The following is a 56,715-nucleotide window of genomic DNA, read 5'->3' as shown; positions in this document are numbered from 1 at the left end:
GATGTCGCCCACCCGGTTGATCAGGAACGCCTTCTTCGCGGCGGTGGCGGCGGACGGCTTGTACTGCCAGAACCCGATGAGCAGGTAGGACGCCAGGCCGACGCCCTCCCAGCCGAGGAAGAGCAGGACGAAGTTGTCGGCCAGCACCAGCACGAGCATGGCGGCGACGAACAGGTTGAGGTAGGCGAAGAAGCGCCGCCGCCCCGCGTCCTCGGCCATGTAGCCGACCGAGTAGATGTGGATGAGGGAGCCGACGAAGGTGATCAGCAGGACGAACGTGATCGACAGGGGGTCGATCAGCAGGTCGACGCCGGCCGTGAAGCCGCCGACCGCGAACCACTCGTAGACGGGGACGGAGACGCTGCGCGCGTCCGGGGCGCGGCCGAGCAGGTCGACCAGGACGGCGACCGCCCAGGCGAAGGAGGCCACCGGCAGGGCGACGCCCAGCCAGTGTCCCCAGCCGTCGGTGCGCCGGCCGCCGAGCAGCAGGACCGCCGCGCCCGCGAGCGGCAGGGCGATGAGGAGCCAGGCGTTCGACAGCACAGCGCCGTCGGCCAGGGTCGCCGCCCCCGTTTCGGCGGCGAGGTAGGTGTGAGGTGTCACTTCCACGTCGCCTTCTAGTGCTTGAGCAGGTTCGCGTCATCGAGCGACGCGGACCTGCGGGTTCGGAAGATCTGCATGATGATCGCGAGTCCCACGACCACCTCGGCGGCGGCGACGACCATCACGAAGAACGCGATGACCTGCCCCTCGATGTCTCCGTGCATCCGGGCGAACGCCACGAACGCCAGGTTGCAGGCGTTGAGCATGAGCTCGACGCACATGAAGACGATGATCGCGTTGCGCCGGATGAGCACGCCGACCGCGCCGATGGTGAAGATCAGCGCCGCGAGGACGATGTAGTTCATCGGGTCCACGAGGACTCCACCTCCTGCCCGTTGCTGTTGCCGTTCTCCTCGGTCTCCGCGGTCTCCTCGTCGGTCCGGCCGTCCTCGTCCAGGACCGGCCGGCCCTCCTTGGAGCGGGTGGAGTCCGACGCGCCGCCGGGCAGCGGCGGCCGTCCGGCCTGGACGTCGCCGGGCACGCCCGACTGGTACTCGGGGTCGCGCGCGGTGAGCACCGGGTTGAGGGACAGGGACGAGACCGAGCCGTCCGGCAGCAGCGCGGGCATGTCGATCGCGTTGTGCCGGGCGTAGGTGCCCGGTCCGGGCAGCGGGGTCGGGTGGTCGCCGCGGATGCGGTCCTCGGAGATCTCCCGCTGGGTGCGGCGCTTCTTGGTCCGGGCGGTGTGCGCCAGGACCATGGCGCCCAGGACGGCCGTGATGAGCAGCGCCCCGGTGGCCTCGAAGGCGACCACGTAGCGCAGCAGGAGCTCGCCCGCGATCCACGGGACGGTGCCGCCGGCGGCCGCGGCCCCGGCGGCGAGGCCCTGCGGGTCGCCCACGACGATGCGGGTGATGCCGGTGGTCAGGGCACCGACGAAGGCCAGTGCCACGATCGCGGTCATGATGCGCTGCCCGCTCAGCGTCTCCACCAGGGAGTCGGCCGAGCTGACGCCGACGAGCATCAGCACGAACAGGAACAGCATGAGGACGGCGCCGGTGTAGACGACGATCTGGACGACCATGAGGAACGGCGCCTCGTTGATGCCGTAGAACACGGCCAGGCTGACCATCGTCAGGGCCATCGACATCGCCGAGTGCACGGCCTTGCGGGAGAAGACCACGCCCAGGGCACCGAGGACGGCCACGGTGCCCAGGACCCAGAACACGGACGCCTCGCCGCCCCCGATGGGCGCGGCCGCCGCTGTCACGGCGGAGGTGGTGGCTGCGGTGATCAACGGACCGCCTCCGTGCTCTCGGGCCGGTCCTGCGTCCCGTGCTGACCGCGCCCGGTCGCGTAGTAGTCCTGCTCGTCGTCGCCGAGCCGCATCGGGTGCGGCGGCTCCTCCATGCCCTCCTTGAGGGGGGCGAGCAGCTGCTCCTTCGTCCAGATCAGGCTCTGCCTGCTGTCGTCGGCCAGCTCGTACTCGTTGGTCATGGTGAGCGCGCGGGTCGGGCAGGCCTCCACGCACAGGCCGCACAGGATGCAGCGCAGGTAGTTGATCTGGTAGACGCGGCCGTAGCGCTCGCCGGGCGAGTACCGGTCGTCGTCGCTGTTGTCACCGGCCTCGACGTAGATCGCGTCGGCCGGACAGGCCCAGGCGCACAGTTCGCACCCGATGCACTTCTCCAGACCGTCGGCCCACCGGTTCAGCTGGTGCCGACCGTGGAAGCGCGGCGCCGTGGGGCGCTTGACCTCCGGGTACTCGATGGTCGGCACCTTGGTGAACATGGTGTGGAAGGTGACGCCGAATCCCTTGACGGGGTTGAGCCACTCAAGCACCGGTAACCTCCTCACCCTTCTTGTTGCTGTCGCCGCCGACGGCGGCGGCCGTCCTCGGCGGTTCGGCGAGCACACTGCTGCCGTAGTGCGGGGCGGTGCTCGGAGGCACCGGGAAACCGCCGAAGGCGGGATCCTTGTGGGCGCGGCGGGCGTTCTGCGCGCGCAGGCGGGCGTCCTCCGCGCGCTCGCGGCGCGCGTGGCGGACCCAGGCGTAGAAGGCGGCGATGGTGACCGCCGAGAACCCGGCGACGACCAGGCCGACCACCACCGGGGAGGCGTCGTCCAGGATGAGCATCCGCACGACGGCGACCGCGGTGATCCACACGAGCTGGATGGGGATGAGCACCTTCCAGCCGAGCTTCATCAGCTGGTCGTAGCGCACTCGGGGCAGGCTGCCGCGTGCCCAGATGAACAGGAACATCACGCACAGGAACTTGAGCAGCCACCACAGGGCGGGCCACCAGCCCTCGTTGGCGCCGGGCAGGATCGCGGTGACCCCGGGCGGGGCGAGCCAGCCGCCGAGGAAGAGCGTGACGGAGACGGCGGCGACCGTCACCATGTTCACGTACTCGGCGAGGAAGAACATCGTGAACTTCATGGACCCGTACTCGGTCATGAAGCCGCCGACGATCTCGCCCTCGCCCTCGGCGAGGTCGAACGGGAGCCGGTTGGTCTCACCGACCATCGTCACCAGGTAGACGAGGAAGGACGGCAGGAGCAGCACGGCGAACCAGACCCCGCGCTGGGACTCGACGATCCCGGAGGTCGTGAGCGTCCCGGACATGATGAAGACCGCGACGAAGGACAGGCCCATCGCGATCTCGTAGCTGATCACCTGCGCGGAGGCGCGCAGGCCGCCGAGCAGGGCGTAGGGGGACTGGGAGGCCCAGCCGCCGAGCACGAACCCGTACACGCCCAGGGCTGCGGTGGCCAGGACGACCAGCGCGGCGATGGGCAGGTCGGTGAGCTGGAGCGGGGTCGTGACCCCGAACATGTTCACCTCGGGGCCGACCGGGATGACCGAGAACGCGATGAAGGCGGGCACGGCCGCGATCATCGGCGCGGCGATGTAGACGAACCGGTCGACCCCGCGCGGGATCAGGTCCTCCTTGAGGGAGAGCTTGATGCCGTCGAACAGGGACTGCAGGAGACCGAAGGGCCCCATGCGGTTGGGTCCGTGGCGCTGCTGCATCCGGCCCATGACCTTGCGGTCGGCCATGATCATCATCAGCACGCAGACCATCAGGAAGACGAAGATGCCCACGGCCTTGATGGTCGTGATCCACCAGGGGTCCTGCCCGAAGGCGGTCAGGGTGCTCTCCGAGGCCAGTTGGGCCGCCTGCGGAGCGAGAGCGGGGGTCACTGCTGCCCTCCAGGAGTGTCGGACGCGGCCACGATGACCGTGGAGCCGGCGCCGCCGCCCAGGTCGCGGCGGATGTCGCAGCCGTCGGCGTTGGCGGGGAGCCAGACCACGCGGTCGGCGACGTCGGTGACGATGGCGGGAACGGTCACGGACCCGTAGGGCCCGGTGACGTGCAGCGTTCCGCCGTCGGTGACGCCGACCTCGTCGGCCGTGGCCCTGGACAGGTAGGCGCGGGGCCGACGCGCGGTCCCGGCGAGGAAGGGCTCGCCGTCCTCCATGCGTCCGGTGCCGAGGAGCTGGCGCCAGGTCGACAGGATCGCCTGGCCGGGCCCGACCTCGGGGACGGGGACCGGCCGGGTCGCGGGTGAGGCGGGGCGCTCGCCCGACCACGGGCCCAGGTCGCGCAGCTCCGCGTAGGCCGCCGCGGCGTCGGGCAATCCCAGGTGCACGTCCATGGCATCGGCGACGGCCGACAGGGCGCGCTGGTCGGACAGGGCCCCGGGGACCTTGAGCGCGTCGCCGAAGGGCCGGTGGCGGCCCTCCCAGTCGACGAAGGTGCCGGACTTCTCGGCGACGGCGGCGACCGGGAGGACCACGTCGGCGCGGTCGGTGACCTCGCTCGCCCGCAGTTCGAGGCTGACCACGAACGGCACGCGCGCCAGGGCGGCGCGGGCGGCTTCGGGGTCGGGCAGGTCGTCCAGTTCCACCCCGGCGATGACCAGGGCGTCCAGGTCTCCGGCGGCCGCGGCCTCGATGATGGCCGCGGTGTCGCGGCCCGGGGCCTCCGGCAGCGAGCCGACGTTCCAGGCGCGGGCGACCTCGGCGCGGGCGGCCGGGTCGGCGACGGGGCGCCCGCCCGGCAGCAGGCCGGGCAGCGCGCCGGCGTCGATCGCCCCGCGCTCGCCCGCGCGGCGCGGGATCCAGGCCAGGCGCGCGCCGGTCCGCCGGGCCAGGGCCGCGGCGGCGCTCAGCGCGCCGGGGACGGCGGCCAGGCGCTCGCCCAGGAGGATGACCGCTCCCTCCTTGCCGAGGGCCTCGACCACGTCGGGGTGCTCGACGTCCAGGGCGTTGAGGGTGCGGGCCTCGTCACCGGGCACGGTCTGGACGAGCGAGCCATCGGTCTTGGTCAGGCCGAGGCTGGCGTGCGAGGCCACCGAGTGGACCCGCACCCCGTTCTTGCGCGCGCCCTTGCGCAGGCGCAGGAAGACCAGGGGCGACTCGTCCTCGGGCTCGAACCCGGCCAGGAGCACGGCGGGCGCCTTCTCCAGGGCGGTGTAGTCCACGTCGACGGGGGTTCCGGCGACGTGGGCGGCCAGGAACTCGGCCTCCTCCGCGGAGTGGGCGCGGGCGCGCAGGTCGATGTCGTTGGTGCCCAGGGCCACCCGCGCGAACTTCGCGTAGGCGTAGGCGTCCTCGTAGGTGAGGCGGCCGCCCGTCAGGACACCGACGCGGCCGCGTGCGGCGCCCAGGCCGCGTGCGGCGATCGAGACGGCCTCGGACCAGGAGGCGAACTCCAGGGCGTGGGACTCGTCGTCGCGGACCAGGGGGCGGGAGAGGCGGTCGGCCTGGGTGGCGTAGGTGAACGCCCACCGGCCCTTGTCACAGTTCCACTCCTCGTTGACCTGGGGGTCGTCCCCGGCCAGGCGGCGGGTGACCTTGCCGCGCCGGTGGTCGGTGCGCTGGGCGCAGCCGGAGGCGCAGTGCTCGCACACGCTGGGGGTGGAGACCAGGTCGAAGGGGCGGGACCGGAACCGGTAGGCGGACCCGGTGAGGGCGCCGACCGGGCAGATCTGGACGGTGTTGCCGGAGAAGTAGGAGTCGAAGGACTCCCCCTCGGCGATCCCGACCTGTTCCTGGGCGCCGCGCTCCATCAGCTCGATCAGCGGGTCGCCGGCGATCTGGGCGGCGAAGCGCGTGCAGCGGGCGCACTGGATGCAGCGCTCGCGGTCGAGCAGCACCTGGCTGGAGAGCGCGATCGGCTTGGGGAAGGTGCGCTTGACGTCGACGAAGCGCGTCTCGCCCTGCCCGTTGGACATCGCCTGGTTCTGCAGGGGGCACTCCCCGCCCTTGTCGCAGACCGGGCAGTCCAGCGGGTGGTTGATCAGCAGGAACTCCATGATCCCGCGCTGGGCCTTCTCCGCGACCTCGGAGGTCAGGTGGGTGTTGACCACCATGCCCTCCATCACCGTGATGGTGCAGGAGGCCTGCGGCTTGGGCATGCCCCGCCCGTTGCCCATGTCGGGGATCTCCACCAGGCACTGGCGGCAGGCCCCGACGGGGTCCAGGAGGGGGTGGTCGCAGAACCGGGGGATCTGGATGCCGAGGAGTTCGGCGGCCCGGATCAGCAGCGTGCCCTTGGGGACCTGGATCTGGAACCCGTCGATCGTGACGGTGATGAGGTCCTCGGGGGGCGGCGCGGCCGCGGCGCCGCCGGAGGAGTTGGAGGTGACGGTCACTTGTTCCCTCCCCAGAGGGTGGCCTTGGAGTGGTCGAAGGGGCAGCCGCCCTTGTCCACGTGGTCGATGTACTCCTGGCGGAAGTGCTTGATGGAGGACATGACCGGGCTGGTCGCGCCGTCGCCGAGCGCGCAGAAGGAGCGGCCGAGCAGGTTGTCGCAGATGTCCAGGAGCTTGTCGAGGTCGGCTTCGGTGCCCTCTCCGCGCTCCAGGCGGTCCAGGACCTGGACCATCCAGAAGTTGCCCTCGCGGCAGGGCGTGCACTTGCCGCAGGACTCGTGGGCGTAGAAGGCGATCCAGCGGCCGACCGCGCGGACGACACAGGTCGTCTCGTCGAAGATCTGGAGTGCGCGGGTGCCGAGCATGGAGCCGGCGGCGCCCACCGACTCGAAGTCGAGCGGTGTGTCCAGGTGCTCGTCGGTGAAGATGGGCGTGGAGGAGCCGCCGGGGGTCCAGAACTTGAGCCGGTGCCCGTCGCGGATCCCGCCCGCCATGTCGAGCAGTTCGCGCAGGGTGATCCCGAGCGGCGCCTCGTACTGGCCGGGGTTGGTGACGTGGCCGGACAGGGAGAAGAAGCCGAATCCGGCGGACTTCTCGGTGCCCATGGAGGTGAACCACTCGGCGCCGTTGGCGACGATGCCGGGGACGCTGGCGATGGACTCGACGTTGTTCACCACGGTGGGCGAGGCGTAGAGCCCGGCGACGGCGGGGAAGGGCGGCTTGAGCCGGGGCTGGCCGCGGTAGCCCTCCAGGGAGTCCAGGAGGGCGGTCTCCTCGCCGCAGATGTAGGCGCCCGCTCCGGCGTGCACGACGACGTCGAGGTCGAAGCCGCTGCCCTGGATGTCCTTGCCCAGGAGCCCGGCCTCGTAGGCCTCGGCCACGGCCTTGCGCAGGCGGCGGATGACGTGGACGACCTCGCCGCGCACGTAGATGAAGGCCTGGCTGGACTTGATCGCGTAGGAGGCGATCGCCACGCCCTCCACCAACACGTGCGGGTTGGCGAGCATGAGCGGGATGTCCTTGCAGGTGCCCGGCTCGGACTCGTCGGCGTTGACGACGAGGTAGCGCGGGTTGGGGTTGTCCTTGGGCAGGAACCCCCACTTCATGCCCGTGGGGAACCCGGCGCCGCCGCGGCCGCGCAGGCCGGACTGCTTGACCAGGTCCACGATGGCGTCGGGGTCCATCGACAGGGCCTTGGCCAGGGCGGAGTAGCCGCCGGTGGCCTTGTACCCGTCGAGGGTGAAGGAGTCGGCGCGGTCCCAGTCGCGGGACAGGATCGGGGTCAGGGTGGTCATTTGGCGCCCTCCTCACCCTGCTCGTCGGGGCGTGCCGGGAGGTCGTCGGGGTCCGGGGCCCGCCAGCCGCGCTGCTGGGCGAGTGTGAGCCCGGCGAGCGAGGGGCCGGCCGCCTGGACGCCCTCTCCGGCGCGGCCGTCGTCGAACCCGGCGAGCACGCGCGAGGCCTGCTTCCAGGTGCACACGCTCGACGGACCGCGGGTGGGGGCGACGTCGTTGCCCAGGCGCAGGTCGTCGACCAGCTGCTTGGCGCTGGCGGGCGTCTGGTTGTCGAAGAACTCCCAGTTGACCATCACCACCGGCGCGAAGTCGCAGGCCGCGTTGCACTCGACGTGCTCCAGCGTGACCTTGCCGTCCTCGGTGGTCTCGGCGTTGCCGAGGTCCAGGTGCTCCTTGAGGGCGGAGAAGATCTCGTCACCGCCCATCACGGCGCACAGGGTGTTGGTGCACACGCCCACCTGGTAGTCGCCGCCGGGGCGGCGGCGGTACATGGTGTAGAAGGTGACCACCGCCTTGACCTCGGCGAGGGTGATGTCGAGCTGGTCGGCGCAGAACCGCATGCCGTCCTCGCTGACGTGCCCCTCCTCGGCCTGCACCAGGTGCAGCAGCGGCAGCAGCGCCGACCGCGGCTGCGGGTAGCGGCTGATGATCTCCTTGGCGTCCTGTTCCAGACGCGCGAGGACCTCGTCGTCGAATGCGCTCACCGGTCCACGCCTCCCATCACGGGGTCGATACTGGCCACGGCCGCGACGACGTCCGCCACGGTCCCGCCCTCGCACATGGCGGCGACCGCCTGCAGGTGCGTGAACGAGGGGTCGCGGAAGTGCACGCGGTAGGGACGGGTGCCGCCGTCGCTGACGGCGTAGCAGCCGAGTTCGCCCTTGGCGCTCTCGACGGCCGCGTAGGCCTGGCCCGCGGGGACCCGGAAGCCCTCGGTGACCAGCTTGAAGTGGTGGATGAGCGCCTCCATCGAGCCGCTCATGATGTGCGCGATGTGGTCCGGGGAGTTGCCCAGTCCGTCGGGGCCGAGCGCGAGCTTGGCGGGCCAGCCGATCTTGGCGTCCTCGATCATCACCGGGCCGGGCTGGAGCTTGTCCAGGCACTGCTCGATGATCTTGAGGCTCTCGTCCAGTTCGGCGATGCGGACCCGGTAGCGGGCGTAGACGTCGCCTCCGTCGGAGACGGGGACGTCGAACTCGTAGTCCTCGTAGCCGCAGTAGGGCTTGGCCTTGCGCAGGTCGAAGCCCAGTCCGGAGGCGCGTGCGAGCGGCCCGGTGACGCCGAGCGCCATGCATCCGGGCAGATTGAGGTAGGCGACGTCCCGGGTGCGGGCGAGGTAGACCGGGTTCTCGTCCAGGAGCTTGCGCATGGTCCTGACGCGCTTGGGCATCTCCGTGAGCAGCTCGCGGATCTTGCCGACCGCGCCGGGCGGCAGGTCCTGGGCGACGCCGCCGGGCCGGACGTAGGCGTGGTTCATCCGCAGGCCGGTGATGAGCTCCAGGATGTCCAGGATCATCTCGCGCTCACGGAACCCGTTGGTCATCACGGTCGTGGCGCCCAGTTCCATACCGAACGTCGCCATGGCCACGAAGTGCGAGGCCATCCGGTTCAGCTCCATGACCAGCACGCGGATGACGCTGGCCCGGTCGGGGATCCGGTCGGTGATGTCGAGGAGCTTCTCGACCGCGAGGCAGTACGCCGTCTCGTTGAAGAGCGGCGTGAGGTAGTCCATGCGGGTGACGAACGTGGTGCCCTGTGTCCACGTCCGGTACTCCATGTTCTTCTCGATACCGGTGTGCAGGTAGCCGATACCGACGCGCGCCTCGGTGCAGGTCTCACCGTCCAGGGTGAGGATCAGCCGCAGGACGCCGTGCGTGGAGGGGTGCTGCGGACCCATGTTGACCACGAGGCGCTCGGCGCTCGTGGCCTGGGCCTTCTCCACGACCTCGTCCCAGTCGCCGCCGGAGGCGTCGATGTAGTCCTCGGTGACGCTCATGTCGTGCCCCCCTTCGGAGCGGAGTGGTCGGTGGTGGTCCGTTCTCCAGGACTCACTTGTAGGACCGCCGTTCGTCCGGCGGGGGCACGGTGGCGCCCCGGTACTCGACGGGGATGCCGCCGAGCGGGTAGTCCTTGCGCTGCGGGTGGCCGTGCCAGTCGTCCGGCATCTGGATGCGGGTCAGCGCCGGGTGGCCGTCGAAGACGATCCCGAAGAAGTCCCAGGCCTCGCGCTCGTGCCAGTCGTTGGTCGGGTAGACCGACACGATCGAGGGAACGTGGGGATCGTCGTCGGGGCAGGTCGTGGCGACGCGGATCTCGCTGTTGTGCGTGATGGACCGGAAGTGGTAGACCGCGTGCAGCTCACGGCCGGCGTCGTCGGGGAAGTGCACCCCGGCCACCCCTGTGCACAGCTCGTAGCGCAGGGCCGGGTCGTCGCGCAGGTGGCGCACCAGTTCCGGCAGTGCCTCGCGGCGCACGTGGAAGGTGATCTCGCCGTGGGAGACCTCGACGCGCTCGACCGCCTCCGCCTGTTCCCCCAGAGCGGTCTCCAGGTCGTCGGCCACGCGGTCGAAGTCGGCCGTGCGCCGGTCGTCGGGGTCGGTGAAGGGGCGGCTGCTCCCGACGGGAGCGCTCCCCCGCACCTGGAGGCCGCCGAATCCGGAGGTGTCACCGGTGGTGGTGGCTCCGAACAGGCCGGTCCGCTTCACAGGGGCGGCGAGCCTTTCGCGGCCGAGCTGGTCGGGCAGGTTCTCGGCGGCCTCGTCGCGCTCGTTCTCGTTGGTCATGTCAGTCCTTGCTCACCAGCGGCAGCGAACGGCGCAGCATCCGCTCCTCGGTCTCGTCGATCTCCAGCTCCCTGTGGGCGCCGAGCTTGGTGTTCTGCACCTTGTCGTGGAGCTTGAGCACCGCGTCGAGGAGCATCTCCGGCCGGGGCGGACAGCCCGGGAGGTACATGTCGACGGGGACGATGTGGTCGACGCCCTGGACGATGGCGTAGTTGTTGAACATGCCGCCGCTGGAGGCGCACACGCCCATGGCGATGACCCACTTGGGTTCGGGCATCTGGTCGTAGATCTGCCGCAGGACGGGCGCCATCTTCTGGCTCACGCGGCCGGCGACGACCATCAGGTCGGCCTGGCGCGGGGTGGCGCCGAACTTCTCCATGCCGAACCGGGCGAGGTCGTAGTGCGGGCCGCCGACCGACATCATCTCGATGGCGCAGCACGCCAGGCCGAACGTCGCGGGCCACATGGAGCTCTTGCGGGCCAGGCCCACGACCTGCTCGACGGTCGTGAGCGCGATGCCGCTGGGGAGTTTCTCCTCGAGTCCCATCAGCTGCTGACCTCCTCGGGCCGGTTGCGGTACGGGTGACTGGGGAATGCGGACTGCTCCGCCGGCGTGCGTGTCAGTCCCATTCGAGGCCTCCGCGGCGCCATTCGTAGGCGTAGGCGATGGAGACGTTCACCAGGAAGAGGATGATCGCGATCAGGCCGAACCAACCGAGGGCCTCGAAATGCACCGCCCACGGAATGAGGAAGATGATCTCGATGTCGAAGACGATGAACATCATCGCCGTCATGTAGTACTTGACGGTGAAGCGCCCGCCGCCCGCGGGCTGGGGCGTGGGCTCGATGCCGCACTCGTACGCCTGCATCTTGGCGCGGTTGTAGCGCTTGGGGCCCAAGACCGCCCCGGCCACCATCGACACCACGACGAACGCGGCACCGATCCCGCCGAGAACGAATATCGGGGTGTAGAGCTCCAACGGTCACCCTCCTTCTGGCTGGTCGGCACGTGCGGACGTGCTTGTGAACGTTTTCACGGGCTTCCCCGCGTGGGGGGATTCCTTCCGGTCGTGCGGTGGGACGCGAGGGGCGTACCCGCCCGGGCTACGCCGCCGGCGCGATCCTGGACAGTCCGTTGATCACTCGGTCCATGGCGTCACCCTGGGTGGGTTCGGTGAGGTTGGCGAGCATCTTCAGCGCGAACTTCATGAGCGTGCGCTGGCGGAGGCCGTACTTCGTCGCGTACTTCATGAACTCGGGCTGGCCGATCACCTTCACGAAGTAGCGGCCCAGCGTGTAGTAGCCGCCGTAGGTGTCGGCGAGCACCTCGGGGTAGCGCAGCAGGGCGCGCTCGCGGGTCTGCTGGGTGGGGCGCCCGTGCGCCTGCACGATCACCTCGGCGGCGATGTTCGCGGCCTCCATGGCGTAGGCGATGCCCTCGCCGTTGAAGGGGTTGACCATGCCGCCCGCGTCGCCGACCAGCAGCAGGCCGCGGGAGTAGTGCGGAACGCGGTTGAAGCCCATGGGCAGCGCCGCGCCGCGGATGCCGCCCTTCTGGTGGTCCTCGGTGAAGCCCCACTCCTCCGGCATGCTGTCGGTCCAGCGGCGCAGGAGCTTGCGGTAGTCCACGTCCTGGAAGGAGCGGGTGGAGTTGAGGATGCCGAGGCCGACGTTGCTGGTGCCGTCGCCGACACCGAAGACCCAGCCGTAGCCGGGCAGGAGGACGTCCTTGTCGCCGCTGCGGTCCCACAGCTCCAGCCACGACTCCAGGTAGTCGTCCTTGTGGCGAGGGCTCTCGAAGTAGGTGCGCACGGCCACGCCCATGGGGCGGTCGTCGCGCTTGCGAATGCCCATGGCGACGGACAGCCGCGAGGAGTTGCCGTCGGCGGCCACGACCAGCGGCGCCCGGAAGGCCACGGGCTCGCGGTCGGCGTTCTTGGCGCGCACGCCGACGATGCGGTTGCTGCGCTCGTCCATCAGCGGGCCGGTGACGGTGGTGCGCTCCAGCAGCTTGGCGCCGGCGGAGACGGCCCTGCCGACCAGGATCTCGTCGAAGTCGTACCGGGTGCGCACGAGGCCGAACCCGGGGTAGGAGCCGAGGTCGGGCCAGGGGAGTTCCAGACGGGCTCCGGCACCGACGATGCGCAGGCCGTGGTTCTTGATCCACCCCTCGTCCTCGAAGGTGATCCCCATGGCCGTCAACTGCTTCACCGCCCGCGGGGTGAGTCCGTCGCCGCAGACCTTCTCGCGCGGGAAGGAGGTCTTCTCCAGCAGGAGGACGTCCAACCCGGCCTGGGCCAGGTAGTAGGCGGTCGTGGATCCGGAAGGGCCGGCGCCGACGACGATGACGTCGGCGTCGTACTCGATCCCTTCCCGGCCTCTGGGAGAGGAGGTGGCTGTCTCGCTCACGGGGTGGTCCTCGACTACTCGCGCGGTGCACCGTGGCGGGCCTGTGCGGGATCGACCCGCTCACGGGGGTGTGCTTCGGGGCGGTTGTGTGCTGCGGACACATCCCACAGGGGTGGTGTGTGATGTGCCTCGTGGCCTTGTGAAGCACTTCACAAGCCCACTTTTCGCAGTCTAGACCCTCCGGAGCCGCGTGGCGACCCCCGGGGGGCCATTCCTCACGCGTCACGCGCAATCATCCGATAGCACTCAGATCGCACGAAGTCCGTTGCCATACACCCATTCCCTGACAGACACGCAGCTCACGGGCACCCCCTCACCACACGCGCAACACAAGCAACACAAAAACCCCAAGGAACAGGGCGTTCCTTGGGGTTTTGGGGCGTTCTTCAAAAACTAAGTCATTTGGGGCTTTTGTCGGGGTTTGCTACTTCCGGAAGCCCCGGTGCAACGCGACCGTGCCCAGCGTCAGGTTCCGCCAGGCGACGCGGGACCAGCCCGCGTCCTGGAGGTGGCGCGCCAGCGCGGGCTGGTCGGGCCAGGCCATGATCGACTCCGACAGGTAGTCGTAGGCCTCGCTGCGCCCGGAGAAGGCGCCCGCGATCTTCGGCAGGGCGGCCATGAGGTAGGTCGAGTAGAGCTTGTCCAGCAAGGCCACGGGGATGTGGCTGAACTCGGCGATCACGAGGCGCCCGCCGGGCTTGGTGACCCTCAGCAGCTCCCGCAGCGCCTGGTCGGTGTCGTTGACGTTGCGCAGCCCGAACGAGATCGTGACGGCGTCGAAGGTCTCGTCGGCGAAGGGCAGGTGCAGGGCGTCGCCCGCCACGAACGTCACCCCGCCCCGGGAGGCCCCGCCGCGCCGCTGGGCGCCGGTCCGGAGCATGCCGAGCGAGAAGTCGCACGCGATCACCCGCGCGCCCTTGGTGACGAAGGACTCCGAGGAGGTACCGGTCCCCGCCGCCAGGTCCAGAACCAGCTCGCCGCTGTGGGCGTCGACCGCGTTGACCACGGCCCTGCGCCAGACGCGGTCCTGGCCGAGCGAGATGACGTCGTTGACGAGGTCGTAGTTGTCGGCGATGCCATCGAACATCGCCGCGACGTCCTGAGGCTGCTTGTCGAGCTTGGCGCGGGTCATGGACACCACCTTAAGGGGGCCGCTCCGCGCACCGGCCCGGGGTTCGGCGACGGGGGCGCCGGAATCCCGGGGCCCCGCGTTCAGGTGATGGGCGGGACACCCCCACCACCGAGATCGTCACCGTATGTGTTTTAGGCGCGACTCTTTGACACAATGTGGACCACCGCTTCGACCGACCCCGCCTGAGCCTGGAGAGTCTTCCGTGAAATCCACCCGCACACTCGCCTCGTTGACGATGGGCGCGCTTCTGCTCCTTCCCGCCGGCGTCACGGCCGCCGCGCCGGCCGCGGCGGCCTCCTCCGGGACGGTGAGCGAGCGCACGGTCTCGTGGACCCCGCACGTTCTGGACGGATCGGTCAAGGACATCCTCCGCGTCGGGGACACGGTCGTCGTGGCCGGAGACTTCAACCGGGTCTCCGACGCCGACCGGAGCCGCACGCACACCCGGCGCAACCTCTTCGCCTTCGAACACGGCAGCGGTGAGATCCTGCGGAGCTTCGTTCCCGAGGTGAGCGGACGGGTGAACTCGCTGGCCGAGGGCCCCGACGGCACCGTGGTCGTCGGCGGGCACTTCAGCGCGGTGAACGGCTCCGCGTCGCGCGGGCTGGCCCGGCTCTCGCTGGCGGACGGCCGGGCGGACTCCGAATTCGACGCCACCCTCGACGACGGCACCGCCTACCGGCTGGCGAGCGACGGCGACGACCTCTACGTCGGGGGGTCCTTCTCCGGGATCAACCGCGGCGGACAGCGCGGCATCGCCAAGCTCGACACCGCCACCGGCGAGGTCGACACCGGCTTCGCCCCCAGCATCGAGGAACAGCGGCGCGGCGAGCTGCGCGTGCAGGAACTGGCGCTGAGCCCCGCGGGCGACCGGCTCGTCATCAACGGGACCTTCACCGGCGTCGACGGCCACGACCGCTACCAGATCGCCATGCTCGACGCCGACGACGGCTCGGTCACCCCGTGGTCGACCTCCGCCTTCGAGCCCGAGTGCGACTACTCCCGGATGCAGACCTACATGCGCCGGATGGACTTCTCCCCCGACGGTTCCTACTTCGCCGTGGTGACGGCGGGCGGCCCCAGGGTCAAGCCCGGCCTGTGCAAGTCCGTCACGCGGTTCGAGAACACCGACCGCCCGGGCGCCCGGCCCACCTGGAGCAACCTCACCGGCGGAGACTCGCTGTACTCGGTCGAGGTGACCGACTCCGCCGTCTACGTCGGCGGGCACCAGCGCTGGATGGACAACGAGAACGGCGCCCTCAACGCCGGTCCCGGCTCGGTGGAGCGCGAGGGCATCGCCGCGGTCGATCCCCGCACCGGACGGGCGCTGCCCTGGAACCCGGGCCGCTCCCGCGGGCACGGCGTGGAGGCCCTGCACGCGACCGACGACGGCCTCTATGTCGGCAGCGACACCGAGCGCCTCGCGGACGCCTACCACGGACGCCTGGGCATGTTCCCCACCACCTGATCCGCGCCGGACGCCGGCCCTCACACGTCCCGGACGGTGGGGGCCGCGCGCTCTCAGGTGACCGGCTCGCCCTCTCGCGCGGCCTTGCGCCCCGGCTTGCGGCCACGGCGTCCCGAACCTCCGGACCCGCTCAACAGTTGCTGAACCCGCTGGTGGGACAGGTGCACGATCTCCCCCATCGATCGCTGCGACAGCCCTGCATCGCGCATGACCTCCAGAGCCTTGGCACGGATGCGTTCGTGTTCGGCCATCGCCTCCACGAAACGCGCCTCGGCGTCGATGACACGCAGGACGTCCTCGGTCACGTCCTTGCCACCGAACTCGTAGCGCCAGGTGATCGTGAAGTCCTCCGGGGAACAGTCGGTCAGGTCGGCGATGACTTCGGGAACCTCCTGCCGGACCTCGTCGAAGTCCACATAGTCGACCGCGCCCACGGTCCCCTTCGGCAGACCCGCGATGCTGACTGCCCACAGGTCCTCATCACGGGTGACGGTCACCGTGTAGTCAGGCATCACTTCTCCATCCACTTCTCACCGAACAGGTGCGCCAAGCCGCTCTCCACATCCTGCAACACACCCTGCGTCAAGTCGCGGGAATGATTCGTCAGGAGGAATCGCCCCACACGCTCACCATCAGCGTCAAGGATGACGTACACCTGGTGCGACCCCTTTCCTCGGCCCTTCATCTCCTCGATCCGCAATCCCTGCTTGCGCGCATGCCTGCGCGCCAAGGCGAGGACGGCCCTCGCCTTGAGTCGCTTGTTCACCATGAGTCTAAGACTAGGCAGATTGCAAGGCAAGAGGCTAGAAAACTAGATATTAGGTCGGCAAGATCGCATTGCCCGTGCGGCCGAAAACGCCCAAAATTTCTTGGCCAACAACCCTTGGCCAAGCAGTCTTGGGTGTTTATGGTGACGGGTATGACGGACTCCACGCCCCACCCCGACCCTCATCCGGCCGGACCGACCGACCCCTTCACCAACGCCGCCGTGCCCGACGCCCGTTCCCTGCGCGGCCTGGCCCACCCGCTGCGACTGCGCATCCTGAACCTGCTGCAGAACCGCGGGCCCGCCACCGGCAAGGCTGTCTGCGAGCGGCTCGGCATCAGCTCGGCCTCCGCCAGCTACCACCTGCGCCAACTCCTGGCGTACGGGTTCATCGAGGAGGCGCCCGAGCTGGGCTCCACCAAGGAGCGCTGGTGGCGCGCCCCGCACCGGGGCTTCCGACTGCCGGAGGAACTGGACACCGAGGCACCAGAGCTCAGCACGACCGTCCGCATGGCCGTGGCCTCGCGCTGGGCCGAGGACCTGGGCACCGCCGTCCAGATGTGGAGCTCGCAGCCGGAGGGCTGGCGCGAGGCCCAGGTCATGTCCGAGCGCCGCACCCGGCTCACGCTGGACGAACTCGCCGCGATGCGCGAGGAGATCCGCGCGGTCCTGGACCGGTACGACCGGGACGCGACCGAGGAGGTTCCCGGCGGACGCGTGGTCACCACGCACTTCGCGGCCTTCCCCAGCCCCGACCCCGACGACGAACCGCCCGGGGACCGGGCGTGAACCGGCCCGTGCCGAACCGCCCCGCGCCGAGCCGCCGTCCGCTGGTCGGCCTCGTCCTGGCCCAGGCCTGCTCCTACACCGGCAGCCGGCTGGCGCTGGTCGCCGTTCCGTGGTTCGTCCTCACCACCACCGGCAGTGCGGCCGACATGGGCCTGGTGACGCTGTTCGAGCTGGGCGCCTACACGCTCGCCCGCCTTCTGAGCGGCCCCCTGCTGGACCGGCTCGGGCACCGGGTGGTCAGCGTCCGCCTGGACGTGGTGGCCGCCGTGGCGGTGCTGTGCGTCCCCCTGTTGTACGCCACCGGGCTTCTGGCCTTCCCCCTGCTCTTGGTGCTCGTCACCGTCATCGGACTCGCGACGGGGCCCTCAGAGACCGCGAAGGTCTCCCTGACGCCCTTCGTCGCGGCGGTCACCCGCACGAGGGTGGAGCGCGTCGCGGGGCTCACCGGCACGGTGGACCGCTTCTCCCAGACCGTCGGGCCGATCGCGGCCGGAGCCGTCGTGGCCACGGCCGGCCCCCTGAACGCGTTCTACGCCAACGCCGTGCTCATGGTCCTGGCATCCGTGGTGCTGACGGTGCTCGTGCCGCGCTCCCTCGGCCGGTCCGGCTCCGGGCCCGTACCGGCCGGCACCGGAACGCCCTCGGCCGCTGACGCGGCCCCGCGCCGAGGACCGGCTACGCCGCGCAGCTGCACGAGGGATGGCGGACCGTCTGGGGCGACGCGTGCCTGCGCGCTCTCGTGCTGATGATCATGGTCACCAACCTGATCGACGTGGCCGTGATGACCGTCGTCCTGCCCGTGTGGGTGAACGGCCACGGCGCGGGCGCGCAGACCGTCGGGCTGATCGCGGGTGTCCTCGGCGGAGCGTCGGTGCTCGGGGCAGCGACAGCGGCGTGGGTCGGCCACCTGTTGCCCCGGCGGCTCACCTTCTTCGCCGCGTTCCTCGTCTCGGGGCCGCCCCGCATCCTGGTCCTGGCCCTGGACGTGCCGCTCTGGGCGGTCCTGGTGGTGTGGGGGGTGTCCGGGCTGGCCGGAGGGCTGATCAACCCGGTCCTGTCGGCGGTCCTCTTCGAGCGGCTGCCCGCGGACATGACCGGGCGCGGGATGGCCGTGGTCGGGGCGCTCGCGCGGATCGGGGCGCCCATCGGCGCTCCCCTCGTCGGCCTCGCCGTGGGCCTGCTGGGAACCCCGCCCGTCCTGTTCGCCTGTGCGGCCGTCTACCTGCTGGCGACGACCCTGCCGGTGCTCGGACCGGCCGCCTCGGCGATGGCGGCACCGCCGGCGCCGTCCATGGTCAGGACTCCCGGGCCTCCGGCTCCGCCTGCCTGACGGCCGCCTCCGGCCGCTCCTGCCCGTCGGCACCGGCGTCGGCGCCCTCCTCCTGGAGGTGGTCCTCGCGCGAGGCGCCGCCCTCGATCCGCTCGGCCACTCCGGGGGTCCGGCGGGCCTCGATCCGCTGCACGGCGGAGGCCGACATCCGGTCCCGGAGCTTGGACAGCAGGACGTAGGAGGCGAGCCCGCTGATGAGCCAGGCGAGCACCAGCGCGACCCACGACCGGGCCCCGAACAGGTACACCACTCCCAGGGCCCCCGCGAACAAGCCGACTCGGGCGGCCGTGTAGGTCAGCCAACTACGCATGGAAAAGCCTCACAACAGACGTTTACCTGGACTAGATTGGTCACCACGCCGCATCCGAGGGCGAGGCGCCCGGCCCGGCGTGTTCCGGCCGGTCGCGTATCCCTCGCGGACGCCGCTTCGGAGGGGCTCCCTCCAGATTAAGGCCGTGCCCGAGCACCAGCCCACCAGGTCCGGTAAGTCGCGATTCACCAAGTCATGGGATGTTTCCAATCCCGACAGGAGGGCCCGAACATCACGTTCCGGTCACATATCCGGTACTCCTCCCCCCAACGCGGCAATTTCTCCGAAAACTAGGGAGGAAACGGACCAACTCGTGCACACTAGGGGATCAAACGCCCGCCGCCCCCAAACTCCAAGGCGGGCATGATTGGGGGAACGTGAAGGTGGAACGAGCAACCGAACGCCTGTTGACCCCCGGGGAAGTGGCCTCACTCTTCCGGGTTGATCCCAAGACCGTGACACGCTGGGCCGCCTCCGGGCGGATCAGCAGCATCAGAACCCCCGGTGGCCACCGCCGCTTCCGGGAGTCCGAGGTCCGGGCGCTCCTGCTCGGAGAACCGAGCGAAAGCACCCCCTGAGGGCACCCTGCCGTGTGCGGCCGCTCCGGGACGTCCCGCCCGGCCGTGCGCAGTGGACAGATCAGAGTAGGCTGGAACCATGGTGTGGCTCGGTGGCCTGATCACGCTCGTGACGATCGTTCTGTGGGTGTACGCGTTCTTCGACGCGTTGACCACCCCTGCCCAGGAGGCGCGCAACCTCCCGAAGATCCTGTGGCTCGTCGTGATCGCGCTCTTCATGCCGGTCGGTTCGATTCTGTGGCTCTTCCTCGGGCGGCCTCGACAGGACGTCGCCGTCCAGGGGAACGCGCCCTCCCCGGCTCAGGCCGCGAGCGCCGCGGACGACCTGGATCCGTCGGACTTCGCCAAGCCCTCGGACAGCCCGCACCCGCTCGGCCCGGACGACGATCCCGAGTTCCTGCGAGGCCTCGGCCGGCGGATCGACCCGGACGACTGACCACGACGAACGACACGACGGTGGGGCCGCGTCCGCGAGGGCGCGGCCCCACCGTCGTTCTGCGTCCGGGGCGCGGGTGATGCGCCGCCGGGGCGTCCCGTCGTCCTACAGGAGGCCGGCACCGACCTTGCGCGGCAGGGAACGGACGGCCCACACCGGCTGGACCCGCTGGACGTACTCCGGCGTCCAGGTCCGCTCGGTGCCCAGCGCCCGGTCCGGGTAGAGCTCGTTGTGCTCGGCGACCAGGTCGACCGCGTTCAGCCGCCCGCGGCCCTCGTGCATCACGGCGTTGCCGCGCGCCACCAGGTCAGTGCCGCCCCAGTTGTAGACGATCTCACCGGCGCCGGTGCCGTCACGCAGGTCGAAGACGTTGTTCTCCGCGTACAGCTGCGACTCCTTGCCCGCGCCGAGGGAGTACTGGTACTGGTCGCCGGCCAGCGTGTAGTGGTTGTTGTAGACGTGGACCTGGCCGAAGCGCACGCGCGGCGCCCGCTGGCCGAGCCCGTCGAAGTGGTTGTGGTGGTAGGTGACCCGCAGGTGGCCGCGGTCCGTGGTCCGGCTGTCGCTGTTGCCCACGATCATCGCCTTGTCCCGTCCCGCGAAGTGGTTGTAGGACACGGTGACGAGGTCGGACCGGCGGACGATGTCGAGCAGGCCGTCGTGCACCTCGTACTTGCTGCCGAAGTACTCCGGCAGCTCGCTGCCCGGGTTGTCGCCGTCGTCGAACGTGCTGTGGTCCACCCACACGTTGGTCGCGCCGGAGAGCTCGATGTTGTCGTACTCGGAGTTCCAGTTGCCGGTGTTGCCGTCCTTGGGGTCCCAGCCCGGGAAGCAGTCGTAGGCGTCGGAGAAGGTCAGGTTGCGCAGGATGACGTTCTCGACGTTGTGCACCTGGAGCGCCACCCCGGTCAGGCCGGCGTCCTCACCCGCGCCGACCACGGTGGTGTTGGACCCGACCTTGACCCGGATCTGCGCGGCCTGGTTGCGGTACGAGGCGTCCCGCGCCTCCTCCAGCGGTCCCTCAGGGTCCTCCCAGCCCCACACCTCGGGGTCGTAGGTGGCGAGGTAGTCCTCCCGGGTGTAGCCGTCGACGGCGTAGTCCTCGCAGCTGATCGCCGTGCCGTCCGCGGTGGTGTTGCCGTCGATCAGGCCGTCGACGACCACGATGCGCGGCCGGTCGTCGTCGCGCGGCCCGACCGCCGCGCGCAGCTCCTCCATCGTGGAGACGTGGACGACGTCCTCCTCCGCGGCCGCGGAGCCGCCGGTGGTCCCGTCGCCGGCCGAGCCCCAGCCGCCGCCGTCCGCGAGCACCTGGCGGGTGATGTCACGGGGATGGTGGCCGCGGTCGGCGGGCGCGGCGTGCACGGTGGTGACAGCGGTCGCGGTCAGTGCCACCGCCATGGTCAGGGTCACGGGTAGGGCCAGTCTTCGCATGTTCGTCCGTCCGCTCGGGGGATCAGTCCGGGCCGGATCGCGCCCGGACTGCAAACGTTTGCACGAAGATGCCGTGAAACGCGCCGCCCAGTCAACCCCTTCGTCATATGATCGTCATGGAAAACTGCGGAAAACTGCACTAGCATCCATGTGAATGGACAATCCGGACAGCACGTCACGGCCGCTGACTTTCAGCAACCGATTGCTGTTGTCCCAGGATCAGCACCGCACTCGACTGCACCAGGAAACGGAGGTCGCGGGTGGCCGTGACCATCAGGGACGTCGCCCGCGCCAGCGGCGTCCACGTGTCGACCGTCTCGCGGACCTTCTCAGCGGCGCACCTGGTCAACGCCCAGACGCGCTCGCGTGTGCTGGCCGCGGCCGACGAGCTCGGCTACCGCCCCAACCGGGCGGCGCGCGCCCTGTCCACCCGGCGCACCGGCAACCTCGGGCTCATCGTCGCCGACATCGCCAACCCGTTCTTCCCCCCGCTGATCAAGGCGGCCCAGGCCCAGGCCCGAGCCCGCGACTACCACGTCTTCGTCGCCGACACCGACGAGCAGGCGCGTGTGGAGGAGGAGCTCGTCCGGTCCATGGCCAAGCAGGTCGACGGTGCCCTGCTCGTCGCGCCCCGGCTCAGCAACAGGGTGATAGCCGAACTCGGCCGCGACGTCCCGTTCGTCCTCGTCAACCGGCGCGTCAGGGGTCTGCCGGGCGTCCTCATGGACGTCGCCGCGGGCGCCCGGCAGGCCGTGGAGCACCTGGCCGGTCTGGGCCACCGCGAGGTCGCCGTGCTCACCGGTCCGCCCGCCTCGTGGACCAGCCAGGAGATGGTGCGCGCAGCCGAGGCGTGCGCCGGTGGGACCGGGGTGCGGCTGCACCGGATCGGCCCCAACCCGCCCACCGAGGAGGGCGGGGCCGCGGCCGCCGACGAGGTGGTCTCCAGCGGCGTCAGCGCGGTCCTGGCCTACAACGACATGGTCGCGATCGGGCTCGTCCAGCAGGTGGAGCGGCTCGGGCTGGGCGTGCCCGCCGACCTCAGCGTGGTCGGCGTCGACAACACCCACGCCGCCCGCTACTTCCGGCCGGCCCTGACCACCGTGGACATGCCCGTCGCGGCGGCCGGGCGCGGCGCCATCGACCTCCTGCTCCAGGCCGTGACCACCGGGGAACCGCCCGGCACGGTGTCCCTGGACACCCGTCTGGTCGTCCGGGACTCCACCGCCCGGCGGTGAGGCCCCGGCCCCGGCCCGGTCCCGCTCAGGCGTAGCTGTGCAGACCGCTGAAGACGTAGTTCACCGCGAAGAAGTTGAACATGACGGTCAGGAACCCGAGCACGTTGATCCACGTGGCCTTGGGCCCCCGCCAGCCGCCCGTCGCGCGGGCGTGCAGATAGGCGGCGTAGATCGTCCAGGAGATGAACGACCACACCTCCTTGGGGTCCCAGCCCCAGAAGCGGCCCCAGGCCTCGTCCGCCCAGATGGCGCCGGCGATGATGCCGAAGGTCCACAGCGGGAACGCGAACAGGATGAACCGGTGCGAGATGCGGTCGAGCAGCTCCGGGCTCGGCAGACGGCCGGCGATGCCGGCGACCTTCTCCCCCAGCGCCCGCCTGGCCTCGGCGCGGTGCGAGACGAGGTAGGTGATCCCCGTGACGCCGGAGACCATGAACGCCCCGCCCGCGATGATCAGCGCGGTGACGTGGATCGGCACCCAGTAGGAGTGCAGGGCCGGGATGAGCGGGCCCGGGTCCACGTACAGCCAGCGCACACCGATGCCCAGCAGGAGCAGGACGGGCACGAGCACGAAAGCGCCGAGGAAGCGCGCCTGGTACCGGAACGAGGCGAACAGCAGGCCGCCGACGGCGATCAGGCACAGTGCCACGATGAACTCGAACATGTTGCCCCACGGCCAGCGTCCGGCCGCCAGACCGCGCGAGACGATCTGCGCCACGCTCAGCGCGAAGCCCAGGACCGTCACGCCCAGCGCGATTCGGCCCGTGACGCTCCGGGGGGCCTGCGCCTCACCCTCGGTGCTGCGGACGTTCACTTCGATCCCCGCGTCGGCCCCCGGCCCCTCCCCCTCACGGGTCCCGGCGGCCACCGGCATCAGCCGGCCCGCCTTGAGGCTGGTGCGCCGCCCGTAGGCTGCCTCGATCGCGAACAGGAACAGCGCGGCCGCGTAGGCGACGATCATCGCGATGATGAGCGTGTCACTGGCCGAGGCCATCGCCTCGTTCACCGGTGCGGCGAGTGTGTACGTCACCGGTCACTCCTTCTCGTCAGGGGTAGCGTCGCCGGAGTCGGCCCGTAGCCGTCCGGCCAGTCGCGTGGTCAGTTCGTGGAACTCGGTGTTGTCACCGGCCGCCTCCGTCTTGCCGAGGCCGGCCACCTCCACGTCGGTGCGACCGTCCTCGCCCCGGGTCGCGCGCACCCACACGCGCCGCGGGCGCACGAAGAGGGTGACGAGCAGGCCGACGACCGCCAGCGTCGCCGCGGTCAGTGCCGGGAGCCGCGCGCCGTCCCGGTTGCTCTGCAGGCTGACGTACTCCTTCACGCCGGAGAAGGTGATCGATCCGGCCCCGTCCGGCAGTTCCCAGGTGTCACCGACCTCCAGCGTGGGCGACTCCCCGAGCTCCTCCATGCCCTCGGTGCGCAGCTGGTAGACCGACTGCGGGTCGACCAGCCCGAGGTCGCCCTGGTAGCCCTGGAGCGTCACCGCCGGGTTCTCCGCGTCCGGGTAGGTCGAGACCAGCTCGCCAGCCGCGTTCTCGGCCGCGGTGGGCAGGAACACCCCGACGAAACCGAGCTGTTCCCCCCCGGTGTCGGGCACCTTGACCACGCCGTCGGAGGTGAAGGTCGCCGTCTCCCGGTACAGGAAGGGGACGGCCTGGTCGAACACCACGTCGCCCTCGGCGTCGCGGACGACGAACTCCGGGGCGTACCCGTGGCCCAGCAGGTAGACCTGGACGCCGTCCACGGACAGGGGGTGGTTGACCTCCAGCCGGTGCCGGGCCTCCTCCGCCTCCGGGGACTCCTTGTACGTCAGGTCGGCGACGTAGGAGGACGCCTGGCCCCGCAGGTCGCCGTCCTCGATGAAGGACGCCTCGAAGTCGTCCAGGTGGAACGTGAACGGTTCCAGCCGGTCGGTGTCGGTCCAGTGGCCGGGATAGATGGCGTCGTAGGACGGGAGCGTGTTGGCGAACCCGTCGCCCTCCACCACCAGCATGTTGCCCCGGTAGCCGAAGAACGCCCCGGCTGCCAGGGCCAGCAGCAGTCCCAGCAGGGCCAGGTGGAACAGGACGTTGCCGGCCTCGCGCAGGTAGCCGGTCTCGCTGGACAGGGAGTCGCCGTAGCGCTCGATCCGGTACCCCTTGAGCACGCCGCACGCCCGCTCCAGCACGGCCTCGGGGTCGGCGTCGGTGCTGAACCGCGCCGCGTAGGGCATCCGGCCCAGGTGGCGCGGCGTACGCACCGGCCGGGCACGCACGGCGCGGGCGTGGGCCAGCGCGCGCGGCAGGACACAGCCCGCCAGCGAGACGAAGAGCAGCAGGTAGATCGCCGCGTACCAGGGCGAGGAGAAGACGTCGAAGAGGGAGAACCGGTCCAGCCAGGGGGCCAGGTCCGGGTGCTCCTGGAAGTAGGTGTCGACTTCGTCGACGCTCACCACGTTCTGGGGCAGGATCGACCCGGGGATCGCGCCCACCGCGAGCAGGAACAGCAGGATCAGCGCCGTGCGCATGGAGGTCAGGACACGCCACGCCCAGCGCGCCCATCCGACGGCGCCCAGTCCCTTGGGCCGCGCGGGCCCTTCGGGGGCGTCGCCGTCCGCGGCGGTGCCGGTCTGTGTGGTCGTCATCAGATCACCGTCCGGTAGTCGGCGGCCCAGCCCTGCATCGCGACGGTCAGCTGCGTCCACAGACCGGTGACCATGGCCAGGCCGACGAGGACGAGCATGACACCGCCGACCACGGTGACCGTGCGGGTGTGGTTCCTGAGCCAGGAGAAGGCGCCCAGCGCACGCCGGTAGAGCAGCGAGGCCAGCACGAAGGGCAGGCCCAGCCCGACGCAGTACACGAGCGAGAGCAGCATGCCGCGGCCCGCGCCGCCCTCGACGAAGGCCAGTGTCTGGACCGCGGCGAGGGTCGGACCGATGCAGGGCGTCCACCCGAGCCCGAACAGGACGCCGAGGAGCGGCGCACCGGCCAGCCCGGCACGGGGCAGCCGGTGGATGCGGAACTCGCGGGCGAAGCCCGGCAGGACGCCCATGAAGGCCAGCCCGAGCACGATGGTGAGCAGCCCGAGGGCCCGGGTGATGGGATCGGTGTAGTCGATGAAGAGGTCGCCGAGCCAGCCGATGAATCCGCCGACGGCGACGAAGACCAGGGTGAAGCCCGCGATGAACAGGATGCTGCCGGCGACCATGGTCCAGCGGCGCGCGGCCAGCTCGGTGTCGATGTCGACGGCGGTCGCCGTGGCGGTGCCGCCGCCCTCCGCCGCGCGTGCGCGCATGTCGGCGCCGCTCATCCCGGTCACGTAGGAGAGGTAGCCGGGCACCAGCGGCAGGACGCACGGGGAGAGGAAGGAGACCACCCCGGCGGCCAGGGCCAGGGGCGCGGCGAGCAGCAGGGAGCCGGACAGGACGGTCGTGCCGATGGGGTCCATCAGTCGGAGTCCCCGTCTCCGGTGCCGTCGGCGGCTTCCTCGGACGACCGGGGGTCCTCGGGCGCCTCCGACGCCTCCGCGTCGGACTCCGCGGCCTCCTGCTCGGCCACCCGGGGCCGCGCCTCGGGATCGCCGAAGTCGAACTCGACGACCACCGGGTTCAGCAGCTCCGTGAGCTGTCCGTAGGTCGTGGGGCCGATCACGCGGGCGGCGATGCGCCCCTCGGGGTCGATGATCAGCGTGCTGGGGATGGAGCGGGGCGGCACGGTGTCGCGGAAGGCCTGCGGGACCTCGCCGGGCTGGTCGTACAGGCTGGGATAGGGGATCTCCTGGTGCTCGGCGTAGGCCCGGGCGGCCGTCTCGTCGTCCTTGATGTTCACGCCCAGGAAGTCCACGCCCAGGTCGGCGTACTCGGTGTGGACCTCGTCCAGGACCGGCTGCTCGGCCCGGCAGGGGCCGCACCAGCTCGCCCAGACGTTGAGGACGACGATCTCGCCCAGGTAGTCGCTGAGCGCGACCTCGTCGCCGTCCAGGGTGGTACCGGAGACCTCGGGGACCTCGACCCGGTCGGCGGCCTCGAACACGGTGGAGCTGCCGTCACCGGAGATGAACCGGTCGTCGGCGCCGCCGTTCTGGATCTCGTTGCCGCCGCCGCAGCCGGACAGGGCGAGCACGGCCGCCAGGGCGACCGCCGTCGGGCGGGCCGATCGGCGCCGCGGGCCGACACTGGTACTTGGCATCGAGGGGACCTCGCGAAACAGGGCGTGAACAGGGCGGACCACAACAACGACAAAGTGTAGTAGATGCCCTGGAGACCCTTCGGCCGCCCCGTCGCTCCGACCATGGCAGGTGCGAGCGAGGCGGCGTCAGGCGAGGTGGAGAGCCTCTGGTGTCAGCAGACCGGGAGCCCGGCGTATCGCCCGGCCCCGGTCGGCCCAGCCCTGATCAACCAGCCTCGACGAAGGCTTCGCGGAGGTAGTCGTGCACGGCTCGTTCGGGAACCCGGTAGGAACGCCCCACGCGAATCGCGGGGAGAACTCCCGAGTGCACCATTCGGTAAACGGTCATCTTGGACACACGCATGATCGTGGCGACCTCGGCCACGGTCAGGAACCTGACCTCTTCGAGAGGCGGCTTACTCGCGTTCATCTTCCGACGCCCTCATTTCCCGGACGTGAGCATTGTCTACCGGTCAGCCCAGCGTGGAGCCGAAAGAAGAGCGACCCCGGTCTTGCCCGTCCCTACACCACGCCGGCGTGTCATGCTGTCACTACTGACACGTCCGTTTTCAGAGTAGAGCCGAGTTCCCTTGAGCGAAAGCCTGTTTGTACTGTCTTCGGGGATATACGGTGCCGACGGGGCGGATGAGGTTTAAGGGTGGGTATAAATGGTCGGCCCTGCTCACATCAGGCCGGCGCGAGCCAGGACGTACTGGCGTAGCGGCACGTAGTCCTCGGTCAGATATCCGTCGTCCAAAGGCACGGTGACCAGCATTTTCCCTTCGTGCTCAGCGAGGAAGAGAGCCGGGTCGTTGCAGTCGGCGAAGCCCATCGTGGGCACTCCCGCCTCCCCCGCCGCACCGGCGAAACCGTGGTCGGCGATGACCAACTGCGGCCACGCCTCCCGGCGCTCGGCGAGGTCGGCGAGGATGGCCCGCATCGCGAAGGGATGGTGGCTGTGGCGTGACAGGTGCCCGTCCGTGACGATGGCGACGTCGTCCTTCCACACGACGATGCGCCGGTTGGGCGGGCGCTCCGTGGTCACCTCGTAGGAGTACCCGCCCGCGGCGGTGACGATCTCGCAGCCGCGCGCGGCCAGGGCGTCCTTCCACTCCCGGTAGGTCTCCCGGAGCTTGGTGGGGTGGCCGGTGGCGAACATGACGCGTTCCCGGCGCTCGGCGGCCAGGGCCAGGCGGTCGGCGAAGGCCTCCAGGGCGTCCACGGTGAGGTCGGGATCGATGGTGTCGATCCCCCACACGTAGTCCTCGTCGCCCACCACGCCGCAGCGCTTGTTCATCAGCGCGAGGACCTCGGAGAAGGTCCAGTCATGGGAGAAGGTCAGGCCGAACTGGTGGTAGGGGTCCTTTTGCACCAGACGCCGGTAGTGCCGCAGATTGTTCTGGCGCGGGGTGTCGACGTGCCCCGCGATCCCCGTGCGAACCAGATAGGTGATGAGTTCAGCGCGTGTCGGCGGCGTCACCGGCGTTCCCCTTCCTCGTCTGCGCAGCGAGCGTGCGCCACGCCGTGCGTCCACCACGACGCCTGCTCCTGTTCGCCCGGTATTCAACCTCTTCCTACCCGCTGGACGCGCGCCACGCCCAATCCCGGTGAATTCACCGATCGCCGGATTCAGAGACTGGGATCGATCCCGTGGCTGGGGAAAACGGCGGTCCGCGTCGCGTTGATCGCCCGGTCGACGGGGTCGCCGGGGTCGTACCCCTCCTCGAAGGGGGAGAAGGAGACGTCACGCCCGTCGGTCATGTACAGCGGGGCCATCTCACCCGTACGCCGGCGCACGAAGTCCCGCCAGCTCTGCGGGGTCTCGGTGTCGGGGTCGATCGGCGCCCCCGCGGCCTCGGCCAGCAGGTGGGTCCAGGCGCGCGGCACGACCTGTACGAGGCCGTACCCGCCGCCGCCGAAGAGCAGCCACCGGCCGCCCGCCGTCTTCTGCGCCAGCCGGTGCAGCTCGGCGTAGGCGCGGCGCTGCCCGTCGACGCTGAGCGTGAGGTTGGCCAAGGGGTCCAGAGCGTGGGTGTCGCAGCCCTGCTGGGTCACGAGGATCTCGGGCTGGAACTCGTGCAGCAGCGGCGGCACGACGGCGTCGAAGGCCCGGTGCCAGCCGGTGTCGCCGGTGCCGGCGGGCAGCGCGACGTTGACCGCGTACCCCTCGGCGGAGGGGCCGCCGGTCTCGGAGGCCTGGCCGGTCCCGGGGAACAGGGTGGCCGGGGACTCGTGGAGGCTGATGGTGAGCACGCGCGGGTCGTCGTAGAAGGCGCGCTGGACGCCGTCACCGTGGTGGACGTCGACGTCGACGTAGGCGATCCGCTTCGCTCCCTGCTCCAGCAGCCAGGCGATGGCCAGGGCGGGATCGTTGTAGACGCAGAAGCCCCACGCGTTGCCGCGCATGGCGTGGTGCAGGCCGCCCGCGATGTTCGCGGCGTGGGAGGCCTCGCCCGTCCACACCGCCTTCGCGGCGGCCACGGACGCCCCCGAGATCAGCGCGGCGGCCTCGTGCATGTCGGGGAAGACGGGGTTGTCGGCGGTGCCGAGCATGTGGGCGTCGTCGGGTTCGAGGGTCTTTCCCGCACGCTTGACCGCCTCGATGTAGGAGGGGTCGTGCACGAGCGAGAGCAGCTCGTCCGAGGCCGGTTCGACGTCCAGCAGGCCGACGCCCGGCGCGTCCAGGACGCCGAGGTCACGGCTCAGGGCCATGGTGAGCTCGACGCGGATCGGCGCCAGCGGGTGCTGGGGCCCGAAGTCGTAGGCGGTCAGTCCGTCGTCCCATGCCACCCGAAGCGAGCAGGACGTGCGCCCTCCCATGTGGTGACCCCCGTTCCAGGTGTGCGTGCTCCGAAGCACACAGTACGCAAGACGGGCCCCCGCGCCGAAACCCGGGGGCGGCCCGGTGCGGACGGAACCGCACCGGGCCGGGGCCCTCACTCCATCACGTAGAAGCAGGACTCCTGCTTGAATCCGGCGCCCATGTCCACGGTCCCGTGCAGCGGACGGGACAGGAACGAGCCGTTCGAGACGAACAGGATCCGGTACTCGCCCGGCTCCAGCTCGACCGTCATCGTGTCCCCGTCATCGAAGCACGAGTTGCCGGTGGGCGGCGAGCTGTACTCCTCGCAGTCCTCGCACGCGTCCGTCAGGATCTCGCCGTGGACGCCGTCCGGGCCGACGTAGAGGAACCGCATCTCGTACGGGGAGTTGTTGACGACCTCGATGACCGCCTTGTCGCTGCCGCTGTGACCGGTGGGCTCATCGCCCCAGTCGTTCTCGCCGAGGGCGGTGAGGGTGTCCATCTCCTCTTCGATGTGGGCGGCGCCGACGTGCCGGACCAGGTCCTCGACGTCGTCGGTCTCGTAGTCGGGGTACTCGGCGGTGAGGAAGTCGGCCATGGTCTCGGCCGTGTCGGCGTCGCCGCCGTCGACCTCCGCCCATCCGCACTTGCGCGCGGACTCGGGGTGCTCCTCCTCGATGCGCTCGGGGATCTCGGGGGCCTCGTCCCAGGCGAGCCCCTCGAAGACGGCGATCTGCTCGTAGGCGGTGCACCACAGCTCGTCGCCGTAGTCGCTGGTGCCCACGTCGTAGAGGTCGACCAGGGCGCCGGGGACCTCGCCCGCGGCCGCGGTGTCGTCGTAGTCCCGCGGGATCACGGTGTAGATCTCGTGGGCCCGTCGGAGGTTCTCCCGGTACTCCTCATTGACCACGCCGGTGTACTCGTCGACCGCGCCCTGCTTGAGGCCGTCGGCGAAGGACAGGTGGATGTCGGCGACCTCGCCGTCGGTGTCCCGCCACTGCGCCGCGTGGTGGGCGAAGTAGGTGGCGTAGGAGTCCAGCGCCTGCTCGTACTCCTCGTTGTCGACGTCCGCCTGAGCGGTCTCCAGGAGACCGCACGCCTCGATCCCGTCCCGCGACCGCTGCATCAGGGAGGGCGAGAGGGAGAGCTGGAAGCCGTTGCCCACGCGCTCGTAGGTGCTGACGGCGCTGTCGCAGTCGCCTCGCGCGTGAGCCGCGTCTGCCACGCGCATCTGCCACTCGCCGACCTGCCACACACTGAGCAGGGAGGCGACGACGGCGAGGGCGAGCCCGCCGGCGGCCAGGAACGGTATCGGGCTCTTGGAGAGCTGCTCACCGCGGGTCACGGCCCGCTCGTCACGGGCGCGCCCGGCGAAGACGCCGTGTACGGCCGCGGCCGCGAACCAGACGAGGAAGATCGGCAGCCACAGCAGGAGGTTGTCGGCCGCGCCGATGACCGCCGCCGTGACCAGCAGGCCCACCGTGATGATGAGGGCGCCCGCGAAGAAGGGCCACTGGCGCAGGTAGAAGTAGCCCGCGCCGAGGCCGGAGGCGTTCAGGGCGGCGGTGCGGAGCGCGGACGGGGACGAGAAGAGCCCCATCCGCGGCGGGCGGGGCGGGGGCGGCGGGCCGCCGAACTGGCCCGGCGGCATCCCGCCGGGAGGCATCCCACCTGGGGGCATCCCACCGGGAGGCGGCCCCTGCGGGGGCATCCCGCCCGGAGGTGTACCCGGGGGCATCCCACCGGGCGGCGGGCCGGGGGGCATCCCGCCCGGAGGTGTACCCGGGGGCATCCCACCGGGCGGCGGGCCGGGAGGCATTCCGCCCGGAGGCATACCGCCGGGGGGCGGCCCCTGCGGCGGCATCCCGCCCTGTTGCATCCCGCCGGGAGGCGGGGGCGGCCCCTGCGGCGGCATCCCGCCGCGGAACTGCCCCGGAGCACCGCCGGCGGGGGTACCGCCCTGAGGCTGACCCGGGACGCCGCCCGCCGGAGTACCGCCCTGAGGCTGACCCGGAACACCGCCCGCCGGGGTTCCGTCAGAGGGCGGGCCGCCAGGGGGAGGGCCGCCCTGCGGCTCTTGGGGATCGGAAGGGGAAGGAGGATTCGTCATGGAGGACCCTGGGTCGGCTGGGGAATCGGAGGCACGCGGGGACGAGGACGCACGGACGGTATGCGGCAGAGCACCCCCTATGCACAGTACCCATCCCGTTCCGTCCGGATTTCCCCACCCCGCGTCCGGTCCCGGCCATCAACCGAACGGCTCCGGCAAGCATCTCAGGCGTGGCCGCCGTGGCCGCCGTGGCCGCCGTGGCCGCCGTGGCCGCCGTGGCCGCCGTGGCCGCCGTGACCGCCGTGACCGCCGTGACCGCCGGGCGGTCAGCTCCCCGAGAGTTCCTGGCTGCGGTCGCGCGCGGCGTCGATCGCGTCGGTGAACGCGGTACGCACGCCGTGCCGCTCCAGTTCGCGCAGCGCGGCCGCCGTGGTCCCGCCAGGCGAGGTCACGGCCTCGCGCAGCACGACGGGGTGCTCACCGGACTCGGAGAGCATCGCGGCGGCACCCGTGATGGTCTGCCCGACGAGCTTCTGCGCGGTGGCGCGCGGCATGCCCATGGCGACGCCGGCCTCGATCATCGTCTCGGCGATGAAGTAGAAGTAGGCGGGTCCGCTCCCGGAGATCGCCGTCACCGTGTCCATGTGCTGTTCGCCGACCCGGATGACCTCGCCGACCGTCCCGAGCAGCTGCTCGGCGCGGTCCAGGTGCGCGGCGCCGGCGTGGGCGCCGCCCGCCACCGCGGTCATCCCCTGGCCCATGAGGGCCGGGGTGTTGGGCATGGCCCGGACGACCGGCACACCGGCGGGAAGATGGCTCTCCATCACCGCTGTGGTGAGTCCCGCCGCCACCGAGATCACCAGGCGGTCGGCGGCCACGTGCGGACCGATCTCGTCGAGGAGGGCGAGCATGTCCTGCGGCTTGAGGGCCAGGAGCAGGGTGTCGGCGCGCTTGGCGGCGTCCTGGGCCGGCACCACCTCGACCCCGTGGCTCCGGCGCAGTTCCCGGGCGTGCTCCACCCGCGGCTCCGTGACGAGAACGTCCTCCGGCGCGTGGCCCTTGGCCAGCATTCCGGCGAGCAGGGCCTCGCCCATCTTCCCGGCACCGATGATCGCGATCATGAAGGGTCCTCTCTGCGGTTCACCCTCAACGCTAACGGCCCGGGGGGTGCGGCGCGGACACCGCGTCCCACCCTGTGGACGGTCAGTCGCCGCGGCCCGCGTCCTCCCCGCCGTGCGTCCCCTCTCCCCCGTTCACGGGGCCGGTGTCGTCCACCGTGCCTCCGCGGTCCACCTCGAACAGGTGGGGGCGCGCGGCCGACGGGCGGCGCAGCAGGCCGATCCGCTCCCGGCGGTCGTGGGGAGCGTGCTCCGACCCGGTGGGCCGGGCGAAGTGCAGCCGGGTGAAGGCCAGCGCCTCGGCCAGCTCCCGGAGACGGGCCTGGCGGTCCGGAGCCTTGCGAGTGCTCACCTCCAGCACCAACTGTCCCTCGTAGCCCACCCTGGCCAGGTGCTCCAGCAGTTCGGCGACCGGCTGCCGACCGCGCCCGGGGATGAGGTGCTCGTCGAGGTTCTGGCCGCCGAAGCCGTCCGCCACATGGACGTGGGACAGCCGGTCGCCCAGCCGCTTGGCCATGTCCATGGCGTCGGAACCGGACATCGCGGTGTGGGAGAGGTCCAGGGTGACGTCGGGGTAGTCGCGGTCGAGGGGGTTCCAGCTCGGCGCGTAGGGCACCACTTCTCGGTCGCGCACCCGCACCGGATACATGTTCTCCACCGCGAAGGCGACGTCGGTCTCCTCCTGCATGCGCGCGACGCCCACCTCGAACCCGCGCGCGTACTCGCGCTGCCAGCGGAAGGCGGGGTGGACCACGACCGTCTTCGCGCCGAGGGCCTCGGCCATCTCCTTGGACCGCACGAGCTTGCCCCAGGGCTCACGCCCCCAGACCCGCTGGGTGAGGACGAGGCAGGGCGAGTGGACGGCCGTGACCGGTACACCGTGGTAGTCCGACAGGCGGCGCAGCAGATCGATGTCCTGGCTGGCGGGGTCGGAGGAGACGAGCACCTCCACGCCGTCGTACCCCAGCTTCGCCGCGATCTCGAAGGCGGCCGGGGTCTTCTCCGGGTAGACCGACGCCGACGACAGGACGACGGGTGCGTCTGGGACCTGGATAGGGCTCACAGGACCCAGACTATGCGCTCGGATCCCCTTCGTGCCTACCGCCCGCGCGAACCCGGCGCGCCGCTCCGCGTCGAGTACCTTCGACCGAGGACAAGGCGGCGGGCAGGGAGTACGGACGTGGCCCGAGGTAGGCGTGTGATCCCCCAGGACGCGGTTCCCAGTCCGAACATCTGGCGGAATCCGCTCGTCTACGAGCTGGAGAACGAGGCCGTGGACCCCGACGGGGTGCTCACGGCGGCGATGGACCGGATCCGCCCGGTCGACGACGCCCACGTGCTCGACATCGGTTGCGGGACCGGGTACCACCTGCCCGGGTTCGCCGCACGCGCCCGGCGGGTGACCGGCGTGGAGCCGCACCCGGGGCTCGCGGAGTCCGCGCGCGCCCGGGTGCGGGGCCTGGACCGCGTCCGGGTCGTGGCCGGAACCGCCCAGCGGCTGCCCGTCCCCGACGCCGTCGTCGAGGTCGCGCACGCCCGCTGGGCCTACTTCTTCGGTCCGGGATGCGAGCCCGGCCTGGCCGAGCTGGATCGGGTGATGCGCCGTGGCGGGGTCGCGTTCGTCATCGACAACGACGCGACGCGCTCCACGTTCGGCGCGTGGTTCCGGCGGTCGCTGCCGAGGTACGACCCGGCCGCCGTGGAACGGTTCTGGTCCTCACACGGGTTCACGCGGGAGGCGTTGATGACGCGCTGGTCCTTCGCCGACCGCCGCGCCTTCGAGGCGGTCGTGCGGATCGAGTTCCCCTCCGCTCTCGCCACCGAGATCATCGGGGCGCACCACGGGCTGTCGGTCGACTACGCGGTCAACCTGTGGTGGAAGCGGTTCTGAGGCCGGGGGCGGTGGCACGGCCCGGGTCAGAGCCGGACCGCTCCGGCGAGGTTGGTGCGGGTCACGGCGCGCTCGCCGACCCTGCCGCCGGACCTCGGGGCGTCCAGCATGCGCCCGCCGCCGAGGTAGATGGCCACGTGGTAGGCGTAGCCGCCGCCGTCGGTCCAGTAGAGGAGGTCGCCGCGCTCGGCTCTGGAGTAGGGGACGCGGGTCCCGGAGTTCACCTGGTCCTGCGCGATGCGGGGCAGCCGCACCCCCGCCTCGCGGTAGGACGCCTGGACGAGCCCGGAGCAGTCGAAGGACTCGGGCCCGGTGCCGCCCCAGGCGTAGGGCTTGCCCGCGTGGGACTCGGCGGCGTCGATGGCCCTCTCGACGGTCGAGGTGGCCTCGCCCTGGTGGATCCGCTCCCCCTGGTCCCCGCTCCCGGACGCGTCCCCGGACGCGGGCGCCGTCGCGGCGGCGGGAGCGGTGGCGGCCGGCTGCGCCAGGGCCGGAGCGGCCCCGGCGGCCAGGGCCGCGACGACGGCCAGCACCACGGCCGCCGCACGCGGACCGGACCGGCCTACGGACGAGGCCTGCCGCCCCCTCTCGGTGGGACGACAGGCCTCAGTTCGCTCGTACTCTCGCTGTTCTCGCATGGCAGGGTTCCCCTTCATGGTGATGTCAGGTCACGGGGCCGGCGCCCGCGACGGGCACCGGCCTCGCGCTCATCCATCACCATTGGTCACATATGCAGCAAGAGAAATCACTCTCCGTAGTCTAATCGGCATCCAAAGAAGGTAAAGCCTGGTTGAGGTGCAGGGACGAATCAGGTCACACCTCGCAACCGGCCACCGCCTTCGTCACATTCGGTCACCGTCGTCCGGTGCCGGCGGGCCGGACCGCCCACGCCACGGGTCAGACCTCGGCCGGGACCGCGCCGAGTCCCGCCAGGACCCGGTCGGCCGCGACCGCCATGCCGGCCTCGTTGGGGTGGACCGGGAAGGCGGTGTTCTCCGGCACCACGCCCTCGACCCACCGGTCCCCGGCGGGCTCGCACACGTCGTGGCCGCGTTCGAAGACGTCGACGTAGACGGCGCCGGCCGCCCCGGCCTCCTCCGAGATCATCGTGTTGAGCGAGGTCTGCAGCGCGTCCAGGTAGGCGACGTCGCCGCGCGCGACCGGCATGGTCGGCCAGCAGCCGCCACTCTCGGGCAGGATCTGCAGGTAGCCCACGGCGAGCACGGTGGCGTCGGGGCTGCGCTCACCGACCTCCTCGTACACCCCCGCGACGTCATCGCGCAGCTCCTCCACACGGTCGTCCAGGGTGTCGCCGTAGTGGTTCGCGCACGGGCTGCCGAGGGGGTTGCGCAGGCTCAGCTTCGCGCACTTCACGAAGATCTCGGAGAACCCGAGGTCGTTGCCGGAGATCCCCACACTCACCAGGTCGGTCTCCGGCGTGAGCGCGTCGAACTGCGGCGGGACGTCGGTCAGGTCCTCGTGCTGGGGCTCACTCAGGTCGGCGATGACCGCGCCCGAGCAGCTGACGTCGGTGAACTCGCCGACACCCAGGGCATCGGCGACCAGATGGGGGTAGTTCGCGCCCGACCGCAGGCACCGGGGGTCCGAGCCGGGTGCGGTCGGCGGGATCAGCGGACCGGCGGTGAAGGAGTCACCGAGGGCCACGTAGCGCTCGAAGGCGGCCTCGGTCTCGGCGGCGGCGGGGGCCGAGACCAGGGACAGGCCCAGCACGGCCACGGCCAGAGGCACGAGGGTGCGGCGTACGGGGCGGGGGACGGAACGGGCGTGGGGGACGGGGGACACGTCGGTACGGGACACGCGGTTTCCTCTCACGGAGTACGGGGCGTCGACAAGCGGGGGCGCACACGCCCTGTAGTGATTCTGTAACACGACCTACACGCCGACCGCCCTAACTCGTAGGTAACTTTCACGTGTCCCCTCGTCCCACGAGCGTCACCGCCCGGGTTCCCGCCGAGGCCACCGCGCCTGTCCGCCCCGGCCGATACCGTGGCCTCCATGGCCAAAGCAGCGAAGTCCACGTTCCGGTGCTCCGAGTGCGGTTGGAGCACCCTGAAGTGGGTGGGGCGCTGCGGTGAGTGCCAGGCCTGGGGCACGGTCGAGGAGGCCGGAGCCCCGGCCCCCGCCTCCGTGGCCGCCGCGCCGGTCACCTCCCGCGCGCGGCCCATCACCGAGATCAGCGTGGAGAGCGCCGAGGCCGTCCCCACGGGCGTCGACGAACTCGACCGCGTCCTGGGGGGCGGCGCCGTGCCCGGCGGTGTGGTCCTGCTCGCGGGAGAGCCCGGCGTGGGCAAGTCGACCCTGCTGTTGGAGGTCGCCGCCAAGCGCGCCGCCGAGGGCCCCGTCCTGTACGTGACCGGTGAGGAGTCCGCCGGTCAGGTGCGACTGCGCGCCGAGCGGCTGAACGCGCTGTCGGACAAGCTGTTCCTGGCCGCCGAGACCTCGATCGCCTCCCTGGTCAGCCATGTGGAGGAGGTCGCGCCGCGGCTGCTCGTCGTGGACTCGGTGCAGACCATGGTCTCCCCCGACGCCACGGGCGTTCCGGGCGGCGTCACCCAGGTGCGGCAGGTGGCCGGCGCGCTGATCCAGATCGCCAAGGAGCGCGGCATCGCCACGGTCCTGGTCGGCCACGTCACCAAGGACGGGTCCATCGCCGGCCCGCGCATGCTGGAGCACCTGGTGGACGTGGTGCTGCACTTCGAGGGCGAGCGCCACTCGCAGCTGCGCCTGTTGCGCGCGGTGAAGAACCGGTACGGGCCCACGGACGAGATCGGCGTCTTCGAGCTGACCGAGTCCGGCATCGTCGGCCTCCCCGACCCCAGCGGCCTCTTCCTCACCGAGCGCACGGACCCTGTGCCGGGCACCTGCGTCACGGTGACCCTGGAGGGGCGGCGGCCGCTCATCACCGAGGTGCAGGCACTGGTCGCCCCCACGCCCCTGCCCGCGCCCCGGCGGGCCACCTCCGGCCTGGACACCTCGCGCGTGAACATGATCCTGGCGGTCCTGGAGAAGCGGACGGGGATGCGGCTGGCCAACATGGACGTCTACGCCTCCACCGTGGGCGGTGTGCGCCTCGGCGAACCCGCCGTCGACCTGGCCCTGGCACTGGCCGCCGCGAGCTCCAACAACGACGTCGCCCTGCCGCGCGGGTTCATCGCCATCGGCGAGGTCGGCCTCGCGGGGGACGTGCGCGCGGTCAACGGGGTGCGCCGTCGCGTCGCCGAGGCCCAGCGCCTGGGCTTCACCGAGGCGGTCGTCCCCAAGCACTTCGGAGATCCCGTCCCGGGAATCCGCACGCACGAGGTGGAGGAGCTGAGCGAGGCGCTGGCCCGGGTGGCACGGCGGCGCCGGCGCTCCCAGGACGAGTGAGGCCGACGCGGACGCCCCCGCGTCCGCGCCGGCCCCCGCTCCCCGGGCCGCGCCCGGCCCGGTCCGGGATCAGAAGTCGAAGACCGGGCCCTTGGCACTGGTCATCCGGCACTTGTTGCCGAACACCTCGGAGTACTCCTCCGCGCCCGAGACCGTGACCTCGTGCGGCAGGTACTCCAGCGTGCAGATGGCGTCGGGGTCGATCATGACCGCCTCGACGGACCCGGCCTCGGCGATGAGCTCACAGGCCCGCGCCGCGTTCGGATGCGCGCCCCCGGCCGTCTCCCCGCAGACGAGGGTGGTCTCGCGGACGTCTTGCCGCTGTCCGACGGCCAGCTGCAGGGTGTAGTGGGCGGCGGTTCCGGTGTCGTACGCCTGCGCGGGGGCGGCGAGCCCCAGCGCGAGCACGGCGGCGGTTCCGGTGATGGTGGCGACCGAGCGTCTCACGAGTGTTCTCCAGCACGTCGATGGGCTGTGGGACACAACGAAGCGTAAGGAGCAAGTGACCCACTGTCCAGACGGTGAAGCATCGCAATTTAGACATATGCCACCCATCATGGCCACTCACGTGGGCATTCGGCAAGAAATTTTCTTCTTTACCGAACAGTCAGCTCGATATCGCCCCTTCCGGCCGGACGACGGAGACCGAGCCTCAGGCGTGTCCGGCGCGCGGTCCGACCGCGATCCCGGCGCACACACGACGACCCCGCCCGTGGACGGGGTCGTGGATACGCTCGCTCGGGCCGCCCGGCGGCTCAGGCCTTGAGCTGGAACGCCAGCTGGTCGGGATCACCGGCGTAGTCGCCGTGCAGGTTGGCGCGGTACCAGCCGGCCGCCGCCGCTCGGCTGTCGTCGCGGCAGTCGGTGAACGAGCGCATGCGCTCCCAGGTGATCGTGTACTCGTGCGGCACGCCCCGCTTGAGCTGGCGCTCCTCGGCGGCGGAGCCCTCCACGCAGTCCGCGGTGGAGAAGATCCGGTCGTCACCGGAGTGGATACGCAGCTCCAGGGCCTCGGGACCGACGTCGACCGTGCAGGTCTGCTCGGCGGTGTTCACCACGGTGATCCGGAACCCGGGCTCCTCGCCGGCGCCGTAGGACTCCTTGTCCGAGGAGGCGAAGTCGAAGGTCACCACGACGTCCTGGGGGCGGCAGGCGTCCTCGGGGCGCTCCGGAGCGGCGACCTCGCCCGAACCGCTCCCGGAACCCGACCCGGAGCCGGAGCCGCCTTCCTCCGCGTCGCCCTCACCGTCACCGGAGGACTCAGAATCCCCGGAGTCCTCATCGGTCTCAGCGTCCTCGTCCCCCTCAGATCCCTCACTTTCGGCGTCAGAGGGCTCTTCGGGTGGGACACTGGGAGTGGCCTCTTCCGAGGGTTCGGCGCCCGCTTCGGATCGGCTCGGATCGCCGTCGTCCCCGGACGAGGGACGGCAGGCGAACGCGATCACCGCGAACACCAGCATCATCCCGACCAGCACGAAGGCACGCCGCTTCCAGTAGGTCTCGCGGCTGACGGCTCCTGGTTGTCCGGTACTTGACGCCATGGGCCGTAGTATTGCGGTTTTGCACGCGCCCCACCTACTCAACCCGCCGATATCCGTTAAAGATGAGCGAAAACCCTTACAGCACAGCCGTTCTCGCCTGGTACGAGGCCCACGCGCGCGACCTGCCCTGGCGCGCTCCCGACGCGTCCCCCTGGTCGATCCTCGTCAGCGAGATCATGCTCCAGCAGACGCCCGTCGTGCGGGTCCTGCCCGCCTGGCGTGCCTGGATGGAACGCTGGCCCACCCCCGCCCACCTGGCCAAAGAGCCCTCCGGTGAGGCCGTGCGCATGTGGAACCGCCTCGGCTACCCGCGCCGCGCCCTGCGCCTGCACGCGTGCGCCGTGGCCATCACCGAGCAGCACGACGGCCGGGTCCCCGACGACCACGCCGCCCTCCTGGCGCTGCCCGGCGTCGGCGCGTACACCGCGGCGGCCGTCGCGAGCTTCGCCTACGGACAGCGGCACGCCATTCTGGACACCAACGTGCGCCGTGTCCTGGCGAGGGCCGAAACAGGGATCCAGTACCCGCCGAAAACCCAGACCAAGGCCGAGACGGCCCTGGCCGAGTCCCTGCTGCCGCCCGAACCGTCGGTCGCCGCACGCTGGGGCGTGGCCGTGATGGAGCTGGGCGCCCTCGTGTGCACCGCCCGGACACCCGCCTGCGCGGACTGCCCCATCGCGCACGAGTGCGCCTGGAAGGCGGCCGGACGACCCGCCCACGACGGACCGCCCCGGCGCGGCCAGACCTACGAGGGCACCGACCGCCAGGTCCGGGGGCGGCTGCTGGCCGTCCTGCGCGGCTCCGCCCACCCGGTCGCCAAGGACGCGTTGGACGCGGTCTGGGACGACGGCGTCCAACGCGAGCGTGCCCTGGACGCCCTGGTGTCCGACGGTCTCGTGGACCCGCTGGACGACGGCCGCTACGCCCTCCCCGGATACTCGTAGCCCGGGGGCGTGCGCCGCGGGCACCCACCCCGCCGGGCGACGCCCCGCCACGCGGCTCGCGGCGGGCAGCGCCCGCGGAGCAGGCGTCGGAGTCCGGCTGCGGTCCGGGCACGTGCGGGCCCTGGGGGCGGGGGCGCCGAGGTGAGTGCACGCCCGCAGATGAGGGCATCCCGCTCCCGCCGCCCGCGCGCTCACCCGCTCCCGCACAACGGCGGCGGGGCGCCCCCGAAGGGACGCCCCGCCGCACCACCGGATCGGGATCCGGCTACTCGCCCTTGCCTGCGGCCGACTCCTCGACCGCGGGCGTGTCCGGGACCTCGGCCGGCTTCGGCACACCCTTGAAGGTGAACTTCGCGTCCGTGCCCTCGCCCTCGGCGTCGATCACCACGATCTGGCCGGCCTTGATGTCGCCGAAGAGGATCTTCTCCGACAGCTGGTCCTCGATCTCCCGCTGGATCGTGCGACGCAGGGGCCGCGCGCCCAGGACCGGGTCGAACCCGCGCTCCGCCAGCACCTTCTTGGCGGCGGGGCGCAGCTCGATCCCCATGTCCTTCTCCTTGAGGCGGGTGTCGAGCCCCGTGACCATCAGGTCGACGATCTGGAAGATCTCCTTCTCCGTCAGCTGGTGGAAGACGATGATGTCGTCCACACGGTTGAGGAACTCGGGCCGGAAGTTGGTCTTGAGCTCCTCGCTGACCTTGGCCTTCATCCGCTCGTAGTTGGTGTTGGCGTCGTCCTCCTTGGCGAAGCCCATGGCCACGCCCTTGGAGATGTCCCGCGTACCCAGGTTGGTCGTCATGATGATGACCGTGTTCTTGAAGTCGACGATGCGACCCTGGGCGTCGGTGAGACGACCTTCCTCCAGCACCTGCAGGAGCGAGTTGAAGATGTCGTTGTGGGCCTTCTCGATCTCGTCGAAGAGGACCACGGAGAACGGCTTGCGGCGCACCTTCTCGGTGAGCTGGCCGCCCTCCTCGTAGCCGACGTATCCGGGCGGGGAGCCGAACAGCCGCGAGACCGTGTGCTTCTCCATGAACTCGGACATGTCCAGCTGGATCAGCGCGTCCTCGTCCCCGAACAGGAACTCGGCCAGCGTCTTGGACAGCTCGGTCTTACCGACACCGGACGGGCCGGCGAAGATGAACGAACCACCCGGGCGCTTGGGGTCCTTCAGACCGGCGCGGGTCCGGCGGATGGCCTGCGAGAGCGCCTTGATGGCGTCCTCCTGGCCGATGACCCGCCGGTGCAGCTCGTCCTCCATGCGCAGCAGCCGGGAGCTCTCCTCCTCGGTGAGCTTGAAGACCGGGATGCCGGTGGAGGCGGCCAGGACCTCGGCGATGAGCTCCTCGTCCACCTCGGCCACGACGTCCATGTCGCCGGCCTTCCACTCCTTCTCCCGCTGCGCCTTCTTGTTCAGCAGCTGCTTCTCGTCGTCACGCAGCGACGCGGCCTTCTCGAAGTCCTGCGCGTCGATCGCCGACTCCTTGTCGCGGCGCACGCCGGCGATCTTCTCGTCGAACTCGCGCAGGTCCGGCGGCGCGGTCATCCGGCGGATGCGCATCCGCGAGCCGGCCTCGTCGATCAGGTCGATGGCCTTGTCCGGCAGGAACCGGTCGCTGATGTAGCGGTCGGCCAGCTGCGCGGCGGCCACCAGCGCGCTGTCGGTGATGGAGACCCGGTGGTGGGCCTCGTACCGGTCGCGGAGGCCCTTGAGGATCTCGATGGCGTGCGTGATCGTCGGCTCGTCCACCTGGATCGGCTGGAAGCGCCGCTCCAGGGCGGCGTCCTTCTCCAGGTACTTGCGGTACTCGTCCAGCGTGGTCGCACCGATGGTCTGCAGCTCACCGCGGGCCAGCATGGGCTTGAGGATGGAGGCGGCGTCTATGGCACCCTCCGCCGCGCCCGCTCCGACCAGCGTGTGCAGCTCGTCGATGAACAGGATGATGTCGCCGCGGGTGCGGATCTCCTTGAGCACCTTCTTGAGGCGCTCCTCGAAGTCACCGCGGTAGCGGCTGCCGGCGACCAGGGCGCCCAGGTCCAGCGTGTACAGCTGCTTGTCCTTGAGCGTCTCGGGGATCTCACCCTTGACGATCTTCTGCGCCAGGCCCTCGACGACCGCGGTCTTGCCGACACCGGGCTCACCGATGAGCACCGGGTTGTTCTTGGTCCGCCGCGAGAGCACCTGCATGACGCGCTCGATTTCCTTGTCCCGGCCGATGACCGGGTCGAGCTTGCTCTCCCGGGCGGCCTGGGTCAGGTTGCGGCCGAACTGGTCCAGCACCAACGACGTCGACGGAGTGGACTCCGACGAGGCGCCGGTCGCCTGCGGTTCCTTGCCCTGGTAGCCGTGGAGCAACTGGATGACCTGCTGGCGGACCCGGTTCAGGTCGGCGCCGAGCTTCACGAGGACCTGGGCGGCCACGCCCTCGCCCTCGCGGATGAGGCCGAGCAGTATGTGCTCGGTCCCGATGTAGTTGTGGCCGAGCTGCAGTGCCTCGCGCAGCGACAGCTCCAGGACCTTCTTGGCACGGGGAGTGAACGGGATGTGCCCGGACGGCGCCTGCTGGCCCTGGCCGATGATCTCCTCAACCTGCTGCCGAACCGCTTCGAGGCTGATGCCAAGGCTCTCGAGGGCCTTGGCGGCGACGCCCTCACCCTCGTGGATGAGGCCGAGCAGGATGTGCTCCGTACCGATGTAGTTGTGGTTGAGCATCCTGGCCTCTTCCTGGGCCAGAACCACCACTCGCCGCGCGCGGTCGGTAAACCTCTCGAACATGTCTCGTCGCTCCTCTACAGAGCGGTCAGGCAGGGACGGTTCTCGCCGACCCAACTCTTCCGCATATCGGCCCCACAGGGATGTCAGCCCCCGGGGAGCACTGACGCACCCGCCGGTCGACAGGCAGCCGACCGGACGCGCCTCCAGCGTGGTCGGCCTCGCAGCCGTCCGTGCCAGAGACTTTCCCCGACGATAGGGCGTTCACCCAACATCCAACTACCTATTGCCGCGTCAGATTTCCCTGTACGCCGAAGGCGAACGGCCCGGGCACTCCCATCCATCACGGAGTTCCCGGGCCGCACGTGCGTAAGCCCGATTATCGGCTCTGAGCGAACATGCCCACCGAGGTCCGTTCCCGCGGGCGCGGAGCGTCCCCGTCGTTCTTCCGGCGCCTCCAGAACGAGGAAAGCCGGGAATGCCGCGTTGCCGGGCATCCGGCCGCGGCAGGGCGCTTCGGTGCCGCGCCGGGGTCGGATGCCCGGCCCGTGCCGCCAGAGGTCTGAGGTATCCCCTTCATCCCCGTGTCACAGGGCCCGCGTACGGGCCCGGGATGGTCGGGTCGGGACAGACCCCTGGAGCCGAGGTCGATATTCGATCAAGACCTGACAACATTTCGGCGCCCCTGGTCAGGTTCAAACCTAACCCTTGACCGCCTCATATTCGGCAACGATCGCCGCGGGGATACGGCCGCGCTCATTGACCGGCTTGCCGGCGGCCTTGGCCCACGCGCGAATCTCCGCGCTGCGCTCACGGCTGGGCGCATTCCGGCTGCCGCGGCGGGCGGTGCCCCGGGAGGCCTTGGCGGGCGCCTTGCGGGCCGCCTCGACGAACGGAGTAAGGGCCTCACGGAGCTTGGCAGCATTACCTGCGCTCAGGTCGATTTCGTACACGGAGCCGTCCAGACCGAACGTCACCGTCTCCTCGGCCTCGCCGCCGTCGAGGTCATCGACCAGGAAAACCTGGACCTTCTGTGCCATGGAATCTTACCTTTCAGAAGAGCGGTGTCTCCACACCTGAATATAAAGCTATCTCCCACGAACGCGGAAGACAATTCCCGGCGTGCCAGAAATCATCCGGCCCCGGCACCCGGTTTCGGGGTCGTCGAGGCCGCGCGAGGGCGCGGAGTGGCCCGATCGCGCACGGAGCCCCCGCTCACGGCTCCGCGGGGGCTCACGTCACGGGGACGGTTCTATCAACTACCGTCGGATTCGTTGCGTTCCCCTGCCCGGGCAATCGGCGTCTCGTTCGTCGCCTCGGTCCGTTCGACCTCGGCCGCGCTGTCGTCGCTCTCGACCGCGTCGTCGCTGACCAGGGTTCCGTCCATCCGCCTCGGCGCCATCTCCCGGCGCAGGATCTTGAGGATGATGGCACAGAACACGGTAGCGACAACCACGGGAGGGATGAGCGCCGACAATACGTCGATCAGTCCGGGGGGAAGCATCGATGCCAAAAAGTCACCCATCGAGGCTCCACCCTTCCTGGTTGTTACTTATCGCAGCAAATACCCGACAGAGGGTCGGGGCGCCCAGGGGATGACGTGTCGGCCACCCTGGCAATCGCATACCCGACATCATAGACATCGCACGCCCCCGGTTTGACACGGGACGCAGTACCGCAGGATGCCCGCCAATCGTGCACGGGCCACCACCCGTGTGTGAGAGCCTCCGGCGGACGCAGGTACACATTACCTGCCGCGTTCCGCAGCCATACCACCGGTGTGGATAAGCGCTGTCACCGACCAGGACGGGTGTAAGACCCTGCCCCGCGACCGAAATCCTTTACGGACCGAGGCTCCCGCCCAGGTACACGAGCATCCTGGTGTTCCCTAGCGTGTTGGGCTTAACCCGCTCCAGGTCCAGGAATTCCGCGACGCCCTCGTCATAGGAACGGAGGAGTTCCTCGTAGACACGGGGAGAGACGGGTGTGCCCTGGATCGGCGCAAAGCCGTGTTTGGCGAAGAATCCTGTCTCGAATGTCAGACAGAACACACGGCTGACACCGAGAACGCGGGCGGTGTCCAGTAGTGCGGCGACGATGCGGTGGCCGACACCGAATCCGCGCAGGGAGGGGTCCACGGCCACGGTGCGCACCTCGGCGAGGTCCTCCCAGAGCACGTGGAGGGCTCCACAGCCCACGACACGGCGTTCGGACTCCTCGGTCTCCGCCTCGGCCACCCAGAACTCCTGGATGTCCTCATAGAGGTTGACCGTGCTCTTGGAGAGGACACGGCGGTCGACCGTGTAGGTGTCGACGAGGCGGCGGATGTGGGCGACGTCGCTCGTACGCGCGCGACGCACCCGAACATGACGAACGGGCATAACCGGACCAGACTATGCCCACGCGCTCGCCGACACCTACCGGAACGCTCTTCCTCCGGTGGACGCGGCGCGCACGTGCGGCCAGGGCCGGTATGCCCGTGGTGTCGCCCGGTGGTCACCGGGCCGGCGTCAGATCAGCTGGCGCCGAGCGGCCCAGACGACCGCCTCGATGGGTGTGTTGACTCCGAGCATGTCGCAGATGTTGCGGATGCGGCGGCGCAGGGTCCGCGCGCTGAGCTCGAGATGCCGTGCCGCCACCTCGGTGGTGACCCCGGTGGCGATCTCGGCGAGCAACTCCAGGTCCTCGTGCCCCAGCTCGACCGGCGCGTACGTGCCGGAGAGCGGGGCCTCTCGGGACCGGGTCTGCAGGGGGACCACGTTCTCCCGGTGGTCCTCGACGGTACGACGTACGAGTGTGGCCTGTTCCACTCCGTCCTCCCTCATCCATGTGAGTGCGGAACATCAAACTCGTCACCGTGCGGGTCGAGGCGTCCCCGGACACTTCTCCGGGCCGGAGCCCCGCGGATCGCGTAGGACCACTCTCCTCTGGCACAGGAGAGGACTACGGACACACGGGTCGCGTGCGGTCGCTTCGTCACGGTCTGGGACGGACAGACCAGTCGAGGGACACGCACGCACGTGGGGGACGATCGTCCCGCCACGCTCACCGACGTTCTCGATCCACTTCGGCAAACTCGCGGACCAAGGCCCGCCCTCAGCACGCTAGGCGGCCGAGAAGATACCGTCAAGACCCGATAAATCACCATGCGTAGTTCTGCAAAATCGTTCCGTGACAGGGTCACGGCGGGGGAAAGCCCAGGGGAGTGCTGACCTGCGTAAACAATCTTCAAGGCTGAACGCTGATCCGTAGTGGACTTCCCGATGCAAAAAGTCGCTCCGCGCTCTCGGGAAAGCCCACTATGTCCGGCCAGTGAGGCATATCACGGATGACCAGCCCCATGGCCGGCACGGGACGGGGCCGCCGCGCTTTCGCGCGACGGCCCCGTCCCGTCTATCGGACAACCGCTTTCAGTGAATGTGGATCACCGATTCCCCAAGGGGGCGGTCATGCCGAGTACCCCTAGTCTCCCGAAGGCTTCACGATCGGGAAAAGAACAGTTTCCCGAATGTTCTTGCCCGTGAAGGCCATCAGCAGGCGGTCGATGCCGAGCCCGACCCCACCGCTCGGCGGCATCCCGTACTCCAGCGCCCGCAGGAAGTCCTCGTCCAGCTGCATGGCCTCGGGGTCGCCCTCGGCCGCCATCAGCGACTGCTCGGTCAGGCGCCGGCGCTGCTCGACGGGGTCGACCAGCTCGGAGTAGCCCGTGCCCAGCTCCATACCGAAGCCGATGAGGTCCCACTTCTCGGTCAACAGCGGGTCCTCGCGGTGCTGGCGTGTCAGCGGGCTCGTCTCCACCGGGAAGTCGCACACGAACGTGGGCTGCACGAGCGTGTGCTCCACCAGCTCCTCGAAGACGTGCTCGACCAGCTTGCCCTGGCCCCACGCGTGGTCGAACTCCACGCCCCTGGCCTCGGCCAGACGCCGCACCTCCTCGATCGGGGTGCGCGGGGTGACCTCGGCACCGAGCGCCTCGGAGACCACTCCGTAGAGGGTGACCCTCGGCCACTCCCCGCCCAGGTCGAACGTCTGGCCGTCGCGCTCGACGACGGTGGAGCCGAACACCGCGCGCGCGGCGTCCTGGACGAGCTCGCGGGTCACGTCCGCCATGACGTTGTAGTCGGCGTAGGCCTCGTAGAACTCCAGCATCGTGAACTCGGGGTTGTGCGTGGAGTCCGCGCCCTCGTTCCGGAAGTTCCGGTTGATCTCGAAGACCTTCTCCAGACCGCCCACCACCAGCCGCTTGAGCGAGAGCTCGGGGGCGATGCGCAGGTACAGGTCCATGTCGTAGGCGTTGATGCGCGTGACGAACGGCCGCGCCGTGGCACCGCCGTGCACGCGCATCAGCATCGGGGTCTCGACCTCGATGTAGTCGCGCGAACCGAGGCCGTCCCGGAGCGCGCGGATGGCGGCCGACCGGCGGCGGACCATCTGCTGGGACTCCGGGTTGACGATCAGGTCGACGTAGCGCTGGCGGACCCGGGCCTCGGGGTCGGTGAGGCCCTTGTGCTTCTCCGGGAGGGGCCGCAGGCACTTGGCCGTCAGGGTCCAGGAGGTGACCATGACGGAGAGCTCTCCGCGGCGGGACGTGATGACCTCGCCCTCGACCCCGACGTGGTCGCCGAGGTCGATGTCGGCCTTCCACGCGTCCAGGCGCTCCTGGCCCACGCGGTCCAGGGACAGCATGACCTGGAGGTCGCCGGTCTCGTCGCGCAGCGTCGCGAAGCACAGCTTGCCGCCGGTGCGGTAGAGCATGACGCGGCCGGCGACGGAGACCTCCACACCCGTCCGGGTGTCCGGTTCCAGGCCCTCGTGTTTGTCTCGCACGGCACCGATCGACGTGGTCCGCGGGAAGGTCACGGGGAAGGGGTCGATGCCCTCCTCCCGCAGCCGGTCCAGCTTCTGGCGCCGGACCCGCATCTGTTCGGGCAGGTCGTCGTAGGTGTCGTCGTGCGTGTCATTCACGCGCACGATCCTACCCGCGCCCATGGGCGCTCCCGTACGCTCGATCCGTGCGGCGCCGGGTCCGGGCGTGCGCGGCCGGAGCCGGAACCGTACGGCCCCGGAGCGCGTCTTCACACCCGCGGACGCGGTGTCGTGGGGACCGGCCGCCACCCCCACCGCGCCGGGACACGTCGTGGAGGCGAGGGGCACCCCCACGGACGCCTCCGGCGCAGTACCCCGCCGCGACCGGCTCCGGCGGCGTGGACCTCTAGGATGACCGATCGATGTCTCCCACCTCCCAACCACCGAAAGTCAGGACACACCCGTGAGCGTTGAGGGAAGTACGAAGGCCGTCGTCACGGCCCTGGCGGCGAACATGGGGATCGCCGTCACCAAGTTCGTGGCCTTCGGTCTGACCGGATCCTCCGCCATGCTCGCCGAGGGCATCCACTCCGTCGCCGACTCCGGCAACCAGGGACTGCTGCTGCTCGGCGGGAAGCGGGCCCGGCGCGACGCGACACCGGAGCACCCGTTCGGCTACGGACGCGAGCGCTACATCTACGCGTTCCTGGTCTCCATCGTGCTGTTCAGCCTCGGCGGCCTGTTCGCCCTCTACGAGGCCTGGCACAAACTCTCCGACCCGCACCCGATCACGGAGTGGCAGTGGGTCCCCATCGTCGTGCTCCTGGCGGCGATCGGCATGGAGTCGTTCGCCCTGCGCACGGCCATCAAGGAGTCCAACGCGGTCCGCGGCAAGGCGTCGTGGGTGGAGTTCGTCCGCCGGTCCAAGTCCCCGGAACTGCCGGTCATCCTGCTGGAGGACGCCGGGGCGCTGATCGGTCTGGTCTTCGCCCTGCTCGGTGTGGGCCTGACCCTGCTCACCGGCAACGGCATCTGGGACGGCCTGGGCACCGCGGCCATCGGCGTCCTGCTCGTGGTGATCGCGATCGTGCTCGCCATGGAGATGAAGAGCCTGCTCATCGGTGAGTCCGCCACACGCGAGCACGTGCGCCAGATCGAGTCCGCGATCGTCGGAGTCGAGGACATCAACGGCATCATCCACATGCGCACCCTGCACATCGGTCCGGAGGAGCTGCTGGTCGCGGCCAAGATCGCCGTCGACGCCGAGGACGACGCCCCGCGCATCGCCCGCGCGATCGACACGGCCGAGGCGCGGGTCCGGGACGTGGTGCCCATCGCCCGGATGATCTACCTCGAACCCGACCTGCTGCGCCAGGAGCGGCCCGAGCCGTCCGCCGCCGATCCGGCCTAGGTACCCGGAACAGGAACGGTGCCCGCGCTCCTTCGCGCGGGCACCGTTCTGCGGTGACGGGTCGTCAGCCGGCGTTGCGCTCGAAGACCAGGCGCAGGCCGATGAGCGTCAGCCACGGCTCGTGCACGTCCACGGTCTCGCACTCGCCGATCACCGTGGACGCCAGGCCGCCCGTGGCCACGACCGTGACGTCGTCCGGGACACTGGTCAGCTCCGCGACCATCCGGTCCACGATCCCGTCCACCTGGCCCGCGAATCCGAACACGATGCCCGAGCGCAGGGCCTCGGTGGTGTTCTTGGCGATCGCCGACCGCGGCCGGACGATCTCCACCATGTGCAGCTGGGCACCGCGCTGGGACAGCGCGTCCACCGAGATGTCGATCCCCGGCGCGATCGCGCCGCCGACGTACTCCCCCTTGACGCTGACCGCGTCGAACGTCGTCGCGGTGCCGAAGTCCACCACCACGGCCGGACCGCCGTAGATGTTGTTGGCGGCCAGCGCGTTGATGATCCGGTCGCTGCCGACCTCCTTGGGGTTGTCCATCCGGATCGGCACCCCGGTCTTGACCCCGGGTTCGACGATCACGGCCTGCACGTCGCCGAAGTGGCGGCGGAACATGTCCCGCATCTCGTGCTGGACCGAGGGCACCGAGCAGCACATGGCGATGCCGTCGATGTCGTCCGTACCGCCCGCCGTCCGGCCGTCGAGGAGTCCGCGCAGCACGACCGACCACTCGTCGGCGGTGCGTCTGGTGTCAGTGCCCACTCTCCAGTGTTCGAGCAGCTCCTCGGCCTCGAACAGGCCGAAGACCGTCTCGGAGTTACCGACATCGATCGCGAGCAGCATCCTGGAAGCCTCATCCGTGGTCGTCGACGTGGTCGTCGCAATGGCGTGTTCCCGATTCGGCGGGAAATCCTCAGGGAATCCTCCACCAATCGGGCGCTTCACACCAGGTCGAGGGCGATATCGAGTGCCGGACTGGAATGTGTGAGCGCGCCGACGGCCAGGTAGTCGACCCCGGTCCGGGCCACGTCGGCGGCCACGTCCAGCGTCAGCCCGCCCGAGGACTCCAATCGGGCGCGCCCGCCGACCAGCGCCACCGCGGCGCTGAGCTGCTCGACGGTGAAGTTGTCCAGCAGGATCTCCTCGGCGCCGGCCGCCAGCGCGTCCTCGATCTGGTCGAGGCGGTCGACCTCGACCTCCAGGGGCAGGTCGGGGAAGCGCTCGCGGATGGCCCGCACCGCCGCGCCGACCCCGCCCGCGGCCACGACGTGGTTGTCCTTGACGAGCCCCGCGTCGCTGAGTCCGTAGCGGTGGTTGACGCCGCCCCCGCAGCGCACCGCGTACTTGTCCAGTGCGCGCAGGCCGGGACGGGTCTTGCGGCTGTCGCGGACGGCAGCGCCCGTGCCCGTGACCGCCTCGACCCAGGTCCGCGTGGCCGTGGCGATACCGGACATGTGGGTGAGCAGGTTGAGGGCGGTGCGCTCGGCGGTCAGCAGGTCGCGGGTGCGGGCGGTGACGGTCATGAGCACGTCACCGCGCTTGACCGCGTCGCCGTCGGCGACCGCCCGGTGCACCTCCAGGGCACCGTCGGCGACCAGCCAGAACGTGAGTTCGGCCAAGGGGAGCCCGCTCACCGTTCCGTCGGCGCGGGCCACCACGTGCGCGGTACGCACCTGGTCGCCGGGCGTCGTGGCCACGGTCGTGACGTCGATGCGCGGTCCGGCGGTGAGGTCCTCGGCCAGCGCTCGGCGCACCACGTCCACGTGGGACTGGTGGGGGGAGGTGTAGGGGAGGGTGAACTCGGCCCGGGGCTCGTCACCGGGAGCGGTGCTCCCCGCACCCCGCCGGTCGGCCAGGGGGAAGGTGATCGCGTCGAGCTCGGTCACGAGCTCCGGCGGCAGGGACGGTGTCCAGTCCTCGTCGGTGGTCACGGGGGTGTTCCCTTCCAGGCGGACGACGGCGGGCCGGATCCGGAGCTCGGGACGCGGCTCGGGGTGGTCGGCCCGCTGGTGGGAGCCTCGGCTCTCGGTTCTGTGTCGGGCGGCGGCGGCCACCAGGCGGGCGACGGTGAGGATGTTGGTCGCCTCCCAGGAGTCGGTGCCGGGCGCGACCCCGGCACCGGGCTCGGCGGGGGCGGTGGCCACGGCGTCCAGCTCGTCCGCCAGCGCGGCCAGGCCGTCGCCGGTCCGCAGCACTCCGGCGTGGCGCGACATCAGGGCGCGCACGCGGCCGGTGGAGGCGGCGCCGACCAGTGGGACGAAGGCGCCCACGGTCACCGCCGCGTCCGGCACCGGCTCGCGCGCCTCGGCCAGCCGAGCGGCGATCCGATCCGCGTAGACCAGCCCCTCCAGGAGGGAGTTGGACGCCAGCCGGTTGGCGCCGTGCACCCCGGTCCGGGCGACCTCGCCGACCGCCCACAGGCCGGGGACGCTGGTGCGGCCGTCGATGTCCACCTCGGTACCGCCGGAGGCGTAGTGGGCGGCCGGCGCCACCGGGATGGGCCGGGCCAGCGGGTCCACGCCGTGGCTCAGGCACGACGCCAGGATGGTGGGGAAGCGCCGCTTCCAGGTGGCCTCGCCGAAGTGGCGGGTCTCCAGGTAGACGTGGTCGGTGTCCTGCTCCGCCATGGTGCGGGCGATCGTGCGGGCCACGACGTCGCGGGGCGCGAGGTCGCCGAGCTCGTGCACGCCCTCCATGATCCGGCGGCCCTCGCCGTCCACCACGTAGGCGCCCTCGCCGCGCAGGGCCTCGGAGATGAGCGGCTGCCGGCCCCGGGCCTCCGGTCCGAGCCACAGGACGGTGGGGTGGAACTGGATGAACTCCAGGTCGCGCAGGCGTGCCCCGGCGCGCGCCGCCAGGGCCAGGCCGTCACCGGTGGAGACCGGCGGGTTGGTGGTGGCCGCGAACACCTGTCCCATGCCGCCGGTGGCCAGGACCACCGCCGGGGCCAGGACCGCGCCCACGCCGTCCCGGGCGCCCTCGCCCATGACGTGCAGGGTGACGCCGCGGACCGCCCCGCTCACGGGGTCGTGCAGGGCGTCGAGGGCCAGGGCGTGCTCGATGACCTCGATGCGCTCCTCGGCCAGGACGGCGGCGACGAGGGCGCGCTGGATCTCGGCGCCGGTGGCGTCGCCGCCCGCGTGGGCGACCCGGTCGGCACGGTGGCCGCCCTCGCGTGTCAGTGCGAGCGAGCCGTCCTCACCCCGGTCGAACTCGGCACCGAGCCCGATCAGCCACCGCAGGGCCTGGGGCCCCTCGGTGGCCATGACGTGGACGGTGTAGGGGTCGGACAGTCCCGCTCCGGCCAGGTGGGTGTCGACCATGTGGGCGACCGGGCCGTCCTCGGGGTCCATGGCGGCCGCGATCCCGCCCTGGGCGAAGCTGGTGGACCCGGTGGACAGGCGGTCCTTGGTGACGAGCACGACCCGGCCGTGCTCGGTGCGCTGCACGTAGCGCAGGGCCGTGCTCAGGCCGGCGATGCCCGAGCCGACGACCGCGACCTCGGCGCCGACCGACCACGAGGCCTCCGGGGCCTGGAGCCGCGTCTGGGTGAGTGAACTCATCTGGGGTCTCTCTCGGGAAGTGCCGTCGACGCCGGGCCGGTCACAGGGCAGCGGCGTCAGGCCCGGCGTCGCTGCCGGGGCGGGCGGTGGTGAAGGTGACCGGCACGTTGTCGATGAGCCGGGTGGAGCCGACCCTGGCCGCGACGGCGAGGACGGCTTCGCCCTCGAAGTCGGCGGGCGCGTCGGTGAAGGTGGCGGGGTCCACGAGGGCGACGTAGTCGGGTACGACCGGCGGGTCCGCCTGGGCGGCCCCGTCCAGGACGGCGCGGGCGGCGGCGCGCACGGCGTCGGGGCCGCCCGCGGCGCCCTCGCGTCCGGCGGCGAGCGCGCGGTGCAGGGCCAGGGCGCTGGCGCGCTCGTCGTCGGAGAGGTAGACGTTGCGGCTGGAGACCGCCAGGCCGTCGGGGTCGCGCAGCGTGGGAGCGCCCACGATCTCGATCGGCATGGAGAGGTCGGCGACCATGCGCCGGACGATCGCGATCTGCTGGGCGTCCTTCTGCCCGAAGACCGCGAGGTCGGGAGCGACCAGGTGCAGGAGCTTGCTGACGACGGTGAGCACGCCCGTGAAGAAGCCGGGACGGGAGGCGCCCTCCAGGAGCTCGCCCATCGCGCCGGCCTGGACGGTGACCATCGGTTCGGTGGGGTACATGGTGGCGACCGTGGGGGCGAAGACGACGTCGACGCCCTCCTCGGCGCACACGCCGGTGTCGGTGTCGAGGGTCCTGGGATAGCGGTCGAAGTCCTCGCCGGGGCCGAACTGCAGCGGGTTGACGAAGATGCTGACGACGACGGTGTCCGCCCGGTCCCGGGCGAGCCGCATGAGGCTGCGGTGCCCTGCGTGGAGGGCGCCCATGGTGGGGACCAGGGCGACCCGTCCGGCGTCGGCGAGGGCGCGCCGGAGTTCCTCGGCGGTGTGGACGACGAGGGGTCGTTCGGTGGTCGCGGGACTGGTTGTGTGTTCGGTCATCGGTGGTTTCCCTGGTGGTGTGCTGGGACGGTCGCCGGGCCTGGCCGGACCGGCGGGCGCGAAGGCCGTCGGGCCCCGCGCGTGTGCGCGGGCCGTCGCCCGGCGTCCGCGAGCCGCCCCGTGGGCGGTCAGCGCCGCAGGACGTCGAGCAGGCGCGCGGCGTCGGCCGGGTCGAGCATCCCCGCGTTGATGGCGCGGTCGGCGGTGAGCCGGGCGAGTTCGACGTAGCTGGCGACGCTCTCCGGCGCGTTCTCGCGCAGCTGCTCGATGTGGCCGGCGACGGTTCCGGCGTCGCCCCGCAGGACGGGCCCGCTCAGTCCGTGGATGCCCAGGCGCAGCGCGTTGTCCAGGGCCGCGCTGAGCATGGGGGCGAGCAGGCGGCCAGGTTCGGGGACCCCGGCGGCGGAGAGCAGGGAGGCGCTGTCGGCCACCAGCGTGACCAGGTGGTTGGCGCCCCCGGCGAGGGCGGCGTGGTAGAGCGTGCGCTTGTCCTCGGTGATCCACACCGGTTCGGCTCCCATCTCGACGACGAGGGCCTCGGCGATGGGCCGCAGCTGTTCGGGGGCGGTGACGCCGAAAGCGCAGTTGGCGAGGCGCTCGACGTCCTCGGGGCGGCCGGTGAAGGTCATCGCCGGGTGCAGGGCCAGCGGCAGGGCCCCGACGAGGGTGGCGGGGGCGAGGATGCCGTACCCGTGGGCTCCGCTGGCGTGGACCAGGATCTTGCCCCGCAGGTCGGCCCCGGTGGCCGCCAGGCCCTCGACGAGTTCGGCGAGCTCGTCGTCGGGGACGGTGAGCAGGACGAGGTCCGCGGCTTCGGCGACCTGGGCGGGTTCGAGGATCCGCGCGGTGGGCAGGCGGTCGGCCACCCGTTGTCTGGAGGCCTCGGAGACCGCGGACGCGGCGACCACCTTGTGCCCGGCGCGGCCGAGGGCCAGCCCGAGCACGGATCCGACCCGGCCGGGCCCGATGACGCCGACCCGCAGTCGGGCGGGGCGCCCCTGCGTCGTCTCCATGTGTGTGGTGCCCCCTCGTGTTCGTGCGTCCGGTTCTCCCGCACCGTGACGCCTGAGCACACGATAGCCCTCCCGGGTCGGTGACCTGTGTCCCAGGGACGCGTGTGGGGGGCGGGTACCCCCGCCCCCCACGATCCCCCGTCACTCCCCCGCGCGGGGGGAGGTCGGGTCAGTTCTGGATGATCACCCCGGAGTTGTAGCAGGAGGCGAGGGACTGGCCGAGGACGGCGTTGGAGTTGCCGCAGCCGGCGTTGGCGTTCTCGATGCCGTTGATGTAGGCGATGTTGCCGCTGACGTTGGAGCCGTGACCGGAGGTCCACGCGTCGGCGTGCGCCGCCGCGGGTGCCGCGGAGAGGAGGATCCCGGCGGAGGCGAGGACCACGGCACCAGTGGCGAACGTCTTCTTCAGCACTACTTGTCTCCTTTGTGTTCGGACGGGGGGCCGTCCGCACGTGGGTGATTCTTCAGGGGCACCCGGGGGCGCTGGTGAAGAAGTTACCCACGAAGACACCCTGTTCACCCGTCTTGAACTGCACTGATAACAAGTAGCCCCATAGATATCACTATGTGTGATGTCTCTTCTCGGGGTCGATCGGGACAAAGGCTCCAGACCGGCGGAGAGCGTGGACGCGCAGAGTCACGGATCGCCGGCGTTCCAGTCGCACACCAATGGGGGGTTGCGGTCAGTGCGCGCCTGAGCCGGAATGGCCGGGCGGGCACACGAAAAGGCGCCATCCCGTCGTCACGGGATGGCGCCGGCGCGGTGCGTTCACGGGGCCTCGCGGACGGATCAGCCGGGACGTCTCCGACTGGACACCCCCGCCCGCTCGGACCCCGCGCTCACCGCGTGCTGATGCGCGCCGCGGTCCGCCGGCTGCGGACCCGGGGCGCTACCAGTTCTTGACGGTCGCGCCGGAGTCGGTGCAGTTCGCGCCGGCGACGCCGAGGACGGCGATCGCGTTGCCGCACACGTTCACGGGCACGTCGAGGTCCGCGACGAGCTGGTTGCCGCCGAGGATGCTGCCGTTGCCGGACGTGAACACGTTGCTGTTCGCCATGGCGGGAGCGCCGGTGAACAGGACGCTGGCGGCGGCGGCGGTGATGGCACTGGCGGCGAGAGCCTTCTTCAGCATGAGTTTCTCCTGTAGAACCGGTCGGCGGTGGGGCACCAACCGGTCAATAACGTTGACGAAGTGTATGACTGCGAACACTCACCGTGTTCAGTCACTATTTAGCCATACTTACTCGCCGCGCGTGACCGGAACACGCAAGAAGTTTCCAGCCCTGAGCTGGAAGAACAACACTGAGTGAGCAGACATGTCGGACATGGCGTCATCAACGTCAGCCACACAGGCCTCACTATGTGACTCGGATCACAAAGCACTCCCGGGTGATTCACCGGTTGCGGACGGGTCCGGTGCCCGGTCCCGCGGACGCGCCTGCGTCGACCGGGTCGCCCAGCGCTCCGTGCCCGCCTCCGGCACCCGCGCGCGCCGCCCGTGCTCCACGAGCGCGTCCAGGAGCCCCCGGCCCTCGACCGCCTCCCGGAAGGCCGCGTGGGCGCGCACCGGGCCCGGCGGGGTGTCGACGTCCACCGACACGCGCCCGGCGAGGCGCTCCAGCGGACCCGCGGTCACCCGCAGCGTCTGGACCCGCTCCACGGGCACGATCTCGGTCACCCGGCAGAACGGCCCGCGCGTGCTCACGAACAGGTGCTCGTCCACACCCACGAGGGAGCCCGCACGGTCGCGGTTGGGCACCAGGGGGACCCGGGCCGCGTCGCTGTCCGGGAAGAGTTCGTTCACCAGCGAGAAGGCCAGCCGCCGGGGGGCGACCGGCAGCAGGGTCGCGGACTCGCCCTGGCGCTCGCCCGCGTACCCGGCCACGTTCGCCTCGACCCGGGCCACGCCCAGCGCACGCCACAACAGGGGCTCGACCACGCGTACGGCCTGCACCCGCCCCGGCGGGACCGTCTGCATACGGCGCTGGAACATGCCGTACCTGAGCCGCAGACCGTCGGACGAGAGCGAGGCGTAGTAGTCCGTGTAGCGCGCCAGCGGGCCCCAGTAGTACCGGAGCAGCCCCAGGACCAGCGGGATCAGCGCGGCCGCCACACCGGGTTCGACGAACACGATCCCCGCGGTGAGGAGCATCAGCAGGGCGACGAACGACAACAGGATCGGCACG

Annotated in this window: 56 protein-coding genes (2 of these 56 only partly in view); 11 read left to right on the top strand and 45 right to left on the bottom strand. The window is 70.7% G+C overall.

Translation table 11 applies throughout. The features are described from left to right. The 14 genes from nuoL to M1P99_RS14990 form a co-directional block, all read right to left on the bottom strand. Window positions 1-603, bottom strand: the beginning of a protein-coding gene (gene nuoL, locus M1P99_RS15055) for an NADH-quinone oxidoreductase subunit L (protein ID WP_304455700.1). The gene continues 1,341 nt to the left of window position 1, outside the view; only the first 603 of its 1,944 coding nucleotides appear in the window; it begins with the start codon at window positions 601-603; its stop codon lies beyond the left edge, outside the window. 14 nt (window positions 604-617) lie between these two features. Further along, window positions 618-917 carry an NADH-quinone oxidoreductase subunit NuoK gene (gene nuoK / locus M1P99_RS15050; protein ID WP_053617022.1) on the bottom strand — a complete coding sequence of 100 codons (300 nt, stop codon included), beginning with the start codon at window positions 915-917 and terminating at the stop codon, window positions 618-620. Further along, window positions 905-1,837, bottom strand: coding sequence for an NADH-quinone oxidoreductase subunit J (locus M1P99_RS15045; protein WP_304455699.1), 933 nt, complete (start codon window positions 1,835-1,837; stop codon window positions 905-907). The genes nuoK and M1P99_RS15045 overlap by 13 nt, the downstream gene beginning before the upstream one ends. After that, a complete protein-coding gene (gene nuoI, locus M1P99_RS15040) occupies window positions 1,837-2,385 on the bottom strand; it encodes an NADH-quinone oxidoreductase subunit NuoI (protein ID WP_304453277.1) in 549 nt (182 codons plus the stop codon). Before nuoI ends, M1P99_RS15045 begins: the two co-directional genes overlap by 1 nt. Next, the gene (gene nuoH, locus M1P99_RS15035) at window positions 2,378-3,748 is read right to left on the bottom strand and encodes an NADH-quinone oxidoreductase subunit NuoH (protein WP_304453276.1); all 1,371 of its coding nucleotides are present in this window, start codon (window positions 3,746-3,748) and stop codon (window positions 2,378-2,380) included. The genes nuoI and nuoH overlap by 8 nt, the downstream gene beginning before the upstream one ends. After that, window positions 3,745-6,204, bottom strand: a complete 2,460-nt coding sequence (locus M1P99_RS15030; protein ID WP_304453275.1) for an NADH-quinone oxidoreductase subunit G — start codon at window positions 6,202-6,204, stop codon at window positions 3,745-3,747. The genes nuoH and M1P99_RS15030 overlap by 4 nt, the downstream gene beginning before the upstream one ends. Continuing rightward, a complete protein-coding gene (gene nuoF, locus M1P99_RS15025) occupies window positions 6,201-7,499 on the bottom strand; it encodes an NADH-quinone oxidoreductase subunit NuoF (RefSeq protein ID WP_304453274.1) in 1,299 nt (432 codons plus the stop codon). The genes M1P99_RS15030 and nuoF overlap by 4 nt, the downstream gene beginning before the upstream one ends. Continuing rightward, the gene (gene nuoE / locus M1P99_RS15020; protein ID WP_304453273.1) at window positions 7,496-8,203 is read right to left on the bottom strand and encodes an NADH-quinone oxidoreductase subunit NuoE; all 708 of its coding nucleotides are present in this window, start codon (window positions 8,201-8,203) and stop codon (window positions 7,496-7,498) included. Before nuoE ends, nuoF begins: the two co-directional genes overlap by 4 nt. Continuing rightward, window positions 8,200-9,495, bottom strand: a complete 1,296-nt coding sequence (locus tag M1P99_RS15015) for an NADH-quinone oxidoreductase subunit D (protein WP_304453272.1) — start codon at window positions 9,493-9,495, stop codon at window positions 8,200-8,202. Before M1P99_RS15015 ends, nuoE begins: the two co-directional genes overlap by 4 nt. 52 nt (window positions 9,496-9,547) lie before the next feature. Next, window positions 9,548-10,282 carry an NADH-quinone oxidoreductase subunit C gene (locus M1P99_RS15010; protein WP_304453271.1) on the bottom strand — a complete coding sequence of 245 codons (735 nt, stop codon included), beginning with the start codon at window positions 10,280-10,282 and terminating at the stop codon, window positions 9,548-9,550. A gap of 1 nt (window position 10,283) precedes the next feature. After that, a complete protein-coding gene (locus tag M1P99_RS15005) occupies window positions 10,284-10,829 on the bottom strand; it encodes an NADH-quinone oxidoreductase subunit B family protein (RefSeq protein WP_053617013.1) in 546 nt (181 codons plus the stop codon). 73 nt (window positions 10,830-10,902) lie between these two features. Next, the gene (locus M1P99_RS15000; protein WP_121182320.1) at window positions 10,903-11,262 is read right to left on the bottom strand and encodes an NADH-quinone oxidoreductase subunit A; all 360 of its coding nucleotides are present in this window, start codon (window positions 11,260-11,262) and stop codon (window positions 10,903-10,905) included. Between the two features lie 124 nt (window positions 11,263-11,386). Then, a complete protein-coding gene (locus M1P99_RS14995; protein ID WP_304453270.1) occupies window positions 11,387-12,691 on the bottom strand; it encodes a geranylgeranyl reductase family protein in 1,305 nt (434 codons plus the stop codon). Window positions 12,692-13,115: 424 nt separating this feature from the next. Continuing rightward, entirely contained in the window at window positions 13,116-13,823 is a 708-nt protein-coding gene (locus M1P99_RS14990) for a demethylmenaquinone methyltransferase (RefSeq protein WP_304453269.1), read from the bottom strand. A 202-nt stretch (window positions 13,824-14,025) separates the two neighbouring features. On the opposite strand from M1P99_RS14990, the gene M1P99_RS14985 reads away from it, so the two are divergent. Continuing rightward, the gene (locus tag M1P99_RS14985; protein WP_304453268.1) at window positions 14,026-15,291 is read left to right on the top strand and encodes a delta-60 repeat domain-containing protein; all 1,266 of its coding nucleotides are present in this window, start codon (window positions 14,026-14,028) and stop codon (window positions 15,289-15,291) included. Window positions 15,292-15,344: 53 nt separating this feature from the next. On the opposite strand, the gene M1P99_RS14980 is transcribed toward M1P99_RS14985, so the two are convergent. Then, entirely contained in the window at window positions 15,345-15,803 is a 459-nt protein-coding gene (locus M1P99_RS14980) for a hypothetical protein (RefSeq protein ID WP_304453267.1), read from the bottom strand. Then, a complete protein-coding gene (locus tag M1P99_RS14975; protein ID WP_304453266.1) occupies window positions 15,803-16,060 on the bottom strand; it encodes a hypothetical protein in 258 nt (85 codons plus the stop codon). The genes M1P99_RS14980 and M1P99_RS14975 overlap by 1 nt, the downstream gene beginning before the upstream one ends. Window positions 16,061-16,210: 150 nt before the next feature. On the opposite strand from M1P99_RS14975, the gene M1P99_RS14970 reads away from it, so the two are divergent. Genes M1P99_RS14970 through M1P99_RS14960 form a run of 3 tightly spaced genes read left to right on the top strand, consistent with a single transcriptional unit; the run spans window position 16,211 to window position 18,176 of the window. Further along, entirely contained in the window at window positions 16,211-16,846 is a 636-nt protein-coding gene (locus tag M1P99_RS14970) for a helix-turn-helix domain-containing protein (protein WP_304453265.1), read from the top strand. Next, window positions 16,843-17,592, top strand: a complete 750-nt coding sequence (locus tag M1P99_RS14965) for an MFS transporter (protein ID WP_304453264.1) — start codon at window positions 16,843-16,845, stop codon at window positions 17,590-17,592. Before M1P99_RS14970 ends, M1P99_RS14965 begins: the two co-directional genes overlap by 4 nt. Continuing rightward, window positions 17,592-18,176, top strand: coding sequence for an MFS transporter (locus tag M1P99_RS14960; protein WP_304453263.1), 585 nt, complete (start codon window positions 17,592-17,594; stop codon window positions 18,174-18,176). Before M1P99_RS14965 ends, M1P99_RS14960 begins: the two co-directional genes overlap by 1 nt. Here M1P99_RS14960 and M1P99_RS14955 read toward each other — a convergent pair. Then, window positions 18,142-18,486, bottom strand: a complete 345-nt coding sequence (locus tag M1P99_RS14955) for a DUF4229 domain-containing protein (RefSeq protein ID WP_304453262.1) — start codon at window positions 18,484-18,486, stop codon at window positions 18,142-18,144. The genes M1P99_RS14960 and M1P99_RS14955 overlap by 35 nt on opposite strands. A gap of 377 nt (window positions 18,487-18,863) precedes the next feature. On the opposite strand from M1P99_RS14955, the gene M1P99_RS14950 reads away from it, so the two are divergent. Next, window positions 18,864-19,064, top strand: a complete 201-nt coding sequence (locus M1P99_RS14950) for a BldC family transcriptional regulator (protein ID WP_082376318.1) — start codon at window positions 18,864-18,866, stop codon at window positions 19,062-19,064. 79 nt (window positions 19,065-19,143) lie between these two features. Continuing rightward, a complete protein-coding gene (locus M1P99_RS14945; RefSeq protein WP_304453261.1) occupies window positions 19,144-19,500 on the top strand; it encodes a PLD nuclease N-terminal domain-containing protein in 357 nt (118 codons plus the stop codon). Between the two features lie 105 nt (window positions 19,501-19,605). Here M1P99_RS14945 and M1P99_RS14940 read toward each other — a convergent pair whose 3' ends face one another. Continuing rightward, complete coding sequence (locus M1P99_RS14940) at window positions 19,606-20,934, bottom strand: polysaccharide lyase family 1 protein (protein ID WP_304453260.1); 1,329 nt, start codon at window positions 20,932-20,934, stop codon at window positions 19,606-19,608. A gap of 260 nt (window positions 20,935-21,194) precedes the next feature. Here M1P99_RS14940 and M1P99_RS14935 point away from each other — a divergent pair, with 260 nt between their 5' ends. Then, window positions 21,195-22,169 (top strand): LacI family DNA-binding transcriptional regulator, encoded by a 975-nt coding sequence (locus tag M1P99_RS14935; RefSeq protein ID WP_304453259.1) that lies wholly within the window; start codon window positions 21,195-21,197, stop codon window positions 22,167-22,169. Between the two features lie 25 nt (window positions 22,170-22,194). Here the strand turns inward: M1P99_RS14935 and ccsB are convergent, their stop codons facing one another. The 10 genes from ccsB to M1P99_RS14885 all read right to left on the bottom strand — a co-directional run bounded on the left by ccsB (window position 22,195) and on the right by M1P99_RS14885 (window position 33,351). Beyond that, a complete protein-coding gene (ccsB, locus tag M1P99_RS14930) occupies window positions 22,195-23,199 on the bottom strand; it encodes a c-type cytochrome biogenesis protein CcsB (protein ID WP_304453258.1) in 1,005 nt (334 codons plus the stop codon). Window positions 23,200-23,202: 3 nt separating this feature from the next. Further along, the gene (locus M1P99_RS14925; RefSeq protein ID WP_304453257.1) at window positions 23,203-24,792 is read right to left on the bottom strand and encodes a cytochrome c biogenesis protein ResB; all 1,590 of its coding nucleotides are present in this window, start codon (window positions 24,790-24,792) and stop codon (window positions 23,203-23,205) included. Then, a complete protein-coding gene (locus M1P99_RS14920; protein ID WP_304453256.1) occupies window positions 24,792-25,598 on the bottom strand; it encodes a cytochrome c biogenesis CcdA family protein in 807 nt (268 codons plus the stop codon). Before M1P99_RS14920 ends, M1P99_RS14925 begins: the two co-directional genes overlap by 1 nt. Further along, window positions 25,598-26,338 (bottom strand): TlpA disulfide reductase family protein, encoded by a 741-nt coding sequence (locus M1P99_RS14915; protein WP_304453255.1) that lies wholly within the window; start codon window positions 26,336-26,338, stop codon window positions 25,598-25,600. Before M1P99_RS14915 ends, M1P99_RS14920 begins: the two co-directional genes overlap by 1 nt. 205 nt (window positions 26,339-26,543) lie before the next feature. Beyond that, window positions 26,544-26,747, bottom strand: coding sequence for a helix-turn-helix domain-containing protein (locus tag M1P99_RS14910; RefSeq protein WP_053616995.1), 204 nt, complete (start codon window positions 26,745-26,747; stop codon window positions 26,544-26,546). Window positions 26,748-26,999: 252 nt separating this feature from the next. Next, the gene (locus M1P99_RS14905; RefSeq protein ID WP_304453254.1) at window positions 27,000-27,797 is read right to left on the bottom strand and encodes a phosphatase; all 798 of its coding nucleotides are present in this window, start codon (window positions 27,795-27,797) and stop codon (window positions 27,000-27,002) included. A 149-nt stretch (window positions 27,798-27,946) separates the two neighbouring features. After that, window positions 27,947-29,107, bottom strand: coding sequence for an acetoin utilization protein AcuC (locus M1P99_RS14900; RefSeq protein WP_304453253.1), 1,161 nt, complete (start codon window positions 29,105-29,107; stop codon window positions 27,947-27,949). A gap of 146 nt (window positions 29,108-29,253) precedes the next feature. Beyond that, window positions 29,254-30,786: a DUF1109 domain-containing protein gene (locus M1P99_RS14895; protein WP_304453252.1), complete on the bottom strand. Its 1,533-nt coding sequence runs from the start codon at window positions 30,784-30,786 to the stop codon at window positions 29,254-29,256. A gap of 710 nt (window positions 30,787-31,496) precedes the next feature. Further along, on the bottom strand, window positions 31,497-32,291 hold the full coding sequence (gene proC / locus M1P99_RS14890) for a pyrroline-5-carboxylate reductase (protein ID WP_304453251.1): 795 nt from the start codon (window positions 32,289-32,291) through the stop codon (window positions 31,497-31,499). Between the two features lie 82 nt (window positions 32,292-32,373). After that, window positions 32,374-33,351 carry a sugar phosphate isomerase/epimerase gene (locus M1P99_RS14885; protein WP_304453250.1) on the bottom strand — a complete coding sequence of 326 codons (978 nt, stop codon included), beginning with the start codon at window positions 33,349-33,351 and terminating at the stop codon, window positions 32,374-32,376. Window positions 33,352-33,561: 210 nt separating this feature from the next. Between M1P99_RS14885 and M1P99_RS14880 the strand changes: the two genes are divergently transcribed. After that, window positions 33,562-34,179: a class I SAM-dependent methyltransferase gene (locus M1P99_RS14880; RefSeq protein WP_304455698.1), complete on the top strand. Its 618-nt coding sequence runs from the start codon at window positions 33,562-33,564 to the stop codon at window positions 34,177-34,179. 26 nt (window positions 34,180-34,205) lie between these two features. Here M1P99_RS14880 and M1P99_RS14875 read toward each other — a convergent pair whose 3' ends face one another. Continuing rightward, window positions 34,206-34,817, bottom strand: a complete 612-nt coding sequence (locus M1P99_RS14875; RefSeq protein ID WP_304453249.1) for a C40 family peptidase — start codon at window positions 34,815-34,817, stop codon at window positions 34,206-34,208. Window positions 34,818-35,076: 259 nt separating this feature from the next. Continuing rightward, entirely contained in the window at window positions 35,077-35,997 is a 921-nt protein-coding gene (locus M1P99_RS14870; protein ID WP_304453248.1) for an SGNH/GDSL hydrolase family protein, read from the bottom strand. 198 nt (window positions 35,998-36,195) lie between these two features. Between M1P99_RS14870 and radA the strand changes: the two genes are divergently transcribed. Continuing rightward, a complete protein-coding gene (radA, locus tag M1P99_RS14865; protein ID WP_304453247.1) occupies window positions 36,196-37,566 on the top strand; it encodes a DNA repair protein RadA in 1,371 nt (456 codons plus the stop codon). Between the two features lie 69 nt (window positions 37,567-37,635). On the opposite strand, the gene M1P99_RS14860 is transcribed toward radA, so the two are convergent. Beyond that, the gene (locus M1P99_RS14860) at window positions 37,636-38,013 is read right to left on the bottom strand and encodes an SSI family serine proteinase inhibitor (RefSeq protein WP_304453246.1); all 378 of its coding nucleotides are present in this window, start codon (window positions 38,011-38,013) and stop codon (window positions 37,636-37,638) included. 308 nt (window positions 38,014-38,321) lie between these two features. After that, window positions 38,322-39,026 carry a hypothetical protein gene (locus M1P99_RS14855; protein WP_304455697.1) on the bottom strand — a complete coding sequence of 235 codons (705 nt, stop codon included), beginning with the start codon at window positions 39,024-39,026 and terminating at the stop codon, window positions 38,322-38,324. Window positions 39,027-39,169: 143 nt separating this feature from the next. Between M1P99_RS14855 and M1P99_RS14850 the strand changes: the two genes are divergently transcribed. Then, complete coding sequence (locus tag M1P99_RS14850; RefSeq protein WP_304453245.1) at window positions 39,170-40,051, top strand: A/G-specific adenine glycosylase; 882 nt, start codon at window positions 39,170-39,172, stop codon at window positions 40,049-40,051. 265 nt (window positions 40,052-40,316) lie between these two features. Here the strand turns inward: M1P99_RS14850 and M1P99_RS14845 are convergent, their stop codons facing one another. From M1P99_RS14845 to lysX, 6 genes are all read right to left on the bottom strand, one after another. After that, the gene (locus tag M1P99_RS14845; RefSeq protein ID WP_304453244.1) at window positions 40,317-42,827 is read right to left on the bottom strand and encodes an ATP-dependent Clp protease ATP-binding subunit; all 2,511 of its coding nucleotides are present in this window, start codon (window positions 42,825-42,827) and stop codon (window positions 40,317-40,319) included. A 638-nt stretch (window positions 42,828-43,465) separates the two neighbouring features. Next, window positions 43,466-43,804, bottom strand: coding sequence for an Lsr2 family protein (locus M1P99_RS14840; protein ID WP_053616982.1), 339 nt, complete (start codon window positions 43,802-43,804; stop codon window positions 43,466-43,468). A gap of 215 nt (window positions 43,805-44,019) precedes the next feature. Further along, window positions 44,020-44,289 carry a hypothetical protein gene (locus M1P99_RS14835; RefSeq protein ID WP_304453243.1) on the bottom strand — a complete coding sequence of 90 codons (270 nt, stop codon included), beginning with the start codon at window positions 44,287-44,289 and terminating at the stop codon, window positions 44,020-44,022. 316 nt (window positions 44,290-44,605) lie between these two features. Then, complete coding sequence (locus M1P99_RS14830; protein ID WP_304453242.1) at window positions 44,606-45,145, bottom strand: amino-acid N-acetyltransferase; 540 nt, start codon at window positions 45,143-45,145, stop codon at window positions 44,606-44,608. Between the two features lie 129 nt (window positions 45,146-45,274). Beyond that, window positions 45,275-45,574: a LuxR family transcriptional regulator gene (locus tag M1P99_RS14825; protein WP_304453241.1), complete on the bottom strand. Its 300-nt coding sequence runs from the start codon at window positions 45,572-45,574 to the stop codon at window positions 45,275-45,277. Window positions 45,575-46,226: 652 nt separating this feature from the next. Beyond that, window positions 46,227-47,729 (bottom strand): bifunctional lysylphosphatidylglycerol synthetase/lysine--tRNA ligase LysX, encoded by a 1,503-nt coding sequence (gene lysX / locus M1P99_RS14820; RefSeq protein ID WP_304453240.1) that lies wholly within the window; start codon window positions 47,727-47,729, stop codon window positions 46,227-46,229. Window positions 47,730-48,033: 304 nt separating this feature from the next. Between lysX and M1P99_RS14815 the strand changes: the two genes are divergently transcribed. Further along, window positions 48,034-48,981, top strand: a complete 948-nt coding sequence (locus tag M1P99_RS14815; protein WP_304453239.1) for a cation diffusion facilitator family transporter — start codon at window positions 48,034-48,036, stop codon at window positions 48,979-48,981. Between the two features lie 64 nt (window positions 48,982-49,045). On the opposite strand, the gene M1P99_RS14810 is transcribed toward M1P99_RS14815, so the two are convergent. The 7 genes from M1P99_RS14810 to M1P99_RS14780 all read right to left on the bottom strand — a co-directional run. After that, a complete protein-coding gene (locus M1P99_RS14810) occupies window positions 49,046-49,828 on the bottom strand; it encodes a type III pantothenate kinase (RefSeq protein WP_304453238.1) in 783 nt (260 codons plus the stop codon). A gap of 98 nt (window positions 49,829-49,926) precedes the next feature. Further along, entirely contained in the window at window positions 49,927-52,548 is a 2,622-nt protein-coding gene (locus tag M1P99_RS14805; RefSeq protein ID WP_304453237.1) for an L-aspartate oxidase, read from the bottom strand. 40 nt (window positions 52,549-52,588) lie between these two features. After that, on the bottom strand, window positions 52,589-53,515 hold the full coding sequence (gene panC, locus M1P99_RS14800; protein ID WP_304453236.1) for a pantoate--beta-alanine ligase: 927 nt from the start codon (window positions 53,513-53,515) through the stop codon (window positions 52,589-52,591). A gap of 128 nt (window positions 53,516-53,643) precedes the next feature. Then, the gene (locus M1P99_RS14795) at window positions 53,644-54,528 is read right to left on the bottom strand and encodes a Rossmann-like and DUF2520 domain-containing protein (RefSeq protein WP_304453235.1); all 885 of its coding nucleotides are present in this window, start codon (window positions 54,526-54,528) and stop codon (window positions 53,644-53,646) included. A gap of 169 nt (window positions 54,529-54,697) precedes the next feature. Further along, window positions 54,698-54,940 (bottom strand): hypothetical protein, encoded by a 243-nt coding sequence (locus M1P99_RS14790; RefSeq protein WP_304453234.1) that lies wholly within the window; start codon window positions 54,938-54,940, stop codon window positions 54,698-54,700. Between the two features lie 478 nt (window positions 54,941-55,418). Then, window positions 55,419-55,661, bottom strand: coding sequence for a chaplin family protein (locus M1P99_RS14785; protein WP_304453233.1), 243 nt, complete (start codon window positions 55,659-55,661; stop codon window positions 55,419-55,421). 240 nt (window positions 55,662-55,901) lie between these two features. Further along, window positions 55,902-56,715: the 3' portion of a PH domain-containing protein gene (locus tag M1P99_RS14780; protein ID WP_304455696.1), read on the bottom strand. It continues 575 nt past the right edge of the window; 814 of the gene's 1,389 nt are visible here — the last part of the coding sequence; the start codon falls outside the window, past its right edge — the gene reads right to left on this strand; its stop codon occupies window positions 55,902-55,904.

This window comes from Nocardiopsis sp. YSL2 (assembly GCF_030555055.1).
Lineage (GTDB): Bacteria > Actinomycetota > Actinomycetes > Streptosporangiales > Streptosporangiaceae > Nocardiopsis.
The sequence above is the reverse complement of the archived record's forward strand: the minus strand, read 5'-3'. Positions and strand labels throughout refer to the sequence as shown.

Coding starts and splice junctions, on each gene's coding strand:
- M1P99_RS14895 (WP_304453252.1), bottom strand. CDS start 30,786: ATGCCTCCCGGCGGGATGCCGCCGGGCCAGTTCGGCGGCCCGCCGCCC.
- M1P99_RS14920 (WP_304453256.1), bottom strand. CDS start 25,598: ATGGACCCCATCGGCACGACCGTCCTGTCCGGCTCCCTGCTGCTCGCC.
- M1P99_RS14785 (WP_304453233.1), bottom strand. CDS start 55,661: ATGCTGAAGAAGGCTCTCGCCGCCAGTGCCATCACCGCCGCCGCCGCC.
- M1P99_RS14915 (WP_304453255.1), bottom strand. CDS start 26,338: ATGCCAAGTACCAGTGTCGGCCCGCGGCGCCGATCGGCCCGCCCGACG.
- M1P99_RS14910 (WP_053616995.1), bottom strand. CDS start 26,747: ATGAACGCGAGTAAGCCGCCTCTCGAAGAGGTCAGGTTCCTGACCGTG.
- M1P99_RS14975 (WP_304453266.1), bottom strand. CDS start 16,060: ATGGTGAACAAGCGACTCAAGGCGAGGGCCGTCCTCGCCTTGGCGCGC.
- M1P99_RS15005 (WP_053617013.1), bottom strand. CDS start 10,829: ATGGGACTCGAGGAGAAACTCCCCAGCGGCATCGCGCTCACGACCGTC.
- M1P99_RS14850 (WP_304453245.1), top strand. CDS start 39,170: ATGAGCGAAAACCCTTACAGCACAGCCGTTCTCGCCTGGTACGAGGCC.
- M1P99_RS14845 (WP_304453244.1), bottom strand. CDS start 42,827: ATGTTCGAGAGGTTTACCGACCGCGCGCGGCGAGTGGTGGTTCTGGCC.
- M1P99_RS14955 (WP_304453262.1), bottom strand. CDS start 18,486: ATGCGTAGTTGGCTGACCTACACGGCCGCCCGAGTCGGCTTGTTCGCG.
- nuoF (WP_304453274.1), bottom strand. CDS start 7,499: ATGACCACCCTGACCCCGATCCTGTCCCGCGACTGGGACCGCGCCGAC.
- M1P99_RS15015 (WP_304453272.1), bottom strand. CDS start 9,495: ATGAGCGTCACCGAGGACTACATCGACGCCTCCGGCGGCGACTGGGAC.
- M1P99_RS14990 (WP_304453269.1), bottom strand. CDS start 13,823: ATGACCCGCGCCAAGCTCGACAAGCAGCCTCAGGACGTCGCGGCGATG.
- M1P99_RS14805 (WP_304453237.1), bottom strand. CDS start 52,548: ATGAGTTCACTCACCCAGACGCGGCTCCAGGCCCCGGAGGCCTCGTGG.
- M1P99_RS14875 (WP_304453249.1), bottom strand. CDS start 34,817: ATGCGAGAACAGCGAGAGTACGAGCGAACTGAGGCCTGTCGTCCCACC.
- M1P99_RS14940 (WP_304453260.1), bottom strand. CDS start 20,934: ATGCGAAGACTGGCCCTACCCGTGACCCTGACCATGGCGGTGGCACTG.
- radA (WP_304453247.1), top strand. CDS start 36,196: ATGGCCAAAGCAGCGAAGTCCACGTTCCGGTGCTCCGAGTGCGGTTGG.
- panC (WP_304453236.1), bottom strand. CDS start 53,515: ATGACCGAACACACAACCAGTCCCGCGACCACCGAACGACCCCTCGTC.
- M1P99_RS14830 (WP_304453242.1), bottom strand. CDS start 45,145: ATGCCCGTTCGTCATGTTCGGGTGCGTCGCGCGCGTACGAGCGACGTC.
- M1P99_RS15010 (WP_304453271.1), bottom strand. CDS start 10,282: ATGACCAACGAGAACGAGCGCGACGAGGCCGCCGAGAACCTGCCCGAC.
- M1P99_RS14945 (WP_304453261.1), top strand. CDS start 19,144: ATGGTGTGGCTCGGTGGCCTGATCACGCTCGTGACGATCGTTCTGTGG.
- M1P99_RS14835 (WP_304453243.1), bottom strand. CDS start 44,289: ATGGGTGACTTTTTGGCATCGATGCTTCCCCCCGGACTGATCGACGTA.
- M1P99_RS14925 (WP_304453257.1), bottom strand. CDS start 24,792: ATGACGACCACACAGACCGGCACCGCCGCGGACGGCGACGCCCCCGAA.
- proC (WP_304453251.1), bottom strand. CDS start 32,291: ATGATCGCGATCATCGGTGCCGGGAAGATGGGCGAGGCCCTGCTCGCC.
- M1P99_RS14810 (WP_304453238.1), bottom strand. CDS start 49,828: ATGCTGCTCGCGATCGATGTCGGTAACTCCGAGACGGTCTTCGGCCTG.
- M1P99_RS14960 (WP_304453263.1), top strand. CDS start 17,592: ATGATCATGGTCACCAACCTGATCGACGTGGCCGTGATGACCGTCGTC.
- M1P99_RS14970 (WP_304453265.1), top strand. CDS start 16,211: ATGACGGACTCCACGCCCCACCCCGACCCTCATCCGGCCGGACCGACC.
- M1P99_RS14840 (WP_053616982.1), bottom strand. CDS start 43,804: ATGGCACAGAAGGTCCAGGTTTTCCTGGTCGATGACCTCGACGGCGGC.
- M1P99_RS14795 (WP_304453235.1), bottom strand. CDS start 54,528: ATGGAGACGACGCAGGGGCGCCCCGCCCGACTGCGGGTCGGCGTCATC.
- M1P99_RS14855 (WP_304455697.1), bottom strand. CDS start 39,026: ATGCTGGTGTTCGCGGTGATCGCGTTCGCCTGCCGTCCCTCGTCCGGG.
- M1P99_RS14980 (WP_304453267.1), bottom strand. CDS start 15,803: ATGCCTGACTACACGGTGACCGTCACCCGTGATGAGGACCTGTGGGCA.